This window comes from Marinobacter lipolyticus (genome assembly GCF_018424605.1).
Classification (GTDB): domain Bacteria; phylum Pseudomonadota; class Gammaproteobacteria; order Pseudomonadales; family Oleiphilaceae; genus Marinobacter; species Marinobacter lipolyticus_B.
The window spans coordinates 399,967-457,637 of the sequence record NZ_QTKT01000002.1; the positions used below are offsets into that span (position 1 = coordinate 399,967).

Sequence of the window (57,671 nt, forward strand, 5' to 3'; positions counted from 1 at the left end):
CCCGCGAAATGTCTGATGCCGCCTGGCTGGACTGGCCGCTGCTGATGGCTGCATTGACGTCGGCGGCAGAACGGTTGCAGGAAAAAGCCTATGTGGCAGTTCTGGAAATGGTGGGTGAGTGGCCGTTGTCGGGGTGGGCTGGTCAGCGAGCGGACTCTCCTGACGAAGACCCTTTGCCAGTGGTGCTCAGCGATCTGGGCTGGCTGGCGCTTGCTGAGGAAGTGGCGATCACCCTGGCGGCCTCCCCCTCAACGCTGATCTGGCTGCGGGGCGACCGGGGCACCGGCAAGACCTCCTGGCTGCAGGCGTTGTTGCCGTGCCTGGAGGCCGGTTACGTAGAGCTTGATCTGCGAAGGGAGTCGGAGCTGGTTTCCGATGATCACCCGGCGGTTCCCGCCAATGCCATACCTCGCCGGGATTGGCCGGCGCTGATTCTGGATAACGTGTCGCCGGCCGACCTCATGGCCCTGGCCGCGCGCTGGGACAGTCTGGCAGCGCAGCTGATTCAGTCGTGGCAGGGGCCGGTACTTTTGCTGGGGCCTCAGGGGGTGCAGTCGCCTGATTCGGTGAGGGGCCTTGAGCAATGGCTGGGCCGGTCCATGGATGTGCTTGATATGCCCGCCTGTGGTTACCTGCAACGGAAGTCCATTCTGACGGCGCATCAACCGGTAATCGAAAAGCAGTGGAATGTCCGGTTCTCGAGCGGGGTGATTGCCTATGCCGCAGGTTGTCGCAGCGAGTCGGTCGCCGCTCCGGGGCACATGTTGCAGTGGGTGGCTCGCTCAGCCGCCCGCCTGAATCTGTTTGCCAATCGTGGACCGACCGCGGCGCTGGCATTGAAGGGGCAGGCAGATACCATGCGCCGGCAAACCCTGGTGGCCTTGGCAAGACAGCAACCGACGGATGAGCTGGAAGGCAATCTGGCGAAGACAGAACTTGAAAGAGCGGCGGCGGAGGTTGACTGGCACGAACGCCGGGCGTCGGGAAGCCTTCGCACGCTCACCACGGAAGACCTGCGTCAGGAACTGGAACGTTGGGTTGCAGCGCGCCCCGGCCCGGGTCACTATGTTGGCCATTATGATGATGTAGGAGAAAAAACGGGTGCGGGACCTCGAAATATACATTCGTGACCTGGAGCCTCTGGCGGCGTCGGAGTGGTTAGCCAATCACCTTGATCGGCTGGAGCTGGATGATGGGGAAGTTGCGGCGGCGGCCGTCAAGGGCGTTGGCCGATACCTTGATGCAGCTGTGAGAGTAAGCCTCTATCCGGGGGCTTTTGGGAAGCGCTTTACCTGTCTGGTGCTGGAAGGTGACTCGCTGCCATGGAACTCGGATCTGGAGTGCGCGCGCAGTGCATGGCGGGCCATGGACGTGGAAGTGCGTTGCAGCCCCGGTGACTGGAAAGAAGGCGAGCCGGTGGAAGATGAAAAGTGGTGGCGGCTGGATAGCCGGGGTGAACAGTTGGTGGTCTGGAACTGATTGAACCACAAAAAAGGGCAGCCCTACGGCTGCCCTTTTTGCGGACTGCGGCCCTGGTTAGTCGCTCAGGATCGACACGTTGTCCGCTTGCAGGCCTTTGTCGGCCTCAACCACGTTGAAACGCACCAGTTGGCCCTGGCGAAGTACCCGGCGACCGCGGCCGCGAATGGCGCGGAAGTGGACAAATACTTCATCGCCGCTGTCGCGGACGATAAAACCAAAACCTTTCTTGACGTTGAACCATTTGACCGTACCTTCCTCGTCGCCTTCCGGGCTGGTGTCGTCGAAATCGTCCTCGTCGTCATAGTTCTGGTTGCCGGGGCGGGACTTCGCAGGACGCGCAGCGCGCTGGCCAGACTGGCGTGCGGCGAGGGCTACGGTCAGGAAGCCGGCAATGCCAAACAGCACGAAAGCAATGACGTAGGCTGCGATGCCACGGGTGGCGCCAAGGGCTTCGAGGGTCTGTCCGGCAGCAATCAGTTTAAGCGGTTCCGGAGTGAACGAGAGCAAAATGGCAAGAATCAACGGAGCAGGAATGGCGATCAGGAGAGCAACAAGGATCGCTTTGGCTGGATTACGCATTGACTGAAATATCTCCATACTTTTAACGCTAACGATAAAGAACCGGATATCGGGTAAAATCGCACATCCGGTCGGTGAAAACCGCCCCAGATTCCGACAATGACGGGCTGTGGCGGGCAAAAGCGGCATGATACCAGATAACGGGGAGCGCTGACCAAGCAACCGGTCAATCAGATACACGAATCAAAAGGTTTTCGGCACTGATGAGCAATAACGATCTGGAAACACGGCTGGACGAGCTGGAAACCCGGCTGGCGTTTCAGGACGACCTGATAAACACCCTCAGCGAGCAGGTTGCCAAACAGGAAATGGACATTCGTGAACTGTGGGAAGCAAAGCGGTTGCTGAATCAGCAGCTTAAGGAAGTTTCTCCCTCGAACATCAAGCGGGAGGAAGAAGAAACCCCGCCTCCTCATTATTGAGGGCGGGGCTGATCATCGCGGTCTGTTGCCCAGCCGGCCGTCAGGCCAGCAGCTCCTCGAGAATCTGCTCGTAGATCTCTGACAGGGTATCCAGGTCGGCGGCCTTCACGCATTCATCCACCTTATGGATGGTGGCGTTGATCGGGCCAAGTTCGACAACCTGGGCACCAGTGGGTGCGATGAAGCGCCCGTCTGAGGTGCCGCCGGACGTGGACAGTTCGCTTTCCCGGCCGGTGATTGTGCGGATGGCGCTCTGACTGGCAGAGACCAGTGCGCCACGGTCGGTCAGGAAGGGTCGCCCGCTCAGGTGCCACTGCAGATCGTACTTGAAACCGAAGCGGTCCAGAATCGCAACGACCCTCTCTTCCAGGCTTTCCGCCGTGTTTTCCGTGCAGTACCGGAAATTGAAGTGCACCAGACACTCCCCGGGGATGATGTTGCTGCCAGTGCCGGCTTCCACCTTGGTGATCTGGAACGTGGTTGGCGGGAAGAAATCGTTGCCGTTGTCCCAGAACTCGCGGGCCAGGGCGTCTAGCGCGGGTGCAACCGTGTGGACCGGGTTTTCCGCCAGGTGAGGATAGGCTACGTGCCCCTGAACGCCGCGCACGGTGAGATAACCGTGCAGCGAGCCACGACGCCCGTTCTTGATGACATCCCCCACCTCGTGGGTGCTGGAAGGCTCGCCAATCAGACACCAGTCGATCTTCTCATTGCGGGCCTCAAGGGTCTCGATGACCTTGACGGTACCGTCCTGAGCCGGCCCCTCCTCATCGCTGGTGATCAGCAGGGCGATGGAGCCGCGGTGTTCCGGGCATCTGGCAACAAAGCGCTCGCAGGCGGTGACAAACGCGGCCAGACTGCCTTTCATGTCAGCCGCACCGCGTCCGTACAGATAGCCGTCCTGAACGACCGGCTCGAACGGCGGGTGGGCCCAGTTCTTCTCCGGTCCGGTCGGCACCACATCGGTGTGACCGGCAAACGCCAGAACCGGCCCTTCTGAGCCTTTGCGGGCCCACAGGTTGTCGGTGGTGCCAAAGCGCAGGTTTTCACCGGCGAAGCCCAGGGGCGCCAGCCGCGACATCATCAGGTCCTGGCAGCCGGCGTCGTCCGGTGTGACGGACTGCCGGCGAATCAGGTCGATGGCGAGCTCGAGAGTCGGGGAATTAGTTGTTTGCATGCAGCTCTTCGTTCAGCTCGATCGCGGATTTGTTGGATTTACACTCAACGGCGCCGGTCTGGCTGTTGCGACGGAACAGCAGGTCGGTCTGGTTGGCCAGATCCCGTGCCTTGATGATTTCCACCAGTTCGTTGTTGTCGTCGAGCAGGGCAACCTTGGTGCCTGCGGTGATGTAGAGGCCGGCTTCGACCTTGCAACGGTCACCCAGCGGGATGCCAATGCCGGCGTTGGCGCCGATCAGGCAGTTCTCGCCTACGGAAATGATGATGTTGCCACCGCCGGAGAGGGTGCCCATGGTGGAGCAGCCGCCACCCAGGTCGGAGCCTTTGCCAACCATCACGCCAGCGGAAATGCGGCCTTCAATCATGCTGGTGCCTTCGGTGCCGGCGTTGAAGTTGATGAAGCCTTCATGCATGACCGTGGTGCCTTCGCCCACATACGCGCCCAGTCGTACCCGCGCCGTGTCGGCAATGCGCACGCCTTTGGGGACAACGTAATCAGTCATCTGCGGGAACTTGTCCACCGACTTCACTTCCAGGGTGCGGCCTTCCAGGCGTGCCTTTAGCTGGCGATCGGACAGTTCGTTCAGGTCGATGGCGCCTTCGTTGGTCCAGGCCAGGTTTGGCAGCAGGCCGAAAATGCCGTCCAGTTTCAGACCGTGGGGCTTGGCCAGACGGTGGGAGATCAGGTGCAGCTTCAGGTAGACCTCCGGTGTGCTGGAGGCGGTGTCATCGCTATCGAGAATGGTCACGCACACCGGGCGGGAACTGCCGGCTGCTTTTTCTGCCAGGGCGGCCTGATCGGTTTCACCGACCTGGCGCAGCGCATTGGCAAACTGGCTCAGCTGCTCCGCATTTGCCAGTATCGCCTGGTTGCCACCCTGGTAGTCGAGGCTGCTGCGAGCCACATCAATGAGGCCATTGTCGGGTGTCATTACCGGCTGCTGATAAAACACTTCCAGCCATTCGCCCTGATTATTCTGGCTGCCGATACCGATACCGAATGCAAAGCTCATCAGATGGTTGCTCCTGTGGTTTTGAAAAAATCGTGACGTTTATGTCGTTGAAAAACGGGTGGCCCACTCGCTGGCGTTGAAGCCAACGCTGACGCCGCCTTCGTATTCCACTACGGGTCGCTTAATGATCGAAGGGTTGTCCAGCATGATGTCATGGGCGGACTGGGCGCTAATGGTATCACGAACCTCTTCCGGAAGTTTGCGCCAGGTGGTGCCGCGCCGGTTGATCAGCGCGTCCCAGCCAATGGCCGTTTCCCAGTTGGACAACAGGGTGTCGTCCAGCCCGTCTTTGCGGAAATCGTGGAACTCGTGGTCAATGCCGTGTTCGTCGAGCCACTTTCTGGCTTTCTTCGCCGTGTCGCAATTCTTGATGCCGTATAGCTTCATGCCTTGTTTGCCTTTACAAATTCGACGATGCGTTTCGCAGCTTCCACACACTCTTCCAGCGGCGCGACCAGCGCCATGCGCACCCGGTTTTCACCCGGGTTGTGGCCATGCACCGTACGGGACAGGTAACGTCCCGGTAGCACGTGGACGTTCTGTTGCGCCGAGAGATCGCGGGCAAAGGTTTCGTCGTCCATCGGCGTTTGCGGCCAGAGGTAAAAGCCGGCGTCGGGAAAGTCCACGTCCATCACCTCCCGCAGGATGGGCACAACGGCTTCGAACTTGGCCCGATACGCGGCGCGATTCTCGCGCACGTGGTCTTCGTCCTGCCAGGCGGCAATGCTGGCCAGCTGATTGTGAATGGGCATGGCGCAACCGTGATAGGTGCGGTACTTCAGGTAGCCCTTGAGAATCGCTGCGTCTCCGGCCACAAAACCGGACCGCAGCCCTGGCAGGTTGCTGCGCTTGGACAGGCTGTGGAAGACCACGCAGCGGGCAAAATCGTGGCGACCGATAGCGGCGCAGGTCTGCAGCAGACCTTCCGGCGGGTTGGCTTCATCCGGGTAGAGTTCGGAATAGCATTCGTCCGAGGCAACAATGAAGTCATAGCGGTCGGCCAATTCGATGACGCGGGTCAGGGTTTCCCGCGGGATGACCGCGCCACTGGGGTTGCCCGGTGAGCATAGAAACATCACCTGGCAGTCACGCCAGACGGATTCGGGTACCTGGTCGAAATCGGGGATGAACCCGTTACTGCCGTCGCAGGGCAAATATACCGGCGTTGCGCCTGCCAGGAACGCGGCGCCTTCATACACCTGATAGAACGGGTTCGGGCTGACCACCGTGGCCGGGCGAGAGGCATCCACCACGGCCTGGACGAGGGAAAAAATGGCTTCGCGGGTGCCATTGACCGGCACAATGTGGTCGCTGGCCGTCAGGCTGTCGGGCTTCAGCCCGAAGCGACGGGTAGCCCAGGCACTGATGGCCTCGCGGAGCTCGTCAGTGCCCTTGGTAGTGGGGTAGTTTGCAAGCCTGTCGAGATTGTCCGAAATCACCTGCTTAACGAAGCCCGGCGACGGATGCTTGGGTTCGCCGATGCCCAGAGAGATGGGGCGCAGGTGGTCCGGAGCAGCAATGCCGGCCTTGAGTCTGGCCAGCTTTTCAAAGGGGTAGGGATGCAATCGGTCAAGATTGGGATTCATTGGGTATCGTCCAGCATGGTGCGAAGGTCTTCCTGCAGGGCCTGGCAGATTGCCGGGTCGCTGATCTGCTCACCCTGCTCGTCAGTGACGAAAAATACGTCCTCCACCCGTTCACCGAGGGTGGCGATCTTGGCGTTGGTCAGGCGCACCCGGTGTTCCAGCAGCACCTGGCCAACACGCGCCAACAGGCCGGGCCGGTCGGGGGTGATGACCTCGATCACCGTGCGCTGGTTGATGGTGTCGTTAGACAGCGTCACTTCGGTGGGAAACGCAAAGTGTTTGAGCTGCCGGGGGGTGCGTCGGTGGATGATGTCGGGGTAGTCATCCGGATCGTCCAGCTCCTCGATCAGGCGTTTGCGCGTGCGTTCTTTGCGCGCCGGATCAATGCCAAGGGGTTTGCCCTTTTCGTCCAGCACCACGTAGGAACTGACCGAATAGGGGCTTTCACCGGAGCTGATCCGGGCATCTACGATATTCAGGTTCAGTTGTTCCAGCACGGCGGTGGTGGCGGCGAACAGGGCGACGCGGTCACGCATGTAGATAATGATCTGCGAGTAGCCGTCGGTGGGGCCGCCACGGGTATCGCGAATCAGCACCAGCGGATCGGGGTTGTCGCCGTGGCGGATGATGGCCGCGGTTTGCCAGGCGATGTCCACCGTGGAATCCTGCAGGAAATAATCCTCGTCCAGGGTGTTCCAGATGCCGTCGATCTGTTCGTCGGTCATATTCTGGGCGTGCAGAATTTCCCGCGCTTCGGACTGTGTCGCCCGTACCCATTCCTGCCGGTCGACGGGCGTTTCGGTGCCACGACGCAGCGCCCGTTTGGTCTCGATGTACAGCTGGCGCAACAGGGATGCCCGCCAGGTGTTCCAGAGCTTGGGATTGGTGGCGCTGATATCGCACACCGTCAACACGTACAGATAATCCAGATGCGCCTGACTGGGCACCGCCTGGGCAAACGCGTGAATGATGTCCGGATCGGAAATGTCCTTGCGCTGGGCGGTCATCGACATCAGCAGGTGGTTTTCCACCAGCCAGGAGATTAGCTGGGTATCCCGGGCGCTGAGATGGTGGCGCTCGCAGAAGTTCTCCGCATCGATCGCACCAAGCTCGGAATGGTCCCCGCCGCGGCCTTTGGCGACATCGTGGTAAAGACCGGCAATGAACAATGTTTCCAGCTTCGGCAGCCGGTGAATCAGCCGTGAGGCGAGGGGATACTCGGTGCGGGCTTCCGGGCTGGTCATCCGCACCATGTTGCGGATGACGCGCATGGTGTGGGCGTCCACGGTGTAGATGTGGAACAGGTCATGCTGCATCTGCCCGATGATCTGACCGAACTCCGGAAGATAGCGACCGAGCACGTTATATTTCTTCATGGCGGACAGGGTCTGGTCCAGCGCATGGGGTGTTCTCAACAGCTCCATGAACAGGGACGTAACGGCCAGGTCAGACCGAAAGGCGTCATCAATCAGATGCCGGTGGGCTCGCAGGGAGCGAATGGTCGTTGCGCGAATGCCCTTGATCTCCGGGTGCTGGGCCATCAGCACAAAGATTTCCATGATCGAGTAGGGGGCGTAGGCGAAAACCTGATTATTCACCGCTTCAATATACCGGTTGCGGATCTGGAAGCGCTTGTTCAGAGGTTGTATGTCATCGGCATCGCCCGCTCCGAGTATGGCCTCGTCGTAGTACTGCAGAATCACGTCGGCCAACTCGGCGAGCGCCAGCACAGTGCGGTAGTAGGACTGCATCATCAGTTCCACGCCCAGGCGCTTGCCTTCGTCGCGGTAGCCGAGCATTTCCGCAAGGGCGCGCTGGTGGTCGAACAGCAACCGGTTTTCATTGCGGTCGGCGATCAGCTGCAGGCCATACCGCAAACGCCACAGGAACGACTCGCCCTGGAACAGGATCTGGTGTTCTTCTTCGGTCAGGATCGAGAAGCGGGTGAGGTCGGCAATGTTTTGCAGGCCGAAGTGGCGCTTGGTGATCCAGCCAATGGTCTGTATGTCTCGCAGCGCGCCCGGCGAGCCCTTGACGTTGGGTTCAAGGTTGTATTCGGTGTCACCGTATTTCTTGTGTCGCTGTTGCTGCTCTTCCCGCTTGGCAATGAAATAGTCGCGATCGGAACTGACGCCGTCGGAGTAGACCTGCTCGCTCAGGGTTTCCCGCAATTCGTCAGGGCCGGCAATGGTGCGGGTTTCCAGCAAGTTGGTCAGAATGGTGATGTCTTCTCTGGCGGCCGCTTTGTTCTCCTCGATGCTGCGGACGCTGTGGCCGATGTCGAGTTTCAGGTCCCACAGCAAGGTAATGAAGGCGCCCAAATCTTCCTGCCACTCTTTGCGAATGCCATTGCGGGTGAGGATCAGCAGGTCAATGTCGGAATGGGGGTGCAGTTCGCCGCGGCCATAGCCGCCCACAGCAACCAGTGACATGTCAGAGGAAGAGGCAAAGGGGTAGCGGTTCCAGATCAGGCGCAGAACCGTGTCGACGGTATCTGCCCTGGAATGGACCAGGGCGCGGACATCGGCCCCCTGGCGAAAGGCTTCCGCATCGGCATTGTACCTTTCCCGAAGCAGTTCGCGTGCGGCAATGACCGGGGAGGTATCGTTGCTGATGCGGGATTCCAGTTCGCTCTGGTTCACCTAGAAAGACTCGTCCGTACGCTTGGTCAGTACCTCGTAGCCATCGGCCGTCACCAGTATGGTGTGCTCCCACTGGGCGGAGAGCTTGTGGTCCTTGGTGACGACGGTCCAGCCATCCGGAAGCAGTTTGGTGTGGTACTTACCCTGGTTGATCATCGGCTCGATGGTGAAGGTCATGCCTTCCTGAAGTTCCATGCCCGTTCCCGCCTTGCCGTAGTGCATCACCTGCGGCTCTTCGTGGAACACCTTGCCGATGCCGTGCCCGCAGTAGTCGCGCACCACCGAATAGCGGTGCTTTTCCGCGTGCTGCTGAATCACCTGGCCAATATCCCCGAGGCGGGTGCCCGGTTTCACCAGTTCGATACCTTTATAGAGGCATTCCTGCGTGATCTGGATGAGTCGCTCGGTACCCGGCTTGGGCTTGCCCACAATAAACATTTTGCTGGTGTCGCCGTGGTACTCGTCTTTGATGACGGTCACATCAATGTTGAGGATGTCGCCGTCTTTGAGCACCTTTTTCTCGGATGGGATGCCGTGACAGATCACGTGGTTCACCGACGTACACACGGATTTCGGGAACCCCTTGTAGTTCAGCGGGGCCGGGATTGCCTTTTGCTCGTTGACTATATAGTCATGACAGATGCGGTCGAGCTCTTCGGTGGTCACGCCGGGCTTTACATGCTCCCCGATCATTTCGAGCACGTCTGCTGCCAGTCGCCCGGCAACGCGCATTTTTTCGATTTCTTCCGGTGTTTTGATCGATACCTGCATTGGGCTTCCCATTGATATGTATCAAACCGGCATTTTAAGGGGGACAGGGGCCGGGTACAAGGAAGGTTGAAAGCAAAAATAATGGCGTGGCGCGGCCGTTTTATGGTATAAACGCGCCCGCTGGAAACGAATCCGGCAAATTCACACACGTGTCGACACGTTGTCCCAGGGTGCCAACTCCTGTTTCAAGGAGCCTGGTTGGGGCAATCGGACGCGTGGAGGACTAACCCGAAGCTAAAAGGTAAATATCATGGCTCAGGTAAATATGCGTGACCTGCTCAAGGCAGGTGCTCACTTCGGTCACCAGACCCGTTACTGGAACCCGAAAATGTCGAAGTTCATCTTCGGCGCCCGCAACAAGATTCATATCATCAACCTGGAACAGACCGTTCCTGCCATGAACGACGCACTGAAGTTCGTTCAGCAGCTGGCAGAGAGCAAGAACAAGGTTCTGTTTGTAGGCACCAAGCGTGCAGCGGCTAAAATCATCAAAGAAGAAGCCGAGCGCGCTGGTCAGCCGTTCGTAAACCACCGCTGGTTGGGTGGCATGCTGACCAACTACAAGACTATCCGTCAGTCTATCCGTCGCTACCGTGATCTGGAAGCCCAGAGCCAGGACGGCACGTTTGACAAGCTGACCAAGAAAGAAGCCCTCGAGCGTACCCGTGAAATGGACAAGCTCGAGCGTTCCATCGGCGGTATCAAGGACATGGGCGGCCTGCCGGACGCACTGTTCGTGATCGACGTGGACCACGAGCGCATCGCCATCAAGGAAGCCAACAAGCTGGGTATCCCGGTCATTGGTGTTGTTGATACCAACAGCGATCCTGACGGTGTTGACTACGTGATTCCGGGCAACGACGACGCCATTCGCGCTATCCAGATTTACGTGAAAGCCGTTGCCGATACCTGCATCGACGCAAGCCAGTCTGCCGGTGCCGGCGCTGACGAGTTTGTAGAAGTCAGCGAAGACGCTGAAGGCGCTACTCCAGCTGCTGAGTAAGCTTTTCCTTCAGATGTGAGATGCAGAACAGGTCCGGTGCGCAAGCCGGGCCTGTTTTCCCACCGAATTTGGAATAAGAGGATTGAACATGGCTGCAATTACCGCTGCAATGGTCAAGGAGCTGCGTGAGCGTACCGGCCTTGGCATGATGGAGTGCAAAAAGGCACTGGTAGAAGCTGACGGCAGTGTTGACGCTGCAATTGAAGAGCTGCGTAAGTCTTCCGGTCTCAAGGCCGCCAAGAAAGCTGGCCGTACCGCCGCTGAAGGTGTGTCTCTGATCAAGATTTCCGATGACAACACCGTTGCCTTCCTTCTGGAAGTGAACTCCGAGACGGACTTTGTTGCCCGTGACGACAACTTCCTGAACTTCGCCAACGACGTGCTGGGCGTTGCCTTCGAAAAAGGCGAAACCGACGTTGCCAAACTGATGGAAGGTGATCTGGAAGCCAAGCGCGAAGCGCTGGTTCAGAAGATCGGCGAGAACATCACCGTGCGTCGCCTCGTTAAAGTAGAAGGTCCTGTTGTGGGTGGCTATGTCCACAGCACCAACAAGATTGCTTCTGTTGTGGCTCTGACCGCTGGTGACCCTGAAGTTGCCCGAGACATCGCCATGCACGCAGCCGCTGTTAACCCGCGGGTTGGCAAGCCGGAAGAGATGCCTGCTGAAGAGCTCGAAAAAGAGAAAGAAGTGATCAAGGCCCAGCCGGACATGGAAGGCAAGCCAGCCGAAATCGTCGAGAAGATGATGGGCGGCCGCATCAAGAAGTTCCTCAAGGAGAACAGCCTTGTTGAGCAGCCTTTCGTCAAGAACCCGGACCAGACGGTCGGTGAGCTGATCAAGTCCGCCGGCGGCGAACTGGTTGGTTTCGTTCGCCTGGAAGTGGGTGAAGGTATTGAGAAGGAAGAAGTAGACTTTGCCGCTGAGGTTGCCGCAGCAGCCGGTACCGGCAAGGCCTGATTTTTCTGATCGGTGCTGCAGGCCTGTTCTGCAGCGCCACCTGAGTCTGCCACGTTAGCTGGGGAAACCCGGCTCTCGTGGCGGGCTTGTATCTGAGATACCCCTTTTTGCCGAGGGGTATGTCATATACAAGCCTGCGAAGCTTGTCGCGCCCGATAGCAGCCAACAGACGAAAAGGGGATCCCATGCCGACTTCATCCAAAACCCAGCCCAGATACAAGCGCGTTCTGCTCAAGCTCAGTGGCGAGGCCCTGATGGGCGAACACGATTTCGGCATTGATCCCAAGGTACTTGACCGCATGGCACTGGAAATCGGTGCTTTGATCGGTATTGGCGTTCAGGTCGGCCTGGTCATCGGCGGCGGAAACCTGTTCCGCGGCGCTGCTTTGAACGCTGCAGGCATGGATCGGGTCACCGGCGACCATATGGGTATGCTGGCAACGGTGATGAACGGGCTGGCCATGCGCGACGCACTGGAACGCTCCAGTATTCGCACGCGCGTCATGTCGGCAATTCCCATGAGCGGAATCGTCGAGCACTATGACCGTCGTCGGGCCGTACGTGATCTGAAAGACGGCGACGTGGTGATCTTCTGTGCGGGCACGGGCAACCCGTTTTTCACCACGGATTCTGCCGCCTGCCTGCGCGGCATCGAGATCGAGGCGGATGCGGTACTCAAGGCAACCAAGGTTGATGGCGTTTATTCGGCGGACCCTCATCTCGATTCGTCCGCGGAAAAATACGATAACCTGACCTACGACGAGGTGCTCGACAAGAAGCTGGGCGTAATGGACCTCACCGCCATCTGCCTGGCCCGTGACCACGGCATGCCGCTGCGGGTATTTGATATGAACCGGGCGGGGGCGTTGACTCGCATCGTGACCGGTGAAAAAGAAGGTACACTGATCGAATAATGTAGTGTCTGCGGCCTGAACTGACGGGCCGGAGAACGGACTGATCTGCAACACGAATTGAGGATGCTTCTGTGATTAATGACATCAAATCCGATGCTGAGAAAAAAATGAAGAAGAGCCTGGAGGCTCTGCACTCAGCGTTCAATAAAATCCGTACCGGCCGTGCGCATCCGGCCATTCTCGACAGCGTGATGGTCAACTACTACGGCCAGGAAACGCCGCTGAAGCAGGTGGCCAGTGTGAACGTCGAGGATAACCGCACGCTGACCGTATCTCCCTGGGAAAAGAACCTCATGCCGACCATCGAGAAGGCGATCATGAGCTCCGATCTGGGCCTGAATCCGGCCACCAGTGGCGACATCATCCGCATTCCGATGCCGATGCTGACCGAGGAAACCCGTAAGGAAATGGTCAAGCAGGCGAAGGCCGACGCGGAACACGGCCGCGTATCTATCCGGAACGCCCGCCGCGATGCCAACAACATGCTGAAGGACCTGCTCAAGGAAAAGGAGATCAACGAAGACGAGGAGCGCAAGGGCGAAGACGAGGTTCAGAAGCTGACGGATCGCTACATCGCTGAAGTCGAGAAGATGCTCAAAGCAAAAGAAGAGGACCTGATGGCTGTCTGAGCAGCCAGGTCTGATTCGGGTGAAACTATCAGCCGGTGCTGCGCCATCGGCTGAACAGGGGACTTCATGACGGAAATTGTATCCGCAGAGATTCCGGTGTCGGCTGATAGCAGACCCCGGCATGTCGCCATTATCATGGATGGTAACAATCGCTGGGCGAAAGCCCGGCGTCTGACCGGGGTGGCCGGTCACAAGGCCGGTGTGAACGCGGTCAAGGCGGTGGTGGAAACCTGCGCACGCGAAGGGGTAGAGGTGCTCACCCTGTTTGCATTTTCCAGCGAGAACTGGCGCCGACCGCAGGACGAAGTGTCTGCGCTGATGCGCCTGTTCCTGTTTGCGCTGGAGCGGGAAGTCAAAAAGCTGCACCGGAACAATATCCGGCTGAAGATCATCGGCGATCGCACAGCGTTCAGCCCGGCGCTTCAGGAGCATATGGAAAAGGCCGAGGAACTGACCCGTCACAATACGCTGATGACGCTGGTAATCGCCGCCAACTACGGTGGTCACTGGGATATCACCCAGGCCACTCGCAAGGTCGCTGAAATGGCGAGAGCGGGTCAGATCGAGCCCTCGGATATCACCGACAGCCTGATCCAGCAGCATCTGTGCATTGGCGACCTGCCGATGCCGGACCTGATGATTCGCACCGCCGGAGAGCAGCGCATCAGTAACTTCATGCTCTGGCAACTGGCGTACACTGAGCTGTACTTCTCGCCGGTTTACTGGCCGGATTTCCTCGCCGATGAAATGCGGGAAGCCCTCAGAGCCTATGCTGGCCGGCAACGGCGGTTCGGGCAGACCGACGATCAGATCGCCGCCCGCCAGCCGGAACAATAACGACAAGACAGCGAACCTTATCGTGTTAAAAACCAGAATTATTACTGCGCTCATTCTCGCCCCTATCGCCATTGGTGGCATTTTCTTTCTGCCGCCGCTGGGCTTCGCACTGTTCACCGGGGCCATCATCACCATTGGTGCCTGGGAATGGGCCAATATGTCCGGGCTGAGCTCTCCTGGCCTTCGGATTGCCTACGCGGCGGCCGTTGCCGTTGTCATGTTCGCGCTGCTGAACGTACCAGCCGTGGTGGTGCTCTGGCTGGCAATGGGCTGGTGGCTAGTCTGTTTTCTGATGGTGCGTGGCTACCCTGCGGGCTCTGAGCGCTGGGGTTCAGTGCCCGTCAGGGCGTTAATGGGCTTGCTGGTACTGGTCCCGGCCTGGGTAGGTCTGAACCACTTGCGTACCGGTTCGCTGCAGTTCGGTGAGGTTGCCAACAATCTTCTGGTCATACTCTATGTTTTCTGTGTGGTGTGGGTTGCCGATATCGGCGCCTATTTCGCCGGCAGGGCGTTCGGAAAGGCCAAGCTGGCGCCGCGTGTCAGTCCAGGTAAATCCTGGGCGGGTGTCTGGGGGGGGCTTGCAGCCGTGGCCGTATTTGCGGTGGTGGTCAGTGAGCTGGCTTCGGCTTCGCTTCAGCAGACACTTCTGCTGGTGGTCGCCAGCCTGGTAACCGGATTTGTGTCCGTGCTCGGCGACCTGCTCGAGAGCATGCTGAAGCGCTTTCGCGGCATCAAGGACAGCAGCCAGCTGCTTCCGGGGCATGGTGGGATCATGGATCGCATTGACAGTCTGACGGCGGCAATACCGGTATTTGCGCTGATGATTACCCAGTTGGGCTGGTTGGCGACGGGGCAATGGTGAGCGAAGTCATGCGTCGCGTCACTGTACTGGGAGCCACGGGGTCCATCGGGCTGAGTACGCTGGATGTCATTCGCCGGCATCCCGGCCGTTTTGGTGTCTATGCGCTGACGGCCAATGCCAGCGTTGAAGAAATGGCCAGCCTGTGCCGTGAATTCCTGCCGGAGTACGCGGTGATGGTGGAAGCTGGGGCTGCCGTCGAGCTGGCGGATCGCCTCTCGGATCTGCCACAAATCTCCGTTCTACAGGGCGAGGCCGGGCTGTGTGAGGTGGCTGCGTCCGAGGCGGTCGACACCGTGATGGCGGCCATTGTCGGCGCGGCCGGGCTGCCGCCAACCCTCGCGGCGGTGCGGGCGGGAAAGCGGGTGCTGCTGGCCAACAAGGAAGCGCTGGTGATGTCAGGGCAGCTGTTTATGGACGCGGTGGCCGCATCCGATGCCGAGCTGCTGCCGATTGATAGCGAGCACAACGCCATATTTCAGTGCTTGCCCGCTGACCGCGTGCGCGACCCGCGAGGCGCAGGCGTTACCCGCATTCTTCTCACCGCGTCCGGTGGCCCGTTCCGCAATCATTCGGCCGACGCGCTTAAAACCGTTTCGCCGGCGCAGGCCTGTGCCCACCCCAACTGGTCCATGGGTCAGAAAATCTCAGTCGACTCGGCAACTCTGATGAACAAAGGGTTGGAGCTGATTGAAGCCTGCTGGTTGTTCAACACCGATCCGTCGCGGATCGAGATTCACGTTCACCCGGAGAGTATTATCCACTCGATGGTCGAATACGCCGACGGGTCAGTGCTGGCCCAGATGGGCAGCCCAGACATGAGAACGCCGATCGCCAACGGTCTGGCGTGGCCGGAGCGAATCGAAGCCGGCGTGGCTCCGCTTGATCTGTTTGCCATCGGCCGGTTTCATTTTGAGCGCCCCGACCTTGACCGGTTTCCGTGCCTTCGGCTGGCGGCAGAGGCTTTCCAGGCCGGGGGTACCGCACCGGCGGTGCTGAATGCCGCCAATGAGGAAGCGGTGGCGGCTTTTCTCGCCGGAACCCTTGGTTTCACCGATATCCCCGTTATTATAGAGCGCACGCTTGCGGCCACCGAGGTGGTGGCGGGCGACAGTTTCGAGATTATTTTTGCCAAGGATGCGGAAGCCCGTCGGTACGCGCGGGAACAGATACGGCTGCACACTGTCTGACGTATCCGGTGGCCTGCAGGCCTGACCCCATGACACAGAGAGCACTATGCACATAGTACAGACCATATTGGCGCTCGCTCTGACCCTGGGCATCCTGGTGACCCTTCACGAGTTTGGTCATTTCTGGGTTGCTCGCCGTTGCGGTGTGAAGGTGCTGCGTTTCTCTGTGGGCTTCGGCAAACCGCTGTTCTCCTGGTACGACCGTCAGGGTACCGAGTTTGCAGTGGCGGCCATTCCCCTTGGCGGCTACGTGAAGATGCTGGACGAGCGCGAAGGGCCGGTTCCTGACGAGTTGCGGGACCAGGCCTTCACCTCGAAGCCGCCTTCCCGTCGCATTGCGATCGCCGCCGCCGGACCGGTGGCGAACTTTCTTTTTGCCATTGTCGCGTATTGGTTGCTGAGTGTGGTTGGTTTTACCACCGTTGCGCCCATCGTCGGTGACGTCCGGCCCGACAGCATTGCCGCCCGCATGGGGCTTTCCGAAGGCATGGAAATTCATGAGGTGGACGGGCACCGTGTCGATTCCTGGCGCGACGTTAATATGCGTCTGTTGGAGCGGGCCGGGGAGCATGGCAATGTGGTACTCGGCATCAGCCGGGAAGGGCGCCGCGACAATCTGGCGGCGGCCCTGGAAGGCTGGCGTCTGAGCGACGACAACCCGGACCCGTTGGGGGAATTCGGTGTGGAGCCGTGGCGCCCGGATATCCCCGCGGTGCTGGGGGAAATTGCCAGTGGCGGCCGCGCAGAGGCTGCGGGGCTGAGGCCGGATGATCGTATTGTGGCGGTGAATGGCGAGCCCGTCGCGAACTGGTTTGAGCTGGTCGAGACAATACGCAGTGCGCCGGAACAGACGCTGGAACTGACCGTTGAGCGGGCAGGCGCGTCTATGGAACTCGAGGTTACCCCGGAATCCCGGACGGCGGAGGGGGGTGAAGCGATCGGGTTTGTAGGTGCAGGCGTCGCGCAGGTGTCCTGGCCTGATGAGGTGTTAAGGGAGGTCCGTTTTGGCCCTCTGGCGGCGGTGCCCAATGCACTCGATGAAACCTGGGCGGATACCCGGCTGACGCTGGTGGCTATCAAGAAGATGGTGACCGGCCTCCTGTCGCCGACCAACCTCAGTGGTCCGATCACGATCGCCCGGGTGGCCGAGGCAAGCGTGAGTTCCGGCTTCGAAGATTTTATCCGTTTCCTGGCTTATCTCAGTGTGAGCCTGGGGGTACTGAACCTGTTGCCGATACCGGTACTCGATGGTGGCCATATTGTTTACTACACCATCGAGGCTCTTCGCCGTAAGCCGCTTTCCGAGCAGGCTCAGGCGTTTGGGTTACGAATTGGTATGGCACTGATTCTCACATTAATGGTGTTTGCTCTTTACAACGACCTGATGCGGTTGTGAGAATTGCGGGCTCCTTACGCGCATTAACAGGCGAAATGACTGAATGAGACGTTCTCTTCTAGGTGTAGCCATAGGGCTGGCTATTGCCAGCACCGGCATGAGTTCAGCGCAGGCTGACGAATTCACGGTTTCCGATATTGAGGTAGAAGGATTGCAGCGGGTTTCCGCTGGTACCGTATTTTCGGCGTTCCCCGTCAACATTGGCGAGCCTGTTGATGAAGCCGAACTTGCCGGCGCCATCAAGGATCTGTTCCGTACCGGCCTGTTTACCGATATTGAAGCCAGTCGCGACGGCAGTGTGCTGATCGTTACGGTTCAGGAGCGGCCGTCGATTACCTCGATCGATATCGAAGGTAACAAGAATATCGAAACCGACATGTTGATGGAGGCGCTTTCCGGCGCCGGGCTTGAAGAGGGCCAGGTATTCCGGCGGGCAACGCTGGAGCGGCTGGAACTGGAGATCCTTCGATCCTACATCGCCCAGGGGCGCTACAATGCCCGGGTCAAGGCGGCGGCCGAGGAGTTGCCCCGCAACCGGGTCGCCATCAAGCTCGATATCAACGAAGGCGATGTGGCCGCGATTCAGCACATCAACCTCATTGGCAATGAGAACTTCAGTGATGAGGAGTTGCTGGATCTGTTCGAGCTGCGCACCAGCAGCTGGTGGAACTCGATCACCAACGCCGACAAGTATGCCCGGGAGCGTCTCAGCGGGGATCTTGAGTCATTGAGATCCTTCTATCTCGATCGGGGTTATCTGGATTTCAACGTCGAATCCAGCCAGGTGTCGATTTCTCCGGACAAGAAACAGGTGTTCATCGCGATTGCCCTGAACGAGGGGCCGCAGTATACGGTGTCAGAAGTTCGCCTGCGTGGTGAGCTGATTGTGCCCGAGGAAGAACTGCGGGAGCTGATCCCCATCGAAGAGGGCGATGTGTTTTCACGCTCCGTGACCACCGCCGTTTCCGAACGGCTCTCCCGCCGTCTCGGCCGCGAAGGCTATGCGTTTTCCAACGTCAATGCGGTGCCGGAGCCGGGTGAAGGCAACACGGCTGCCGTGACTTTCTTTGTGGAACCAGGCAAGCGGGCGTATGTTCGACGCGTCAATTTTGATGGCAACGTGTCTACCCGTGATGAGGTTCTGCGCCAGGAGATGACGCAGATGGAGGGCGGCGTGGCCTCCACCGACCGCATCGAGTTTTCCAAGACCAAGCTTGAACGGCTTGGCTTCTTCCAGACCGTTAATGTGGATACGGTACCGGTGCCCGGAACCGATGATCTGGTGGACGTCAATTACTCCGTGGTTGAGCAGCCCACCGGTAGCCTGTCTGCCTCGGTTGGCTTCTCTCAGGCGTCCGGTGTGATTCTTGGCGCCAACGTGTCAGAAAACAACTTCTTCGGCAGTGGCAAGCGGGTGTCGTTCGGGGTCAACGTCAGTGATTCCATCAAGAGCGCCAACTTCTCCTATTCCGACCCTTATTACACTGTTGACGGCGTAAGCCGCGGCTTCAGCGTGTTTGCCCGGGAGACCGACTTCGAAGAGCAGGATATTTCCTCCTACCTGCTGGATGAATACGGCGGCCGGGTCACCTTCGGTTATCCGACCGACAGCATTACCCGGCTGAACTTTGGCGTGGGTTACACGCTGTCAAAAGTTCAGGAAGGTGTGTTTACCTCCCAGGAGGTACGGGAGTTTATTGATGAAGAGGGCAATGACTTCAACAATTACTTCCTGTTCGGCTCCTGGCGTCGCAGCACGCTGAATCGGGGTGTTCTGCCCAGCGACGGTTACAGTCACTCCCTGTCCGCAGACATCGCCGTGCCGGGCAGTGATCTGACGTTCTACAAATTGAGCCACCGAACCGATTTCTACCAGCCGCTCAACGAAAATCAGACCTGGGTTCTGCGGGCGCGCACAGAAGTCGGCTATGGTGACGGATACAATGGCCGTGACGTGATGCCGTTCTACGAACATTTCTACGCCGGGGGCTATGGCTCTGTGCGTGGTTACGAGGCAAACTCGCTGGGTCCGAAAGCAACAAACAGCCCCAACGATCTGTCCGATCCGGACCCGTTTGGCGGTAATGTGCTGACCGAAGGCAGTCTGGAGCTGATCTTCCCGACACCGTTTGCCGGCGATACCCGCTCCATGCGGACCGCCTTCTTTGTCGATGCCGGACAGGTGTTTGATCCGGACAGGGATTTTGACCCGGCGGCAGATGAAATCCGGTTGTCCGCTGGTATTGGCTTTCAGTGGATCACCGCTGTCGGACCGCTGGCTTTCAGTCTTGCACAGCCTCTGAACGATAAGAGCGGCGACGAAACTCAGATCTTCCAGTTCTCGTTGGGCCAGACATTCTGATCAACGGACGATAAAGCATAAAGAGAAACAACAGGAGATATTTCATGTTCCGTAGTGCAATGATGGTTGCCTTGATGGCGCTGACTCTGTCTTTCCCGGCACTGGCCGACACCCGCGTTGGTGTGGTTGATCTGCGTCAGGCTCTGTTTTCATCCAATGAGGCCAAGACGTTCAGTGAGAGCCTGCAACGGGATTTCGCCGACGACGAGGCGCAGGTCCGTCAGGCACAGGAAGAGGCCCGTAAGCTGAAAGACCGTCTGGAAAAGGACGGCGCCATGATGAACGAATCCGAGCGCGCCGAACTGACCGGGCAGTTCCAGGAAAAGGTCAAGGAATTCAATTTTCTGAAGCAGCGCCTGGACTCGACGGTCGCAAGCCGCAAGCAGGCTTTCCTGGAGAACGCGCGGCCTGATGTCGATGCCGCGGTGAAGGAACTGCTGGAAGAGCACGATCTGGACCTGATTCTGCCCAGCGAAGCGGTGGTATACGTGAAGCCGGAAATGAACCTGACCGATGAACTGCTGGACAAGCTGAACCGCTGATAGGGCCTGGCGTGGTCCGGCACCGTTGAAGCTGCCGGTCCTGACTTCTGGAGTAAGTGATGACAGAAAGTTGTTACCGTCTGGGCGACATCGCAGCCGAGCTTGGAGCGGAGCTCAAAGGGGATCCGGAAACAAAGATCAGCGGTATCGCCACATTGCAGGCGGCGGTCCCCGGGCAGATTGCCTTTCTGGCAAATCCGTCCTACGCCCGTTATCTGAAGGATACCCGGGCCTCGGCGGTGATTCTCTCGCCCTCGGTCGCCGAGGATTCTCCGACCAATGTCCTGTTACTCGATAATCCCTACCTCGGGTATGCTCGCCTCAGTCACTGGTTTGACCCGGCACCACGGCCGCCATCCGGCATCCATCCAACGGCTGTCGTTGATCCCTCGGCACGTATCTCTGAATCTGCATCAATCGGCCCTCAGGTCGTGGTCGAGGCGCAGGCTGATATTGGTGACGAGGTCATTGTCGGGGCCGGCTCAGTTGTTGGCGCCCGTTGTCGAATTGGCCCACAGACCGTTTTGCGCCCCCGGGTAACCCTGGCTCACGACACCGTGGTTGGTCAGCGTTGCCACATTCTCAGTGGCGCGGTGATTGGTTCCGACGGCTTCGGTTTTGCCAACGAGCGGGGTGTCTGGCACCGAATTGCCCAGATCGGCAAGGTGGTGTTGGGAGACGACGTTGAAGTCGGGGCCAATACCACGATCGATCGTGGTGCCCTGGATGACACCGTGATCGGCAATGGCGTTAAGCTGGATAACCTGATTCAGATTGCCCATAACGTGCACATTGGTGACCACAGCGCCATGGCCGCGATGGTGGGCATCGCCGGCAGCACCCGCATCGGCAAGCACTGTGTGTTCGGCGGCGCTTCCGGAGTGGCCGGGCACCTGGAGATCACTGATCAGGTTCACCTCACCGGGATGACCCTGGTGACCGGTGATATACGGGAGCCGGGCGTGTATTCCTCGGGTACCAGCGCCGACAAGAATCGCCAGTGGCGCAAAAACGCAGTTCGCTTCCGTCAGCTTGATGCGATGGCGCGCAAGCTCAAAGAACTGGAAAAGAAATCCGAAGGCTGAGGCCGCTAAAGATGATGTACATTGAAGAAATACTGGAATACTTGCCCCATCGGTACCCGTTTTTGCTGGTGGATCGGGTCACGGAAGTCGAGAAGGGTACATCCATCAAGGGGTACAAGAATATTTCCTTCAACGAGCCGTTCTTTGAGGGCCATTTCCCCAACAAGCCCATCATGCCCGGTGTGCTGATCATCGAGGCCATGGCACAACTTTCCGGCATTCTGGGTTTTGTGACCGTTGAACGGAAACCCTCTGACGGCGTGGTACAATACCTGGCTGGGTCCAGTAAGGTGCGTTTCAAGCGCCCCGTGGTGCCGGGAGACCGACTCTGCATGGAGTCGACCTTCATCTCCGGCAAGCGCGGAATCTGGAAATTCGAGTGCCGGGCACTGGTCGATGGTGAAGTCGTCTGTGTGGCCGACATATTGACCGCTGAGAGAGAAGTTTGATGGCGACAAATGACTGGTCGGGTGTCCATCCTCAAGCGATTGTAGACCCATCAGCCAAACTGGCGGATAACGTCACCGTTGGTCCCTGGAGCTACATCGGTCCTGATGTGGAAATCGGTGAAGGCACCGAGATCCTCTCCCATGTCGTTGTAAAGGGGCCAACCCGTATCGGCCGCAACAACCGCATTTTCCAGTTCTCCAGTATCGGAGAAGAGTGCCAGGACAAGAAGTACGCGGGTGAGCCCACCACGCTGGTGATTGGCAACGATAACGTGATCCGCGAAAACTGCACGATTCATCGCGGCACAGTGCAGGACCGTGGCGAAACCCGTATCGGCAGCGGCAACCTGTTGATGGCCTATGTGCACGTAGCGCACGACTGCACCGTGGGCGACAACACCATTCTGGCCAACTGCGCGACGCTGGCCGGACACGTGACCGTTGGAGACTGGGCTATTCTGGGCGGCGGTACCATGGTGCACCAGTTCTGTCATATCGGCCCTCACAGCATGGCCGCCGGTGGCAGCATTGTACTCAAGGATATTCCGGCGTATGTGATGGCCAGTGGCCAGTCGGCAGCGCCCCACGGTATGAATGTGGAAGGCCTGCGCCGGCGCGGTTTCAGCAAGGAGGTGCTGCTGATGCTGCGCCGGGCGTACAAGGTTATCTATCGTCAGAGCCTCACCACGGAACAGGCGGTTGAAGAGCTGGAAAAAGCCTATCCGGATATTCCTGAGGTCCGTCCTCTGATCGATTCACTGCGTGGTGCACACCGCGGCATTATCCGTTAATCGGAACGGACCGGTGATGCACCATCCCAGCCCTGCGATCGTCAGTGATCGGCCGATTACGTTTGGTATCGTGGCCGGCGAAGCGTCCGGCGACATCCTTGGCGCCGGCCTGATCCAGGCTCTCCGCGCCCGTTACCCGAAAGCGCGTTTTGTGGGAATTGGCGGGGAAGATATGCAAGCCGTCGGCTTTCATTCTCTGATTCCCATGGAGCGACTGTCGGTGATGGGGCTGGTCGAAGTGCTGGGCCGTATCCGCGAACTGTTCAGTATCCGCGCGCGGCTGATGGAATATTTTCTGGCCACCCCCCCAGATGTCGTCATTGGCATCGACTCCCCTGATTTTACCCTTGGCGTTGAACGCCGTTGCCGCGAAGCCGGTATTCCCACGGTACATTACGTCAGCCCGTCGGTCTGGGCCTGGCGCCAGAAGCGGATTTTCAAGATTGCCAAATCCGTGGATCTGATGCTGACACTCTTTCCTTTTGAAGCGCGATTCTATGAGGACCATAACGTACCGGTCGCATTCGTAGGGCACCCCTTGGCGGACCGCATCCCGCTGGAGCCTGACACCCTCGCTGCGCGACGGGCGCTGGGGCTGATCGAGACTCAGCCGGTTCTGGCGATTCTGCCTGGAAGCCGCGGTGGAGAGGTAGAGCGGCTGGGCAGCCTGTTCCTGTCGGCTGCCCGGGAGATCCAATGTTCCCGCCCGGATCTGCAACTGGTGATTCCCTGCGTGAACCGGGATCGGGAAAAGCAGGTGCAGGGGCTGGTGGAAGCCCTCGATGTGGCGTTGCCAGTGACCGTGGTACGCGGGCGCTCGCGTGAGGTGATGGCCGCTGCGGACGTGGTCCTGCTGGCTTCCGGTACCGCCACGCTTGAAGCCATGCTGTTAAAAAAGCCGATGGTGGTGGGTTACCGGCTGAGCAACGTCAGTTACGCGCTGCTGTCCCGCCTAGTCAAGGTGCCCCATGTGGCCTTGCCCAATCTGCTCGCGCGGAAGCCGCTGGTACCGGAACTGCTGCAAGACGATGCCACTCCGCAATCCCTGGGTGCCGCGGTTCTGGAGCGTCTGGAAAACGACGCTGAGCGGGCGCACCTGAAAGAGGCTTTTACCGATTTGCATCATCAGCTCCGGCAGAATGCGGATGAGCGGGCTGCGGACGCGATTTCCCGGTTGCTTGAGGAGAGGGCGTCGTGAGTCGATCGCCGCTGCCACCGTTTGAATGCGCCTATGACGGCTGGCGGCTGGCCGGTGTGGACGAAGTTGGCCGCGGGCCGTTGATCGGTGCCGTGGTCACCGCTGCGGTCATTCTGGACCCCGCGCGCCCGATTGCCGGGCTGGCCGATTCCAAGAAGCTCAGCGAAAAGCGCCGTGAGGCGCTCTACGAGCAGATTATCGAGAACGCTGCCGCCTGGTGCATCGGTCGTGCGGAAGCCGATGAAATCGACCGCCTGAACATCTATCAGGCCACCATGGTTGCCATGGAGCGTGCGGTGGCCGGATTAGGCGTCCGGCCGGAGTATGTGCTGGTCGACGGCAACCGCTGCCCGAAGTGGCACTGGCCATCAGAACCGGTGGTAAAGGGCGATACGCGCGTACAGGCCATCAGTGCCGCGTCCATCATTGCCAAAGTGGTTCGCGACCGGGAGATGGCGGAGCTGGATGAGCAGTTCCCTGAGTTCGGGCTCGCGAAGCACAAGGGTTACCCGACCCCGGTGCACCTGGAGGCTCTGAACCGTTACGGCGCTACCGTACATCATCGCCGCTCCTTTCGACCAGTTCAGGAAGCTCTTGATTCCGTGGGGCTTTACCAGGGGCAGGTTGCGGACGAGACGCATTATCCGACCGATCTGTTCGAAAATATCGATTGACATAGAGCGGGCCAGTCCTTACTATACGCGCACGTTGATCGGGGGCATCCCCGGTAAACAACCAGTTTGATGCGGGGTGGAGCAGTCTGGTAGCTCGTCGGGCTCATAACCCGAAGGTCGTTGGTTCGAATCCAGCCCCCGCTACCAATATCGAAAAAGGCCGGCTTTATGCTGGCCTTTTTTGTGTCTGCCTTTCGGTGATTCTGCTCACCACTTCGTCGTTCCAACCAGCCTCCGGTCTTTCAATTCTTCCGCTTTTTCCCTCCTCGTCTGTTAAGTTTCTGCCAACAATTTGTCGCCCCTGTTACATCCCTTTGTACATTTGTAAGTCGCCAGCCCCTGGCCTTCCTCTGCGTTACACCGAAAACCCCATTAATTCAGTCATTTGACTGGCTTCATTGCTTTTTTCTGTCGAAAAATTGACCATTTTGTAATTAGGAAGATGACGGGTTTCACGTCGATACTTGCTCACGTTTTATACGATTTAACAATTCTGACGAATTAACAGCAGGTGAAGCTTATGAACCGCGTCATCAAAATGTCACAGATTTCTCTCGCAGCTCTGGTAATGGGTGTTGTTCTGACTGGTTGTGGGGGCGGCGGCTCTGGTGGCGGCAGCAGCTCCAGCGATTCCGTCAAAACCGGATCGCCGTCACCGGACGGCACCGTTGTATCGTCAGTGGTGGGTGATGAGGGCGACCGTACTGCAGATCTGAGCTGGAACGCTCCGATGACCCGCGTCAACAATGAGTCGCTGAAGATGGGTGAGCTGGCTGGTTACGTGATTACCTACGGTAAGGACCGTGACGATATGAGCGAGACCATCCGCATCGACAGCGCCGCGACCATGGAGTACACCGTCAGCAACCTGGATACCGGTACCTGGTACTTCACCATTCAGGCAGAAGACGTAGACGGTCTGATCAGCGATCATTCCGGTATCGTGAGCAAAGAGATCCGCGGCTGATCCAGCGCTTCTCAGGAACTCAGCAAGGGGTTGGCGACAGGCAGTTTGAGAGTAAACGCCGAGCCTTCCCCGAGCGCTGATGAAACAGAACCCCCCCCCGATGCTTTTCCACCACCGCGTTGACAAACGACAGGCCTAACCCGGTGCCCTGTTGTCCAGCAGCTTGATGCTGTGATTCCGCAATACCACTTTCTTTATAGTGATCCGTGGAGCGCGCCTGACGGCCCGCACGGAGCGTTCCGCCTTTCCGCTTTTTTCTTCCCCGGCTGTTAAGTTTCTGCCAACAATTTGTCGCCTCTGTTACATCCCTTTGTACATTTGTAAGTCGCCGGCCCCCGGCCTTCCTCTGCGTTACACCGAAAACCCCATTAATTCAGTCATTTGACTGGCTTCATTGCTTTTTTCTGTCGAAAAATTGACCATTTTGTAATTAGGAAGATGACGGGTTTCACGTCGATACTTGCTCACGTTTTATACGATTTAACAATTCTGACGAATTAACAGCAGGTGAAACTTATGAACCGCGTCATCAAAATGTCACAGATTTCTATCGCAGCTCTGGTAATGGGTGTTGTTCTGACTGGTTGTGGGGGCGGTGGCTCCGGAAGCGGCAGCAGCTCCAGCGATTCCGTCAAAACCGGATCGCCTTCACCGGACGGTGCAGTTGTATCGTCAGTGGTGGGTGATGAGGGCGACCGTACTGCAGATCTGAGCTGGAACGCTCCGATGACCCGCGTCAACAACGAGTCGCTGAAGATGGGTGAGCTGGCTGGTTACGTGATTACCTACGGTAAGGATCGTGACGATATGAGCGAGACCATCCGCATCGACAGTGCCGCGACCATGGAGTACACCGTCAGCAACCTGGATACCGGTACCTGGTACTTCACCATTCAGGCAGAAGACGTAGACGGTCTGATCAGCGATCATTCCGGTATCGTGAGCAAAGAGATCCGCGGCTGATCCAGCGCTTCTCAGGAACTCAGCAAGGGGTTGGCGACAGGCAGTTTGAGAGTAAACGCCGAGCCTTCCCCTAGCGCTGAGGAAACCGCAATTTCCCCCCGATGCTTTTCCACCACCACGTTGACAAACGACAGACCCAGCCCGGTGCCATGGTTGCCAGACAGCTCGCTGCTCTTTTGCCGCCTGTAGCGGTCGAACAGATGAGGAAGTTCCTCAGGCGCAATGCCACTGCCTTCATCGCTGACCGTCAGGCAAGCCTGATGGCCCGCACGGAACACCTGAATGTTGACCGTGGAGTGTCCTGGGCTGTACTGCACCGCATTGGTCAGCAGGTTGATAACCGCACGTTCCAGTAGTTCCGCGTTACCCCGCAGCCAGAGGTCCTCGGTGCCCTGCAGCACCAGGTGTATGCCTTTCTCTGCAGCCTGTTCGCTCACGCTGTCCCGGGCGTTCTCAACAATGGCCAGAAACTCACATTCGTAAAAACGGGTTTCGGTCAGCTGCTCCGCACGTGCCAATTGCACGAATTCCTCCGCCAGATGGTAGCTGCGCCTCGCCAGACGTCCGAGCTGCTCCAGCTGGGCTGGTTCAATGTGCCCCGGGTTGCGCTTCAGCTGCTCGATCAGGGCGAGCTGAGACACCAGGGGGGAGCGTACATCGTGCGAGATAAAGTCGATCGCCTCCCGGTGCTGACGCTGTTGCTCACGCAGCTCAGAGATGTCGGAAATGTTGGCAATGATTCCGTTCTGATCGCTTTCCGGCAGGGCGAACGGCGCAAAATGAATCAGAAAATCCTTGTCGCGGATATGAAGGTCCACGGTACGACTCTGCCTTAGGGTCAGCGTCTCGGAAACCGTTTCGTGCCAGGGCGGGGTTTCGCGGGGATCGTGACCTTCCAGCAGGCGCGCCAGCGGCATGCCGGCAAGGCTGGGCATTGGCTCACGGAACCATTCCTCAATGTGGCCGTTGGCGAATCGGATAACCCCCAGTTCGTCAGTCACGATGATTCCGTCAGGCATGCGCTCGAAGCTGCGGCGGATAAACTGCTGGAGGTTGTTCAGGCGCTCCGTGGCGAGTCTCACGCGCTCGATTCGTGCCGATATGTTCTCTCTCGGGCGCGCTGCACGCACCGGCTGATCACCATTGCCAAGGGTCAACCTGCGCAGATAGCGCTGGATGACTTCGCGGCTGAGGTCATTGGGCAGCAGCAGGCCGAGCACGAACTGCTTGTTGCCCCTTTGCAGGTGTATCCAGCTCTGGTTGTTGGTGTGAAACCACTGAGACGGTTCCAGCGGCGGCACATCGTTGGCGTCCAGTTCTCTGGCGCTGAGTAATTCGCCGTCTTCGGACAACCACCATCCCTCCGGTTGCAGGAGTGCCCGGAAGTGCTCCAGCAACTGCGCCGGATGGCGTCGTGAGGGCTCAGGAAGTGACATTTGAGGCCCTCGGGCCAGGTCATCCAGCTGGCGGTTAAGAAACCGGTTGGTCATCGCAAGGCGCAGGCCGCTGGAGACCGGAAACGCGAAGAACGGCATCAGCAGCGCGGGCGCAACCGGTAACCACAGCCGCGCCCCAAGAAGCAGCAGGCTATGGGTTGTCACCAGTGCGACGGCGATGGCAAGGCACAGCCCCAGGGTTCGCGTGGGTCGCATGCGCGGTAATGTCAGCGCCAGCAGCAGGATGGTCAGCAGGGCGACGGCCGTTGATATGGCCCGCGGCAGCGGCGTAATCAGTTGGTCACTGGTGAGGGCCGAGTAGCTGTTGGCGTGAAATTCGACGCCGGACATGGGCCGGCTCAGTCCCGAAAAAGGGGTGGGCAGGATGTCACCGAACCCTGGCGCGGTCGCCCCGACAAAGACGGTTTTTCCGGCAAACCGTTCCGGCGATGGCGGCGAGGAAATAACGTCGGTATAGGAGATGGTGGTCAGCGTACCGGCATCGCCGGCCAGCGGAACCGCCCGGTAGTGTTTGCGGATATTCACGTACGCCGGAATGGGGTCGTTGCCGCCGGCTTCGTACGCGGTGTCGGGGCGAGTGTGGGCCGCCAGCGCCAGGCTTGGCCAGAGTTGATCACCAAGTCCGTTAAGAAGGTAAAGACCGCGGGCAATGCCATCTTCATCCAGCTCCACGTGGGCATGGCCCAGTGCATAGGCAGCCGAAGCCAGCGCATTGGTAGGAAGCTGTTCGCTGATCAGATAGTGTCGTGAGGGCGGCGACAGATAGAGCGGCAAGACCACCTTGCCGTGCTGTGTCATGGCCTCCGCAAGTGCGCCGTCCTCCGGCGACGGCTCGGAAAACAGCACGTCGAACACAATCGTCTCTGCGCCGGCTGCATCCAGCTTGTCGATCAGTCGTGCATGGATATTGCGGGGCCAGGGCCAGCGACCGATTCGGTCCAGGCTGAGCTCATCGATCGCTACCAGCACCACATCGTCGGCCAGCGGCGCTGGCCTGGCGGTAATTTCAGCGTCGTAGAGCCAGTAATCGAGGCGCTGGGGCAGCGCGGTAGCCTGCAAAAGCAGCAGGATGGCGAGCAGAGGCAGGCCCAGAGTCAGGGGGGTCGTTCTTATAGGTAGCCAATCCCTAGTCATGGGTCCTGCTGTTGGATGTCCGTGTGCAATGGTTTATTCCAGGTACAACTCCCTCCCGGGACCCCAGCGGCTTGCCAGTGGACCTTCCGAAAGAGCTTTCAGGCGCACAAAATACCGTCTTCCGGGAATCAGGCGCAAGGCCGCCGTGGTATCTGCAAGTGTCGCCTCCTTGATGATGTTCTGGAAGCTGGGCTCTTCAGCGAGTTGGAGCCGGTAATCCGTGGCGGTATCCACGCTTTCCCAGAACACCCGAACCTGACTGTCCACATAGTTGACGCTGATAATGCGAACCGGGGGCAGCGTACCGTTGATGGTGAAGGCCTGGGGATCGCTGGTGGCAACCGAATTGCCACCGGCTTCGCTGACCACCCGCCAGTAATAGGTGCCCGGAGTCAGTGGCCGTGACGGCAGGGCCTGGTTGTCTGGCGCCCACTCGCTGGTGGCAATCAGGCGGCGGAAGGTGTCGTCCTCGGCGATTTCAAGGCGGGCCACTTCATTGTTGCCGTTCAGTTCCCAGCGGAATTCCGGCATGTCATCGTCAATGGTGGCGCCGGCTGCAGGCGCAATCAGGCGGGCAGCCTGAGCCCTGAGGTCGACCTCCACTTCAACGATGCCCGGCATGCCGGGCATGCCGCGACTGTCCAGTGCGGCGACGTGGATTTCATAGGAGCCGTTGTCGAGGAGGCTGAGGTTGTATTGATTACCCTGCACGCGCCGGTTCTCGACCCAGCGTCCGGTTTCGGCGTCAAAAATGTCGAGCCGGTGGGACGGCGCCGCGCTGGCCTGCCAGCTCAGCTCCGCCGGCAGGCGGTTCAACTGGGGTGGCAGCGGATTGAGGGTGGGCGCTGGAGGCAGCCGACGTATGCTCATGCTGCCATTGGCCGCGGTGGAGACGCTGGCGCTGTAGCCGGCTGGAATGTTGCGAGTCTTCCCCGGAGGGCCAAAGCTGACCTCACCTTCAGTGACCTGGAGGTTGGTGGTGCCAGGGCCTGACTGCATGGAAAACACCGTACCGCGGACGGCGGCGACCGCTGACGGAGTCTCAATCTCGAATCGTGCGCCCCCTTCAATTACCGGCTTGACCTGAGTGTGAACTTCACCGTGGTCGAGTCGCAGACGCGTGTCGACCATCCCGGATTTGCCGTACTGCGTCAGCCGGTTGAAGATCAGGCGTGAATTGGGGGATATGCGCAGTATTGAACCATCGGCCAGTTCAATGGTTGCACTGCCGGAACCTGACAGGATTTCATCGCCGACCCGCACCAGGGTTTCTGCATCAAGTGCCTGCTTACGGCCACTGTTTCCTGAAATATGCTGAACCGGCCCGGAAACCGACACCACGCGGGCAGGATCCGGCTGGCGTTTGAGCCAGGCGAGCGGGATTCTCAGCGCATCGCCCTCACCGATGGCGGCACCGTTACTGATGTTGTTGTAACGCAGTACCTGTTCGGGGCGAATGTTGCGGGTCAGCAGGGCGTTCGTCACTTCCGTAAAACTCTCGCCGGGACGCAGCGTGTAGAGCCACTCCGGAACCGCGTTGGCCTGAGGTGAATGGCTGGCTGCTTGCAGGGAGCCCCGGGTAATGGACAGTTCCGCCCATACCGGCGCCGCAAAGGACAGCGCCAGCAGCGCGGACACAAGGGTGAGTGATGTCAGTCTGGGTTTGGAGCCGTAGGTCATTTCAGGCGTGATCCATGGTCTCGACCGGCGCTTCGGTTTCGTTGGCTCTCATGGCCTCGAGCCGGTAGCCGCGCTGATAGATGGTTTTGATTCTGAAGCCGTTCTCGGGGTTCAGGCCCAATCTCCGGCGCAGCCGGCTCATGTGCGTGTCCACCGTACGGGTATTGATGTCGCGCGCCAGGCCCCATACCCGTTCCAGCAACATCTCACGGGTCAGCAATCGCCCCTGGTTCTGGAACAGGAACAGGGTGAGATCGAAATCCTTGTCCGTCAGGGTCAGCAACTCGCCATGCAACAGGATGCTGCGTTGTTGCGTGTTTATTTCGAAGGGGCCATAGCGGAGCACTTCTTTGTCACTGTCGGGGTTGGTGCGCCGGGCCAGGGCATTGATTCGCGCCACCAGTTCCGCTTCCCGGGCGGGCTTGGAGAGGTAATCATCGGCGCCGGCATCCAGTGCCCGAACAATGTCGGATTCGCTGTCACGCTGGGTCAGGAACACCACCGGAATGGGCCAGTTGAGCTGTGCCCGCACACTTTGCAGAACATCGATCCCCGTCATATCCGGGATTTGCCAGTCAAGGATCAGCAGGTCGTAGCTGCGGTGCAGCACGGCACTCAAAAACGACTGCCCCGTGGGGAAGCTGTCACAGTGGTGTCCGCGCTCTGAAAGAATGGACTGAACGTGCTGTGCCTGTTCATGCTCATCTTCAAGCAAAGCTATGCGCATCAAGCATCTCCCGGAAATGGCGTTCCACTGGTTAAAATATTGGTAATGTTTGGCATTATCACAGATCGTGGGCCTGCCTTCAGTGTCGTTATGTAGACTTGCGTAAACGAATCGCGGGTTTGCCGTCGTCGTCATCAATCGTTTGTCGGCACGCGGGGAAATTACTGCAGCCCCAGAACCAGCCTTTTTTGCCCTGACGCCGGACCAGGGGCGAAAAGCAGTGGGGGCAGGGTACTGGTTTCTGGCTGGTACCATCGGCAGGCGCGTGGTCCTCAAGGGGCCGGGTGCCGTTGCAGTCCGGGAAGCGGGTGCACGCCCAGAAGCGTCCGAACTTGCCGTCACGCTCGCGCATTGCTGTGCGGCACTTGGGGCAGTGCGGCGTGGCAGGCTGTTGCGCCCCGGCTGAATCGGACGCCCCCGGACGGGTGCGGATGAAGCCGCTGATCTGCTGCTTCAGGTCCGCCAGGAACTGTCGTGGGTCACCCTCGCCACGCTTTATCGTCTCCAGCGTGGCTTCCCAGATTGCCGTCATATCAGGCTTGCTGACGGTGTCCGGTAGCGCGCCGATCAAGGCCTTACCTTTGTCAGTCGCCTTGATGTGGCGGCTGTCCCGATACAGATAATCCCGCTTGAACAGGGTATCGATAATGGCCGCTCGGGTGGCTTCGGTGCCCAGCCCGTCGGTTTCCCTCAAGGTTTTGCGCAGCTCCGGATCGCTTACGAAGCGCGCAATGTTGGTCATCGCGGACAGCAGGGTGGCATCGGTAAAGTGCTGGGGCGGCTGGGTTTTGCGCTCGCGGATTCTGGTCTGGTCGCACAGCGCCGGCTCACCTTTTTCCAGCCGTGGCAGCGGCGCTTTGCGGGGTTCCTGCGCGCCTTCCCGCAGCCGGATTTCCAGGTTCTTCCAGCCTGGCGTCAGGATCGCCGTTTCCGTGGCCCGAAAGCGGTGTTCGCCGATGCTGACGGTCAGCCGGCCTTCACGATGCACGGCGTCGGCACTGAACTGCATCAGATAGAAGCGGGCGATCAGATTGTAGATCTTGCTTTCAGCCGCCGTCAGTTTGCCGTTGGCGGACGGCCGGCTGGTGGGGATGATGGCGTGGTGAGCATCCACCTGCTTGTCATTCCACGCCGCGGTGCGCCGTGCCAGATCCGCTTGATCGCAGGCCGGGGTCAGGTCGCCGTCTACCTGGCCAATGGCCCGAATCACGGCCTGGCGCTGATCGTAGTGGCCTTCCGGCAGGTAACGGCAGTCAGATCGGGGATAGGTGATCAGCTGGTGACGCTCGTACAGATTCTGGGCGGTATCCAGCACGTCTTTTGCGCCCATGCGGAACAGCCGCCCGGCTTCGATCTGCAGCGCCGACAGCGACAGCGGCAGCGGCGGCGCCTCGTTGCGGTCACGGAAGCGGGATTCGGTGATGGTGCCGGGCCGGCCCTCGACCGCACCGGCGATCTGCTCGGCCGTGGCCTTGTCGAGCAGGCGGTCTTCGTCGTCGAGATGTTCGCGGAAGGCTTCATCGGGCAACCAGCGTGCGGTGAACGGCGATGGATCGCTGTCCGGCTCAATACCGTGGCAGGTGGCTTCGATGCGGTAAAAGGGGCGCGGCTCGAAGTGCTCGATGGTGTGGTCGCGCTCAACTACCAGCCCCAGCACCGGCGTCTGCACCCGACCGACCGAGTAGACCCCCTGTTGCCCCTGCTGCTGATAGCTCAGGGTATAGAACCTGGTGAGATTGATGCCGTACAGCCAGTCGGCCCGCTGGCGGGCGAGTGCCGATTGAGACAGCCGACGGTACTCGCGGTTCTCCCTGGGGCTGCGAATGGCCCGCGCGACGGCAGCTGGCGTAAGGTCGTTGATCAGTATCCGCTGAACCGGGCAGGTGGCCCCGAAGTAGCGAATCACCTCATCCACCAGTAACTGACCCTCGCGGTCCGGATCACCGGCATGAACGATGGTATCGGCCTGGCGGATCAGAGACTCCAGCACGTTGAGCTGCTGGCGCACGCTGTCCTTGGGGGTGACTTCCCAGCGTTCCGGAAACAGGGGCAGGTCTTCCTGGCGCCATTTCTGCCACCGGGGATCGTAGGTGCCCGGTTCTGCTGGTTCCAGCAGGTGCCCGATGCACCAACTGACGGTGACCGCCTGATCGCCCTGGCCACAGCGAATCCACCCCGGTCCCTTCTGATGGGGCGCGGGCAATGCCGCGGCGATGGCGCGGCCCAGGCTCGGTTTTTCGGCTATGTACAGTTGCATGGCATCGGGACGTGTTCGGATCGGGAAGGGAAGATGGCCTTTTGGCCTTGTTGTGTCAAGGCTGGCGGGCTCTGTAGTAGACTGGCGACATATACGGTTTTTTGCAGTTCGCACGCGAAAGCGCGACAAGGAGCGGAAGGTCTCATGAAAGTCCAGAATTCGATCGAGCAGAAACTGTCTGCGGCGTTTGCCGTGGATCACCTGCGGGTGGACAACGAAAGCCACAAGCACAGCGTACCGCCCAACTCCGAGACCCATTTCAAGGTGACGCTGGTGTCGGCTGATTTTGACGGACAAATGAAAGTGAAACGCCATCAGGCCATCTATAAGGTGCTGGCGGAGGAACTGGCGGGCGAGGTTCATGCCCTGGCGCTGCATCTATACTCACCGAAGGAATGGGCGGATTCGGGGCAATCGGCACCGGAATCCCCCAACTGTATGGGCGGGTCGAAAAACGATCCGGCGATGGCCTCAGGAGAGCGTCAATGAGCCAGTTTTTCCAGATACACCCGGAAACGCCACAAAAGCGGCTGATCAACCAGGCGGTGGATATCCTTCGTAACGGCGGGGTCATCGTGTACCCGACGGACTCGGCCTACGCCATTGGCTGTCATCTTGGGGATAAGCAGGCGGCGGACCGTATCAAGCGTGTGCGCAAGCTGGACGACAAGCACAATTTCACCCTGATGTGCCGGGACCTGTCCGATATCGGCGTCTATGCCAAAGTGGACAACACCCAGTACCGATTACTGAAAACCTTCACCCCGGGGCCTTACACCTTCATTCTGGATGCTACCAGTGAAGTGCCACGGCGGTTACTCCATCCCAAGCGCCGCACCATTGGCTTGCGGGTGCCGGACAATCCCATCGTGCAGGCGTTACTGGGCGAGCTGGGCGAGCCAATCATGAGCAGCACGCTGATCCTGCCCGGTGAAACCGATCCGATGACCGACCCCTACGAGATTCGCGACACCCTTGAGCATGAGCTGGATCTGATCATTGATGGCGGATTCTGTGGCTTTGAGGCCACCACGGTTGTCAACATGACCGGTGATGCGCCGGAGGTGACGCGGGTAGGCAAGGGCGACCCGGCACCGTTTCAGTAAGTCCGGTGCGGCGGGCAGGCCGCTCCGGAATCTAGGCGCGGGTGTTGAAGCTGAAGGCGTAGTTCTTTCGCGCGCCCGCCGCTTCCAGTTGCTCGGAACTGACAGTCCGGCGCATGGTGTCGTAGCGGTGCACCAGGTCCTGCAGACCATTGAACTGCTGGTTGTCGCTGACCAGGGTATCCAGTAACGGGTTGTTGACGCCGTAGGCGCGGTTCAGCTTCAGCGCGTTATCCACGAAGTGCAGGGTGGGTTCGTTGACACTCAGGCGGCTGAACGCCTCCTGAAACCCCTTGTTGTTGTTCAGATCCTGTTCGATCTGTGCGCGCTTGGCCTCCGGCAACTTGCCCTCCACCTGCACACTGCCGTTATCGCCCTTGGTCACGTTGATGGCGGTGGCCGGGTGCATCCCGTACTCGGCAAGTTTGTGCCGCAGGGTTTCCCGCACGAAGGCAAGATCCTGCCCCACGCTTTGCTTGTAATCGGTGACCGCCAGCTTCCGTGATTTCAGCGCGGCCAGATCCGGATTCTGTGGCGTGGTGCGGGTGAAACGGTCGTCGGTAGGCGACGACGGCTGTTCCGCAGCCCGCGTTTCCGCGGCCTTGCCGGCGGTTTGCTCTGCGGTGGCAGCCGGGCGTTTCTCCAGCGCACTCTGGAACTGGGTACTGGCCTTGATCAGAGATGTAAGCAGCGACACGGTAACTAACCTCCCATCGTCACTGAAAATCGGTGACAAAAATCGAACGCGTGCAGGTTCATTGTTGAGGACCATTGCACAAACCGGGCCAGACTTTCGTTCCACAACGTTTGAACGTAGAGTTACCGCCTGACCCGACCACCAGAATGACAGGATTCCCATGCCACGCTTTCTCCACACCGCCGATTGGCAGATAGGCCGCTATTACAGCCGTTTCGAAAACGACGATGGGGTAGCGCTGGCCGAGGCACGTTTCACGGCGATAGAGCGACTGGCACGGTTGGCGGTGGATGAGCGGTGCGATGCGGTGCTGGTGGCCGGAGATGTCTTTGATGCCCAGACCGTTTCCGACCGGGCCATTCGCCGGGTGTTCAACGCCATGGCCGGATTCAGTGGGCCGTGGGTGTTGTTACCCGGTAACCACGATGCCGCCCTGGCGGAGAGCGTGTGGACCCGCGCCCGGCGGCTGAATGCGGTTCCGGATAACGCCCATCTGGCTCTCGAGCCGGGTGTTGTAGAGTTGCGCCAGCAGAGTCTTGCCGTCCTCGCCGCCCCCTTGACCCAACGCCACACCCACTCCGATCTGACCGAGGGGTTTGATGAACTGGAGACCGCAGAGGGTCTGGTTCGCGTGGGGCTGGCCCACGGCAGCGTGCAGGGCTTGCTGGCAGAAGGCATTGATTCGGCAAATCCCATTGCTGCCGACCGCGCCGTGCAGGCGCGTCTGGATTATCTGGCGCTGGGGGACTGGCACGGTGTCAAGCAGATCAACAGCCGGACCTGGTACAGCGGCACGCCTGAAGCGGAACGGTTCCGCAACAACGACGCCGGTGTGGCCCTGGTGGTGGAGATTGCCAGCCCGGGGGCAGAGCCGGTGGTGACACGACACGCAACGGGGCAATATGCCTGGGTGCAGTGGAAAGAGCAGATCAGCGTTGCCACCGACCTGGATGAGTTGCTGGCCCGGCTTAGCGAATTGTCAGCACCTGCCGTGGTTGATCTGAAACTGTCCGGGGTGGTGGACCTGGCCGGGGAGCGCCGGTTATTGCAGGCGCTTTCCGTGGCCGAAGCAAAGCACCGCAGCGTTCAGTGTGACCGTAGTGGGCTGTCACTCCAGCCCACGGACGACGATATCGCCGCACTCAACGCTGACGGTTATCTGGGGGAGGTAATTGCAGACCTCCGGGAGTTGCAGGTCAGTGAAGACCAATCACGGGCGCAGACATCCCGCGAGGCGCTGGCGATACTCACCACGGTGTTGATGGAGCGAACCGGCACAACTGAGGAGGCGTCGTCATGAAAATCCAGCGCCTTCGCATTGAACAACTGCGCCAGTTCCGCCAACCCCTGACGCTCGATGATCTCGACCCCGGGCTGAACCTGATTCACGGGCCCAACGAATCGGGCAAAAGCACGCTGGTAAGGGCGATCCGTGCGGCGTTCTTTGAACGCCACCGCTCCAGCAGCGTGGATGACCTGCGCCCCTGGGGCGATTCCTCTGCCGCCCCCACGGTGGAACTGGAGTTTGTCACCGGGGAGCGGTCGTGGCATCTGAAAAAACGTTTTCTGCAGCAGAAACGCTGTGACCTGGAGGTGGGCGGCGAGGCTTTTTCCGGAGAAGAAGCGGAAGACAAGCTCGCAGATCTGCTCGGGTTCCAGTTCGCGTCACGGGGCGCCAGCCAGGACAAGCACTGGGGCATTCCTGGGCTGCTCTGGGTGGAGCAGGGAAGCGGTCAGAACATCCACGATGCCGTCGCCTATGCCGGTGACCACCTGCAATCGGCCCTGAACAGTTTGTTGGGTGAGGTGGCCAGCTCCGGCGGCGACGACGTCATTTTACAGATTCAAAGCCAGCGCGCAGAACTGTTGACCGCCACCGGAAAACCACGGGGTGACTACGCCCGACTGGGTGAGGAACAGCACAGTCTGGCAAGCGAGCTGGAGTCTCTGGAGGAGCGGATCAGTCAGTACCAGGCATTGGTTGACCGGCTGGGGGAACTACGCCAGCGACATCAGCAGAACGAACGGGAGCGGCCGTGGGAGGCCGCCCGCCAGAAGTTTCAGGAAGCGGAGCGCCGCTCTCGCGAGATTGAGCAATGGCAGCAGGAGCAACAGCGTGAGCAACAGGCTCTGCGGGATTGCCAGGAAAATCTCAAGCTACTGCGCCAGCAACAGCAACAGGCGGAAGCAGCGACTAACAAGCTGGAAACCCGGGCACAACATCTGAAAGCCTGTCAGGGTGCGCTGGAGTCCCTCAGGGCCCGGGAGAACCAGACCGCCGAGGCGCAAGCCGCCGCCCAAAAGGCCTATGAAAACGCCCGCAGCCAGGTGCGGGTGGCTAAAGAGCAGGAACAAAGAGCGCGCCTTGAAAATGATCTCCGACAGGTTCAGCAGCAACTCGAGGGGGTTGAGCAAAACCTGACCCAGGCCCGGCATTATCTCACCGAGCTTCAGGCAACCCGCCAGCAGCTGCAGGTTAATCCTATTGACCTCAAGGCCCTTGAAAATTTGCGCGCGCTCCATCGCCAGCTCGAAGAAGAGCGCATTCGGTCACATGCCATTGCCACCCGACTTCATTACCGGCTCGAGGAGGGCGAGACCCTGTCGGTGGGCGGAGAGACAGTCGAGGGGGAGGGCGACCGGCTGCTTCTGGCAGAAACCGCGGTGCTGCTGCCTGGCCTTGGCCAGTTGACCATCACCCCGGGCGGTGATGACCTGGCCAGCGTGCAGCGCCGACTCGAGCGCCTTCAGGAAAATTATGAAAGCCAGCTGCGCAGCCTGAACGTGGCGTCGCCCGAACAAGCGGAGCAGATGGCAGCGGAGCAGGCGCAGCGCACTCAAAACCTCCAGCGACTGGAGGGGTTGCTGGCGTCCCTGGCGCCACGGGGCGTGGAGACGCTGGCGGCCCAGCAGCAGGAACTCGACAATCGTCGGCAACAGCTACAGGCCGAACAACAGGCATTGCCGGAAACCAGCGCCGACGCCGGCACGGTTGCCAGTGCCGAAGCGACCCAGGAGATCGCGGAACAGCGACTGCGCGAGGCTGACCTGCAGTTGCAGGAACACAGCAAGCAACAGTACGCCGCGGTACAGAACCTGGCCAACGCCGAAAAGGAGTGGCAACAGCTGAAGGATGAGCTGGAAAACTCCGGGCGTCAGGCGGAACTCCGTGCGTTGCAGCAGAGCGTGATGGAAACCGGAGAGCGTGAAGCCCGGCTGAATCAGTCGGTCAGCGAGCGCCAGAGCCGGATTGATGACGCCCGCCCGCAACTGATTCAGCAGGACATAGAGCGCTACAGAGCAAGCGCTGAGCAACTGGAAAAGGGCCACCAGAAGGAGGCGCTCGAGCTGACCGGCTTGCAGAGCAAACTGGAAAGCCAGGGTGCGGAAGGCCTGGAGGAGCAGCGTGACGAACTGGCCGCGCGCCTTGAACATGTGCGCCGGCGATACCGGGAACTGCACCAGCGGGCCGAGGCGCTCGACCTGCTGCTGGGACTGCTGCAGGACAAGCGCCAGGCACTGACCCGGCGGCTGCAGGCGCCGCTGCAGAAACACCTGAATCACTACCTGGGAGTGCTGTTCCCCAAAGCCACCCTGGACGTGGACGACAACCTTATTCCCGGCCAACTCACCCGCGCGGTCCCACAGGGCCAGGAGCGGGGCAGCCTGCAGGAGCTGAGCTTCGGCGCCCGCGAGCAGATGGGGCTGATCAGCCGCCTTGCCTACGCGGACCTGCTTCAGGAAGCGGGCCGGCCGACGCTGATCATTCTGGATGACACTCTTGTTCACAGTGACAAACAGCGCCTGGACCAGATGAAACGGGTGCTCTTCGACGCCGCCCGTCGCCACCAGATATTGCTGTTTACCTGCCACCCCGAGAACTGGCGAGACCTTGGCGTTGCGCCAAGGGATCTCCAGACGATAAAAACCGGCAATGAATAAACTTAAAATTTCATAAAAAATTGCCGGATTTTTGTTGCATGAACTACTATTTTGAATGTGTAAGCCATGGATAACAGGTGAGTGGTAAATGCCATTCAACTGCTTTACGTAGACATGGAAGACGCGAAAGGAAGTCAGGCGCACCGGCACCGGTGGTCTGTTCGCGCCGGCCGATGAAAAGGGAGCATTTGCTGTGGTCAAAACAACAATGGTCAGGTTAGTGGCAGTGGGAACCGTATCGGCGTTGGCGGCGTGTGGGGGCGGTGGCAGCAGTGGTAGCAGCGATAATGGCAGTGGCGGTGGCACACCGTCAGTGCCACCAGAGGGGGTCGGGCTGGTGCTGGATCCGGGGCCATTCAGCGAGCGACGGGCGACGGTGGAGACCCAAGCGGACTTCGAAGCAGTCCAGGGCGTGTTTTCCGACGCCGACCAGACCTACCTGGCGATAGACGAAATACGCCAAGAAATCAGGGGCTGGAACGACGTTGTCAGTCAGGATGGCAACACCGTAACCCTCAGCTGTGACAATGCCGGCACCCTTGCCCTGACGCTCAACCAGGAAGCTCCTACGGATGTCACCTGGCAATTCCGCAATTGTCAGTTGGAGGTTCCTTCCCTTAACACCATCGTACTGGATGGCACCTATACCTACGTCAATATCGAATCCGAGAGCGATGGCACTGAAAGGGTTGATGGATTCCAGGAAATCGACCTGACCGGAACCATTGTGGGTTCCGGTGAATCCATTGCCATGCAAGGCGCGGATTTCTGGGAGATTGTAGTGCCGCCTGAAGGTCCGAGAACCGAGACCTACACCACGGAGGCGCTGGAATTCCTCAGGGGTACGGACTACCAGGCGATAGAGACTGCTGAAACGGCACTCAGCACGGTTGGCGGGATTACATCGGTCACCCTGAACGCTCGCCTTATCGGTTCCGCAATTGACGGCTTCGTCGACATTACCACCGAGGAAACCATACAGCGCGTCTCTGGTGGTGGCTGCCCCTCGGTCGGCATAGTGCGGGTTGTGGGGGCTCCGGAGAATTCCGGGGTGGAGATCCGCTATGGTGACAGCATGGTTGCGCCACTTGATCAGGCGACGGTCGCAACTACCACGGTGATTGGCACAACCGATACAGTTGAATACGACGAGACTGAGTGTAGTGAGCTGATTTACTGACGGGGGCTGGCTGGGGGAGACCGTGGTACCCTCAGTAGTACCCGCAAAAACTTGCACTACCTGCTTGATTTGATGCGACGGGGCTTAGCCAGCCCCTCTCCAAGTTGAATCAAGTTGCTGCTACTCGGCAGGCCAGTACACCTTCACCAGCGGCAGTAGCCGCTGTCCTTCAATATCAAACCGCTCGTAGTTCGCTACCACCAGGTCGGCCAGCAGGTCGATGTCGATGAGCGTTACCGGAATGGTCGCCCGTTCGGCTTCGTAGCGGGCTTCCCGGGTAAAACCGCCGGTGCTTATGAACAAGCCTTGGTCCCCCTCACGAAGGGCGCCAATGAAGCTACGGATGGGGTTGGAGCCCATGCTGCCACTTCGGTGCTTCACTTCGGCCTTGATGCGGGGTTGAGTAAGCCCCAGGCCATCGGGAGAAGCCAGTACGTCTACACCACGGTCAGGCCCCCGGGCAGAAACCCGGGTCTGGTAGCCCATGGCGCGGAGCAGGGCCGCGGTGAGTTCTTCCATTTCCTCTGGGGCCAGGCCTTGTATCTTGTCTTTGATAAGTTCATGGCCGCGGGCGACGACCTCTTCTCTCAGTATCTCGAACTCGGCTTCTGCTGTTTGCGTCTCATCCGCGGTGGTCGGTTGTACCACCGGTTTTCCCGCCAGCCGGTCCTGAACTTCGCTGATGACAGAATCCGACAGCGAGAATACCGTCAGAACGGATCCCAGGCTGTTTCTGGTGGCCTGGCTGAATTGGTCTCGGGATACACGGCCCAGCCACTTCACTTTGCGTATGTGCTGGAACTCGCCTACCTGTTCGGGCTCCGGGCGGAATTCATACTGACCCAGGTCTTCGCCAACCAGGTACTCCCGATGCTCCTGGCTGTAGGTGATGAGGGTGTCTCCTTGCGTGATGTCGTCCCGGAACTTGCGAATCATGGCAATGGCGTTGGCCGTGCGCCCTGGCTTCGCGTTGCCGAAGTGCTGTATGTATGCCTCCTTTAGCGCTCCAGGGCTCGGGTAGTTACATAGGTCGCCCAAGCTGTTCCAGCCAATGGCTACGCAGTCGTTGTCTTTGAAGTCGTCAAAGTACCGGCCGCCGTTGCCGGCGCGAATCATCCAGCCGTTTTTCATGGGTTCTCCATTCTTCCGGAATTACTGCTTGCATGCCGAGCTGTTATGGTTTTAACCTTCCGGCTAACACGACCCCTGCCTCTTGGCCCCGACAGGAGCTTACGCGGGGGTTCTTATATCTGCCTGCCCGACAGAACCGCTGTGACCTTGTATACGAAGTAGCCGAATGGCCATTGAAATTAGCCTGAGGTGGCACTATAGTTCAGCACAGCTCATCTACCAGCCCTCGGGCGTAAGTGTGGAAGGAGTTACGGCCCCGTCCTCTTTGAGGGCGCGGCCAGCCTTATTTCCTACCTGTGTTTCGTTTCCAGCGTTTTGTGTACTTGTCCCGTTGGTGTTGGCGTTCGATGTAGAAGGCCGTCCAGGGGAGTGTGTAGGTGGCGCGCTCAGCTAAAACGACGAGATAGCCTTCCGCCTCAAACCACAGATGAATCCGGTTTTCATTGCCTCGTTTCTCTGACCACACTTTCAGGGCGGGGTCATTCTCGTTTTCGATAACGGGACGCGGCCAACGGATTCGTTCACACCGTCTGAAATCCGGTGTTCTTTCAGATTCCACGCTGCCTTCGCTGGTCATGTGCCAGAAGGTTGCCTCCTTCCCGTCTACAACCGGGTGCCGTTTTAATGCCAAACGCTGTCCCCGGAAGAGTGGCTTGGAGTCCACAAAATCCCGACAGAAGATTTGATAAATCGCACCAAGGTACTGTTCCCAGTCACCGCTATAGTCGGAAAATAGCTCCAGTCCGGGTAGCCACTCGGGTGCTCCATCCATGGTCAAATCCTGCTGTTCCAAATCAAAAGATTGAACTTGAGCTCTCGCATCATGGTGTTGAGTGTCAGGCGATAACCACTGCGCTGCCTGATTCTTGCGATTAGAGCCTCTTTGGCACTGTTTCCGGATAATTCGCGGTGTAGGTAGGAAAGGGCCCCTATCAGCAAGTCCGCTATCTGCAGGTGTTCGACTTCATGGGAGTGGACTCGTTTTACGTCTGCAATCATTCTGCGCGAGAAGTCGTAAGCGTTGGTGCATAGAGTGTCCTGAAGTTTTTCGACCTTCTCATGGCCCAGGGTATCTTTGATGTCAATGTAGACGTAGTAGCGCGAATCCGGGTCAAAGATGGTTTTCAGCATGGTGAAATACATCTTGTAGTACCACTCGTCGTGGTCCTGCTGGTGCCTTTCATGGTCGAGCACACTTTTGTCCGGGACGACCAAGCCGCGGAAATGGAGGTCGTCATCGTCGAAAAAGTAATCAACGATGTCCTGATAGAAGGCCAGCTTTGATGGGCTCACCTTGGTCCATTTGATTTCAAAATCCCGTTCGAGGCCGTTCTTCTGTTTGATTTCGCGAATCCGCTCGGCGATTTCCAGCCGCTTTTCTTTCGGGCACCAGACCGCACCCAGTACCATCGCCTTCTGGCCGTCATTTTCCAGATGGCAGGATTCATCGCAGTACACGTTGTATTCGGTAGTCATGCTGAAAGTCCTTTTTCAACAACAGCCTCAGCCAGCTGACAGCGCGTTTCGCTGGCTTGGTTCAACCGCTCTTTGAGCTGGTCGCTGAGAGCCATCAGTTCCTGCACTCTCTTTCTGATCCGCACTTGTTCTTTAAATGGCGGAATGGGAAATTGGCAGTTGGCGAATTCTTCGAATTTGAGGCTCTCGACGGTCGTGCCGGTCTTGGTCAGGTTGTGAAGTATGAATTGCTCAAATCCCAGCATCATCAATTGAATATAAGGGGAAAGTTCCGGTAGGTGCGGTGTTAGTACCTTTAGGTCTTGGTTTACCGTACAGGGAATAGTGGAAACTGCGGTAGGAAACATGCGGCGGAGTATTCCACTTCTTACAACGAAGAGGACGGCGTTTTCAGGGAAAAGTTCAAGGCCCTCGTCTACAGCGAGTTGGGTAACTTTGTCTTCTGAACCTTCAACCTTTTGTGTTTTCATGTCCTTGGGCGTAACCCATGGAATATGGCCACCCCAGAATTGTGACTTTGATTTGCTTGGTGTCTTGCCACCTGAAAATCTTCCGAGTTGGGAAAGAGGCGCCAGCGCCCACCCTGAGGGTAAGCTTTGCTGCGCTGATTGGTTCGTCCCAAATTTCGTAGGGCGTTTCCGCCTAAATTTGCCAGATGTTCTTAGCCGGTCCTCTTCCATCGCAACTTTTTTTAGAAGTTCTGTTGCCGACTCATCTTCCGCATCCTGCTCCACTAAGCGCCCCATTACTGCCAGCTGAAGTATTGTCTGCTTGAGCTTGTCGATGCTCTGTTCGGTCGTGAACAGGGTGTCGAAGTGGGCGGCAAGGCGGGCCCAGTTTTCGGCCAGTTCGGTGGCGTTTTCGGATTGGGTGAGGGTGCCGAGCAGGGTGTCCACTAGCGTTTCGTGGGCTTCGAGCTGGTCGCTGGTTTGCTGTTCCAGCCGGTCGCAAAGAGCCATCAGTTCATCGACTTTTTGGACGATGCGGTTTTGTTCTTCCTCGGGAGGAATAGCGATCGGCATTGCCGCTAGCTTGCCAAGGTAAATTCCTTTCTGAGCAGTTCCTTTGCCGTGAGTATCGTAGTAACTGAGGCAATGAGGAGCAATTAGTTGGTATGCCAAAAACTCGGAATTAATAGGAGTTTCAATTACAGCAACGCTACGTTGCAGTGCAAAGTAAGGTGCGTCCTTTGGAACGACTGCAGCACGACCTAACGATGCCACAATTGTGAGGAGCACGTCGCCAGCTCGAGCTCCGGTTCTTGCATCTTCTTTTTCGAAAGCTTCACTCGTCAAGTAACGAGATGGGCGCTCAAAATCGATCACTCCAAAATTTACGTTTTGGCTGCTCAGCATTGGTATCCCGCTGCCGGCATCCTTTGGTGGATTATGAGATCCATCTGTTAACTTAAACGCGATTTCACCCAACTGACACCAACTCCAATTGGCTGGCAAAGCCGGGAGGTTGTTTGTACTGAGAGCGGCAACGGGTTTCCTCCGTTTTTTTAACAACTTTTTTTCTTCAAGACTTGCCCTTTCTTCTTTCAAGCGAGCTAGAAATGACTCGGCAGACTCTGACTCCAGGTTTTGCTCTATGAGCTTGCCTCTAGCTGCCAGCTCCAGAATCAGCTCTCGAAGCTTCTTAACCCCAGTAAGCTCAAACTTACCGTTGCTGCCACGGCCACTGCTGGATTTCTTCGTGACGGCCCCGGTCCACAAATCCAGATGCTTGGTAATCAACTCCCGCGCACTCACGCAGCACCTCCGTCGGTTTTCCCACTGATGTTGTGAGAAAGCGCATCGGCCAGGATGTCCCGCAGCTGGTGGCGGATTTCCTGAATTTCGGCCTGCTGCTGTTCGTACCTGGCCAGCAGTTCGTCCGGATCGTGATTAATCTCCTCGCCTTGCCAGGGGTTCTTGATGTCCAGGTTGTAGTTGCGGGCTTTGATGTCGTCGATGGAAACCTTCCAGGCCTGCTCGGTTTCCTCGCGGCTGGCGAAGCCGTCTGCCTCTGAGCCCCACCAGTCGATTTCGGTCTGGAACTCCGAGAACTTCATGGGTTTGGTTTTGCTGTAGCTCTTGTAGCCTTCCGGGTAGGGGTGTTCGTAGTACCATACGGCCTCTGTGGGCTTGCCCTTGGTGAAGAACAGCAGGTTGGTCTTGATGCCGGTGTAGGGGTTAAACACGCCGTTGGGCAGGCGCACGATGGTGTGCAGGTTGCACTCTTCCAGCAGCTTTTCCTTGAGCCGGGTTTTCATGCCCTCGCCGAACAGGAAGCCGTCTGGCAGCACCACGGCGGCGCGGCCACCGTCCCGCAGCAGGTGGATGAACAGGGTCATGAACAGGTCGGCGGTTTCTCGGGTGCGGAAGGCGCTGGGAAAGTTGGTTTCGATGCCGTCCTCTTCCATGCCGCCGAAGGGCGGGTTGGCTACGATAACGTCCACCCGTTCTTTCGGGCCCCAGCTGATGAGCGGGCGGGCCAGGGTGTTGTCGTGCTTTATCTGGTCCGGCACTTCGACACCGTGCAGAATCAGGTTGGTGGTGGCCAGCAGGTGCGGCAGGGGCTTTTTCTCAACGCCGTGGATGCTCTTCTGCAGGGTTTGTTCGTCCTGCGGGGTGCTGACGTAGTGCTTGCGCTTGTGTTCGATGGTGCAGGTGAGAAAGCCGCCGGTGCCGCAGGCCGGGTCCATTACTTTCTCGTCCAGCTTCGGGTCTACCCGGTTGACCATGAATTCGGTCACCGCCCTCGGGGTGTAAAACTCACCGGCGTTGCCGGCGCTTTGCAAGTCTTTGAGGATTTGCTCGTACATATCGCCCAGCTCGTGGCGCTCGGCGGATTTGTTGAAGTTGATGCCGTCCTGCAGCTTGTTGATAACCTGGCGCATGAGCTGGCCGGACTTCATGTAGTTGTAGGCATCCTCGAACACGTTGCGGATGACCACGCCCCGGTAGTCGTCACCGGCCGGCTCCAGGTTCTGCAGGCCCGGGAACAGGGTGTTGTCGATGAAGTCTTTGAGCTCGTCGCCGGTCATACCTTCGGGGTCGGCGGCCCAGTTGCGCCAGCGCAGCTGCTCCGGAATCGGCGATTTGTAGTCGTCGTAGAACAGCTCCCACTCCTGCTCGCGGTCGTCGAAGATTTTCAGGAACAGCATCCAGACCAGCTGGCCGATACGCTGGGCGTCGCCGTCTACGCCAACGTCTTTGCGCATGATGTCCTGAATGGATTTGATGGTGGTGCTGATAGACATAGGTGTTCAGTTCCTAGGTGTTCGGAATGGTGTTAAACGGTTCGTTCGGGTCAGGACGTTTGCCGGTACAGCTCGTCTTCCAGGTCTTTCACCGCGTCGGTGTAGCCGGGTTTGCCGCCAAAGGCCTGTAACAGCTCCATGGGCGCACCGAGCTGGCTGAAGGGGGCGATGGTGAGCACCTTCACGTCCTCGATGGGCTCGATGCCGTCATCGGTGTACTTGTCCAGCAGGGCGTCCAGAACCTCTTTGCTGGCGCCTTCGTATTTGCTGAAGTAATCCTGTTTGCGCACCTGCTCGGCCCGCTCCTTGCGGCTCAGGGGTGGCTGGTCGTAGACGATGTGGCAGATGACATCGAACGGGTCGGGTTCAGCCCCCAGTTTCTTGCTGACATCCTTGATGAGGTCGTCCCACATCACACCTTGTTCGGCCAGTTCTTCGATGATGGCCTGTTTGCGCTCGGCTTCGTTCCAGCCTTTGAGGAAGTCGGTGAGGGTGGCGTACTGCTCTTTCACTTTCTTGCGGGTGAAGTCTTTCAGGCTTTCGGTGATGAGCTTGCCGTCTGGCCCCAGGTACTGGACGCGTTCGGCGATGACGGTTACTTCAACATTGTCCACTACGTAACGGGTTCGGCCGCCACCTGTTCCGCCGCCTTCGCCCGGGCCACCGGTATCTACGCCTTTTGGGTCGTCGGTGTCCCAGCCAGCGTCCGGGTCTGGTTCATAGCCTTCCGGTTCCTCACCGCATCCGTGCTCAGGCTCGGGGGTTTCCGGCGCCTCTTCGTCATCCGGATTCACGGGATCTCCGGCTCCGGGGACATAGACCTTCACCGGGTCGCCGTCGAACGCTGGGTCTGCGAACAGCTCGGTAGCCTTCTTGAAGTCCAGAATGGTGAACCAGTGCTTGTTGTAGTCGTCGTTGATGCGGGTGCCACGGCCGATGATTTGCTTGAACTCGGTCATGGACTGGATGCGCTGGTCCAGCACGATGAGCTTACAGGTCTGGGCGTCTACACCGGTTGTCATCAGTTTGCTGGTGGTGGCAATGACCGGGTAACGCTCTTCCGGGTTGATGAAGTTGTCCAGCTCGGCCTTGCCTTCCTGCTCATCGCCGGTGATGCGCATGATGTACTTTCGGTTCTCTTTCACTCGCTCCGGGTTCAGGTTCACGAGGGCCTGGCGCATGCGTTCGGCGTGGTCGATGTCTTCGCAGAACACGATGGTTTTCTGGTACGGGTCAGTCTGTTCCAGAAACTCCGTGACTTTCTGTGCCACGACTTGAGTCCGTTTTTCGAGCACCAGGGTGCGGTCGAAGTCTTTCTGGTTGTATATGCGGTCGTCGATGAGCTCGCCGTGCTTGTCGGTCTGGCCCTTGCTGGGGCGCCAGCCTTGCAGGTCGCGGTCGAGGTCGATACGAACAACTTTGTACGGAGCCAGGAAGCCGTCTTCGATGCCTTGCTTCAGTGAGTAGGTGTAAACCGGCTCGCCGAAGTAGTCGATGTTAGAGACTTCCTTTGTTTCCTTGGGCGTTGCGGTAAGGCCGACGTGGGTCGCAGCAGAGAAGTATTCCAGAATCTGGCGCCATGCCGAATCTACAGAAGCGCTGCCCCGGTGACACTCGTCGATAACGACCAGGTCGAAAAAATCCGGTGAGAATTGCTTGTAGATGTTCTGCTCGTCCTCGCTGCCGGTGACGGCCTGATACAGCGAGAGGTAAATCTCGTAGGATTTGTCTACCGTCCGGTTGGTGACCTTGGTCATGGCCTGGCCGAAAGGTTTGAAGTCGTTGTTTTTGGTCTGGTCGACCAGAATGTTGCGGTCGGCCAGGAACAGGATGCGTTTCTTCTGCTTGGACTTCCACAGCCGCCAGATTATCTGGAAGGCGGTGAAGGTCTTGCCCGTGCCGGTGGCCATTACCAGCAGAATGCGGTTCTGCCCGCGGGCCACGGCCTCTACGGTGCGGTTGATGGCGACTGTCTGGTAATAGCGGGGTGTTCGGCCGCTGCCGTCATCGTAGTAGGGCTGTTCGACGGTTTGCCGGGCAGTGGTCTGGTGAATACCTTTGTGTTTGCAGTAGAGCTCCCAAAGGGTTTCCGGGGAGGGGAATTCGTCCAGGCTCAGGGTAGTCTCGGTTTGGCCGAAGAGCCCGGTTCGGTCGTGGAACAGGAAGCCGTCGCCGTTGCTGCTGAACACGAAGGGAGCGTCCAACGCATCGCTATAGGCTAGAGCTTGCTGCATGCCATCGCCCAGGCTGTGGCTGTTGTCCTTGGCTTCGATAATGGCAATGGGCATGTTCTTCTTATAGCTGAGAACATAATCGGCCCGGCGACGTTTGCCACGGGTGTGCAGCCTGCCACGCACGATGATGCGGCCTGCGGTGAATGAGACTTCTTCTCGCACCTGGCTGTGCATGTCCCAGCCTGCATTCTGCAGGGCAGGGTTGATGTACTTGGTGCAGATGTCCCGCTCTGTGAGCTTTTTCTTATCCATGCGCTCGCCGCCGTTACTTCGGTTTTGCAACTAACTGAGTTGAGGTGTTTTTATGGGTTCAGGGTAGCTGAAATTGCCAAGTTTCAGAAGGTTCGGTGGGATTTCGAGCGGCAAAGCACCGGAATAAACTTATCGTTTACTATTGTTTTCGTAGCCACGCTGATGGAGTGGTGCCGTGAATAGCGTCTGATGATCCAGTGTTCGTGTTCGCGTGCTCCGATATCGTGGTAAGCCTCCAGAAAAAAGGATGATTAGTTCGTCTGTATTTCCACCTGCCTGCGTCGAATTTGCTTACAGTTTTAAGCGAAAAGTTTTAGCGAAAACTATCTTCTTGTTGTAATACATAGGCTTAAAAAACTGGAAGGTAATTTGCTTGAACCAGGAAAAACGGAAAAATAGGTGGCAAATATGAGACTATTATTACTGATTGTATTATCGAGCATCGCTCACGCGGCGCACGCCATTCCGGTTTCCTATGTCTTCGGCGGCCACGTCACCCAAGTCTCGGATGCAACCGATAACCCTGAATTTCAGGGTGTAGATGAGGATGGGGCGCAGCTAAAAGATTGGCTAGAGGTGGGTGACAGGTATCGTGGCCGTATGACTTTTGATACCGATACCATAGCCTATGACGAAAACTGCAACGTTGGCACAATTTGTGGTGGCGTTACTTATTTCAAAATTAATCTTGGTGAAAGAGTTTTTTCTCATTATTTCGACGCCAGTAGCATTTCCTTTATGCAATTAAGTTCAGTCACGGATACAAAATTCACGAGTTGGTTTCACGCCTTGGGGACGTTTGACTCGTTCAACTTCGACCATGGCGATATCCGTGGCCTAGACTCTGCGTACTGGGAAGGATTTTCGGGAACAGCGAATTATTTTGTCCGAGTACCCGAGCCTACACCAATTACTTTGATCCTTTTGGCTTTCATTCCTCTTGTTTTCAGACAGTTATTAAAGCGTAAGCCTAAAGCTTCTACTATTCCCGTTGCTTCAGCAAGGTAGCCCCCTGTGTGTATAGAAGCCATAGTCGCCTGTTCATGGGGCTAGGTCTAGAATCCGGCCCTCGCCGGCGGGGACCATGGCTTTAGGAGCGCCCATGATTGGCATTCACAGATTTCATGTAACCGGTGTGGCAGTGCTTGAGTTCGGTCAGGAGCAAGGCTTTCGATTTTTCTGAGAGATCCCGGATCCCTTCCAGGTGGTCAACCAGTTTAAGCGCTGCGACTATAGGCTGCCTGAAGATTAAAAACGGTAGTCGCTATGTTTATTAGGCAGGTGTGCAGTATGTATTACCGGTGTTTCCGAATTCTGCAATGCGGGGCTAATGGGGATTTTTCGGGGCGGAGTAGACGCTGAATTGGTACCCCCGGCAGGACTCGAGCAAGACAGTAAAGTATTGATTAAATAGAATAAAAATAATCGGATTAAGAAATATACCCCTAAAAATACCCCCAAATTCGTGATATTTCTCGCAGCAGAGGCGTGACGTCAGAAGCGTCCCTTGCCTGCATTTATTAGAGCTGCGTAAATTGTAGAGAGCTTAACGGCCACCAGCACTTTCTGAGCTCTGTGGAATTCAATGAAAATGCCGATCAGCTTACCTTGGCACCAACTGTCGGCACGAATGCTAGCAAAATCTAACCCCTTAATTGAAAAAAGACCACCTCCACTGACTCCTATCGGCGACCAGGAGTTGACTTTGTTACCTTCCTCGTCTTTAGAATACTTACCACAGAAATCTAGGAGTAAATGGCTCGTAGCGCTTGCACCAACGGCGGAGAAAAGGTCGGCCTCGTGCTTGAGGAACGACGAATAGATAAAGGGGACCTCTTTTACAGTTTTTGCGTTCCGATCAAACTTTTTGTTTTTCGAGTTGGGATAGCCCAACGCTAGACAGAATTTTTGTGGCTCTCTTTGGGAATGAGTAAGACATTCTTTCTCATCGATGTAATCCAAATGCCCAAGCGATGCTTCGAAATCCTCGCTCACTTTGTGTACTGCAAAATCCAGTTTGTCGTTACCTCTATGGCCACTTGGAGGCTCAGTAACAAGGAAATCACCCACTATTTCAACCAAATTTTTCTCGCCACTTACATAAAGCGTTGTCTGTTCATTGTTGTCAATTACGTGCGCAGCAGTAACTACGTATTTTGTTCCCCCGAACTCCACTAAAACACAACTACCGATATGTTCCGGTTCGCCATGCTTTGTACTTCCGAATATAGGCCTCACGGAGCGAAGAAATTTTCGTGCAAGCTGATCAGAGCACGTATTCATTCGTTCTCTAGCAATATCTCTTAAAGTGACGACCTGAACCATTCATCTACCTTTTGCTCTTACTGAATTAGCTTACCCTATTAACGATAGTTTGCTAATTAATTCATTACGCATTGAAGTGCGCTCACAGCCCAGCTTGGAGATCTTGCAGCATATCTCGCTCAAAGCGGGACAAAAAGGTTAGTTGGCTCGGTTCGAGCTTACGCACTTGATCAAGAGCCTCGTCCAAGTCATCACTTAAGCTGAGAGCCTTCGTTAGCTTTTCACCTATCTGAATAGGTAGCCCGTACTCTTCCATTGCCACTACTGAGGGATTTCTGAATAGGCACTCAAGTTGGTGGGCGAAATAGCTGTAATCGCCGCTATGTGAAAATCGAGCGGTGAACACATGATCTTGGATAGTTGAGAGTGCCATTAAAAGCCTGGGGAGTTCGAATCCAGCCCAGTTTCTATCAAAAGAAAATATCCGTTCCACTGCCTCATTCGCACTCTTGGCAGCATATTGGCCTGGTATGAGTTCGTTTTCTACTCGTTCACGAATGCTTTTTCCCTTCATTAGGTCCCAAGCTTTAAACGTTAGCTGTGGGCCGGAAAATACACCGCTTTTGCCTCGACCTGATGTTAAAAACTGCCAAATTAGTCTACACGCAGTATCAAGTTCTTTATATGCTGGACGACCACTCCATATGAGATCCTTGGTTTTCTCGGGACTGAGTGACCATAAATGCTCAGCTAGCGTTATTTGATCGGCTGGGTCTATAGAGCTATTAATCTTTAAGAGGTCGATTGGTAGGACGCTTTGATCAAGATATCCAGCAATCCGGTTTTTCGACTTAGTGTTTAGGTCGACTTCGTCCATTTGTATTAAAAGACTCTCCGGGACGTTGTCACCTTGAGTAAAAACAGGGAAATCAACTAGGGGCAGCTCCTCCTGAGGGGGTTGGTTAAACAAATATACATTACCTATAAAGTGCTGAAACATTCGTCCTGATCGCCCACGAATGTTGTTAAAAGTAAAAAAGTTATACGGTTGGTTACCGATATTACGGTCGACCACGATAACATTTTTTGCTGAAGTGTTTACGCCCTCAATTAGTGTAGACGTGCAGACCAAGAATTTTATGTGACCTTCATTAAATTCTCTAACAATATATTGCCCTAAGGACCTAGGCAATCTTCCATGGTGCAAGCCAATACCGAACTTGAGAGCTCGCTGAAAAATCCATTCGGGGTGGAAGTGATTAGATAGCCACTCATATTCGTCATCGAAACTTTTTTCCGACGCACTGATACCGGAGTCAACTAAGCTCTCGACAATTTCATTAGCTCGCTTTGGCGATTGACAATAGATAAGCGTCTGGCCGGAGATATCTTCGGCTAGCTTCTTAAGCCGTTCAGTATCATCTCCCTCGCCGTCGACTGTGTGTAACTCTGTTACTACGGTCGAAAAGTCGGTGTGAATAAAGGTGCAATTGAAGCGTGTTTCTACGCCCGTTGGTATCTGTCTGATAGAGGGGCCAAGCAAGTAAAATTGGCCACCTCCTTTGAATAATCGATAGAAGGCTTGATTTAAGGCCACTGTCCTTGTGTCGTCTTCTTCAAGGTTATCTATCTTGTAGAATTCATCTATGACAAAAAAGTCTATTTGCGGGAGATCGGGGTAAGCTATTAACCTTTCAGCGGTGAAAACAAAAATATTCGACTCTGACGATCTTTGTGTAACTTGAGTAACTATTTTTTGTTCGTAATTTGCTTCAGCTAAGCGGCGGCGAGTTTCATCGATTAGTGCTATTGTCGGAACGACTACAGCAATATTTTTGTGTCGTCCGGTTGATATAATTGCATCTAAAATGCGGCTTTTTCCAAAACTGGTTGGCGCGCTTAGAATTACATTCTCGCCGACATCTAATCGTCGAAAGACCTCCGCTTGCACTCGGTTGAAGACAATTTCGGATTGGTCTGTTGGTCTGTGAAGTTCATATGCGATTAGATCACGTATATTGAGATTTTCTCGAGTCAAATATGGAAATAGGCCTACTTGCCGCGTGAAAGCGTCTAAGATATGCCGAAATTCACCAAAGGCATCTTTTTTGTCAAGTGCTCGAAGAACCAACTCTCGAGCTACAGTTTCTTCTGCGTCATTATTGATGTATGCGCTTATTTCATGAAGGAGTTCGAACCCACTCGATTGAATGTGATTCCGGTTCGAGAGTGCTTCTACGATTTCGTCGTAATTCATAAGTTTTTCCAAGCTTCCAGCTTTTGATGCAGGCAAGTAACGAGTGACTGCTTGTCACCAAGTGGCATGAGGAAGAGCTCAATGCTTACGTTTGGCAGTGTTTGCTTTGCAAATTTTTCGTAGTGATGGCGAACTTCCGCCTCAAATTGCGCACAATACTCGGAGGAACACGCTTCATATTCTCCAACGCATTTACTGTCGTAGGTGAGGAGTACTGGGATAACCGCTTTTGAGAAAACTTCATCGAGCGAAGTATTTGGAGAGAGCAACGATTTTAACTCTTGAGAATGAGGCCACTCGTCATCGATCTTGCCAGTAATCAATAAAAATTCGTCTTTTAAATAATTGCTCTGTGTGTGGTCGTGTAATTCCTGAACGACATCATTGATCGCTTGGTTTATGTCTTTATAGAATTTTACCTCGCCTAGCCAGAGCTCTAACCCTTCCTCTCCAGGAACCACATGCACTGCATCAAATCCTTTGACGGTGTCATTTCGGGCTGTCTTGTAATAAATTTTGCTTATTGCGGGGAGAGACCCGAAAACTTGACGTACTGCGGCATGGAGAAATAGTTCGCCGAACTCCCCACGTTTTTGAAATTTTTCAGTTGCGTATACGTTTGCAGCTGCATGGCGCATCAGCCGAACGATATTGGATGAATCCATTCCTTCTAGCTCTTTGTGTGTCAGAGCAAACTCTGGCAACCACTCCATTGCATGGTCAGCAAGCTGCTCTGTCCGCCACTCTCCAAGTTCGTAACCTACGCAAAGCCCAAGTAGTCCTGGAGAAACTGCAGCGTCGTGTACCCTGACTTTGAGAAATGGTTCAGGTGTTTTCATGCTTTACTCGGTGATGGGGAAGAAACGAAAAGTAGATTTAACATGTTGATCCTAGGTTAGAATTTCTTCTCCGTCCATTCCTGGAACCCAATCCGTTCGGAGTCGGACAGTAAATGAACAGAACTCACCCTCGTTAGATCTTTCATTCCACTCGGTCTCAAACCTATATCACCTCTGTGAACCAAGGCACCAACGGTGCCTTCTCTCCCAATTCACAGAGGTAATTCCCATGTCCGAACAATGCCCCAGATGCCTGTCCACCCGGATCGGCAAGAACAACTACGGCAAGAAGGCGGCTGGTGTGGTCGGCGCTGCCGCTGGCGTTTATGGCGGCTACGCCTCCGCAATTGCAGGTGCTCGCACCGGTGCTGTCGTCGGAGCGATGGCTGGCCCGGTGAGTGGTATCGGTGGTGCGGTGATCGGCGGTTTGCTGGGCGGTGTCACCGGTGTCTCCGCTGGCATCATCCTGGGCGATGTGCTGGATGAAGTCGTGCTCGATAACTACCGCTGCCTGGAGTGCGGTCACTCGTTCAGCATCGAACCTGACCCGGAAGACGAAGACTCCAGTAATCCTCCCTCCCAATTCCCAAAGGAGTAACCTCATGGCCCATCTGATCGAGCAAATGGCCTACGTTGGCCAAACCCCTTGGCATGGCCTGGGGAATGAACTGACCTCCAATCAACCGCTGGAAGTCTGGGCGAGGCAAGCGGGACTGGATTGGCAGATCGAAGAGAGCGCCGTCCGGTTTGTCACCAACTCCGGTGGCACCCTGGGTGAGATCCTGTCCTACCCGGATTCGAAGGTGCTGTATCGCTCGGATACCAAAGCGCCGCTATCGGTCGTCGGTAATCGCTTTAAGGTAGTTCAGCCGGAAGAAATACTGGAGTTCTACCGGGATCTCACCGAGGTTTCCGGTTTCGAACTGGAAACGGCTGGCGTACTGAAAGGCGGCCGAAAAATGTGGGCGTTGGCCCGCACCGGTCAATCCGGCGTGCTGAAGGGCAACGACCAAACCAATGCCTATGTCCTGCTGGCAACGGCTTGTGACGGCACGATGGCTACGACGGCTCAATTCACCAGCATTCGGGTGGTGTGTAACAACACCCTAGCTGTTGCTTTGAAGGATTCCACGGCAAACGCAGTGAAGGTGAAGCACAACACGGCGTTCGATGCGGACCTGGTGAAGAAACAGCTTGGCATCTCCGTCTCCGCCTGGGATGACTTCATGTATCGCCTGAAAATCCTGAGCGAGCGGAGGGTGAGAACGACCGAAGCCAGAAATTACTTCCTGAAGGTGTTCACGGACGATTCCGGTACCGGCGTTGGCAAAACCAACGAACGCTCCATGGCCAAAGCCCTTTCTCTGTACGAGGGTGAGGGCATGGGTGCCTCGCTGGCTTCGTCTGAGGGAACGGCTTACGGATTGTTGAACGCGGTAACCGAGTTCATTGACCATCAACGCCGTGCGAAAAGCGTTGATCACCGGCTTGATTCAGCCTGGTTCGGTAACGGTGCCGCCATTAAGAACCGCGCCCTCGAACAGGCCGTGTCACTTGTGGCCTGAAGCACTTCTCACAACCCTAAAACCGCCATAAAGCCCACCGGAGCCTCGTGCTCTGGTGGGCTTTTTTATGTCTGGAGGAAAACACCATGGGCATGAGCGCAAACGTCATTTCGAAGCAACGGCCAGCGCTGCGACTGGTTTCAACCAAGGGTCTCAGCCGCGACGAATGGCTGAAAGTCCGCAAACAAGGCATTGGAAGTAGTGATGCCGCTGCGGCAGTGGGCCTGAACCCTTACCAGTCGCAGTTGGAGCTGTGGATGGTCAAAACCGGTCGCGATGCCGGCCTGCCTAAACCCAATTCGGACGATCCGGCATCCCCTGTCTACTGGGGCCATATCCTGGAACCGATTGTGGCTGAGCAGTACCGCCAGCAAACGGGACGTAAGGTTCGCCGTGTAAACGCCGTCTTGCAACACCCTGATCCGGACAAGCAATGGATGTTGGCCAACCTGGATTACTCCGTGGTGGCTGAGGATGAGGTTCAGATCCTCGAATGCAAAACAGCGGGCGAGTTTGGTTCGCGACTCTGGAAAGAGGGTGTGCCGGACTACATCCAGTGCCAGGTACAGCACCAATTGGCCGTAACCGGCAAGCAAGCTGCGGATGTGTGCGTGTTGTTGTGTGGCCAGGAGCTGAAAATCTACCGAATCGAACGAAATGAGGAGCTCATTGAGGCCCTTTATGTCCTGGAACGCCAGTTCTGGGATTTCGTGGAGACGGACACACCGCCACCGGTAGACGGCAGCGATTCCGCTGAGCGGGCGTTACGCCATCTCTACCCCGTGGACAAGGGCGAAACCCTGGACTTCAGCCAAAGCAAGGATCTATCGGCGGCCTTCAATGAGCTGCTTGCTATCCGCTCGGAGCTGGAAGCGCTGAAGCAGACGGAATCCCACCTGAAGCAAAGAATTCAGCGCCAAATGGGTCACGCATCCAAAGCCACATTCCCCGGTGGCAGTGTGAGTTGGAAACGGAGTAAGGATTCCGTTGGGCTGAACGTGAAGCAGCTACTGAAAGACCAGCCGGAGTTGCTGGAGCAATACCCCCTCACCAAGCCGGGTAGCCGGCGATTCCTCATCCACGCCTAATGTCCCATGGCCACGCGGGTAGCGCGTACCCCTTGGCCTTTTTCAGGAGAAGCATCATGATTAAAGGGTTAGCCATCACACCCCCAGTGCTGGGGCGAATTAGCATCGGCCGGGTAATCGAGAAAAACGGCATCCGGCTACCGCAGAAAGACGATCAATTCACCATCACCTCCCAGATCCAGGAAAAAGGCGGCTGGGTACTGCACCCCCTGGACGAAGAGCTGAGAAAGGACGCTCCCACTAGCAAGCTGCGAACCATTCCGGTACGCATGCTGTTCAACGAGGCAGATCTCAACCTGCGCGCTGAATACACCATGTTTGACCGTAAGAGCGGACGTCCCATGTGTGTGGGTGACGGTCATACCTGCAAGCGCCTGACGCAATCCGGTGTACAGTCATTGCCTTGCCCAGGGCCAACGCTGTGCGAGTTCGGCAAAGGTGGTCTGTGCAAGCCCTATGGGCGACTGAATGTGAAGATCGGTGACGACGATGATCTCGGCACCTTTATCTTCCGCACAACGGGTTACAACAGCATCCGGACGCTGGCGGCCAGACTGAGCTACTACCAGGCAGTTTCTGGGGGTTTATTGGCATACATGCCGCTGGAACTGAAGTTGCGGGGTAAAAGCACTACACAGAGTCGGCGAGC

51 protein-coding genes and 1 tRNA gene (2 of these 52 only partly in view) are annotated in these 57,671 nt (G+C 57.5%); 31 read left to right on the forward strand and 21 right to left on the reverse strand.

Features of this window, described 5'->3' with window-relative positions; all coding sequences use genetic code 11:
- Both DYI22_RS04220 and DYI22_RS04225 read left to right on the forward strand, forming a co-directional pair.
- Positions 1-1,130, forward strand: the 3' portion of a protein-coding gene (locus DYI22_RS04220) for a hypothetical protein (protein ID WP_213476780.1). Its footprint begins 274 nt before the window's first position; 1,130 of the gene's 1,404 nt are visible here — the last part of the coding sequence; its start codon lies beyond the left edge, outside the window; the stop codon is at positions 1,128-1,130.
- Complete coding sequence (locus DYI22_RS04225; RefSeq protein ID WP_213476781.1) at positions 1,102-1,479, forward strand: hypothetical protein; 378 nt, start codon at positions 1,102-1,104, stop codon at positions 1,477-1,479. The genes DYI22_RS04220 and DYI22_RS04225 overlap by 29 nt, the downstream gene beginning before the upstream one ends.
- Before the next feature lie 57 nt (positions 1,480-1,536).
- On the opposite strand, the gene DYI22_RS17620 is transcribed toward DYI22_RS04225, so the two are convergent.
- Positions 1,537-2,061 carry a cold-shock protein gene (locus DYI22_RS17620; RefSeq protein WP_213476782.1) on the reverse strand — a complete coding sequence of 175 codons (525 nt, stop codon included), beginning with the start codon at positions 2,059-2,061 and terminating at the stop codon, positions 1,537-1,539.
- 203 nt (positions 2,062-2,264) lie between these two features.
- Here DYI22_RS17620 and DYI22_RS04235 point away from each other — a divergent pair, with 203 nt between their 5' ends.
- The gene (locus DYI22_RS04235) at positions 2,265-2,483 is read left to right on the forward strand and encodes a SlyX family protein (RefSeq protein ID WP_213476783.1); all 219 of its coding nucleotides are present in this window, start codon (positions 2,265-2,267) and stop codon (positions 2,481-2,483) included.
- A gap of 40 nt (positions 2,484-2,523) precedes the next feature.
- On the opposite strand, the gene dapE is transcribed toward DYI22_RS04235, so the two are convergent.
- From dapE to map, 6 genes are read right to left on the reverse strand one after another with little or no spacing between them, the layout of a single operon-like run.
- Complete coding sequence (dapE, locus tag DYI22_RS04240; RefSeq protein ID WP_213476784.1) at positions 2,524-3,660, reverse strand: succinyl-diaminopimelate desuccinylase; 1,137 nt, start codon at positions 3,658-3,660, stop codon at positions 2,524-2,526.
- On the reverse strand, positions 3,647-4,675 hold the full coding sequence (gene dapD / locus DYI22_RS04245; RefSeq protein ID WP_213476785.1) for a 2,3,4,5-tetrahydropyridine-2,6-dicarboxylate N-succinyltransferase: 1,029 nt from the start codon (positions 4,673-4,675) through the stop codon (positions 3,647-3,649). The genes dapE and dapD overlap by 14 nt, the downstream gene beginning before the upstream one ends.
- 39 nt (positions 4,676-4,714) lie before the next feature.
- A complete protein-coding gene (locus tag DYI22_RS04250; protein ID WP_213476786.1) occupies positions 4,715-5,062 on the reverse strand; it encodes an ArsC family reductase in 348 nt (115 codons plus the stop codon).
- Positions 5,059-6,261 (reverse strand): succinyldiaminopimelate transaminase, encoded by a 1,203-nt coding sequence (gene dapC / locus DYI22_RS04255; RefSeq protein ID WP_213476787.1) that lies wholly within the window; start codon positions 6,259-6,261, stop codon positions 5,059-5,061. The genes DYI22_RS04250 and dapC overlap by 4 nt, the downstream gene beginning before the upstream one ends.
- Positions 6,258-8,903: a [protein-PII] uridylyltransferase gene (locus DYI22_RS04260; RefSeq protein WP_213476788.1), complete on the reverse strand. Its 2,646-nt coding sequence runs from the start codon at positions 8,901-8,903 to the stop codon at positions 6,258-6,260. The genes dapC and DYI22_RS04260 overlap by 4 nt, the downstream gene beginning before the upstream one ends.
- Complete coding sequence (map, locus tag DYI22_RS04265) at positions 8,904-9,674, reverse strand: type I methionyl aminopeptidase (protein ID WP_213476789.1); 771 nt, start codon at positions 9,672-9,674, stop codon at positions 8,904-8,906.
- A 250-nt stretch (positions 9,675-9,924) separates the two neighbouring features.
- On the opposite strand from map, the gene rpsB reads away from it, so the two are divergent.
- The 18 genes from rpsB to DYI22_RS17435 all read left to right on the forward strand — a co-directional run bounded on the left by rpsB (position 9,925) and on the right by DYI22_RS17435 (position 26,491).
- Complete coding sequence (gene rpsB, locus DYI22_RS04270) at positions 9,925-10,677, forward strand: 30S ribosomal protein S2 (RefSeq protein WP_213476790.1); 753 nt, start codon at positions 9,925-9,927, stop codon at positions 10,675-10,677.
- A gap of 88 nt (positions 10,678-10,765) precedes the next feature.
- The gene (gene tsf / locus DYI22_RS04275; RefSeq protein ID WP_213476791.1) at positions 10,766-11,635 is read left to right on the forward strand and encodes a translation elongation factor Ts; all 870 of its coding nucleotides are present in this window, start codon (positions 10,766-10,768) and stop codon (positions 11,633-11,635) included.
- A gap of 185 nt (positions 11,636-11,820) precedes the next feature.
- Complete coding sequence (gene pyrH / locus DYI22_RS04280; protein ID WP_213476792.1) at positions 11,821-12,549, forward strand: UMP kinase; 729 nt, start codon at positions 11,821-11,823, stop codon at positions 12,547-12,549.
- Positions 12,550-12,620: 71 nt separating this feature from the next.
- A complete protein-coding gene (frr, locus tag DYI22_RS04285) occupies positions 12,621-13,178 on the forward strand; it encodes a ribosome recycling factor (protein ID WP_213476793.1) in 558 nt (185 codons plus the stop codon).
- A 66-nt stretch (positions 13,179-13,244) separates the two neighbouring features.
- Positions 13,245-14,015, forward strand: coding sequence for a polyprenyl diphosphate synthase (gene uppS, locus DYI22_RS04290; protein WP_213476794.1), 771 nt, complete (start codon positions 13,245-13,247; stop codon positions 14,013-14,015).
- Positions 14,016-14,037: 22 nt separating this feature from the next.
- Complete coding sequence (locus DYI22_RS04295) at positions 14,038-14,877, forward strand: phosphatidate cytidylyltransferase (protein ID WP_213476795.1); 840 nt, start codon at positions 14,038-14,040, stop codon at positions 14,875-14,877.
- 8 nt (positions 14,878-14,885) lie between these two features.
- Positions 14,886-16,064: a 1-deoxy-D-xylulose-5-phosphate reductoisomerase gene (ispC, locus tag DYI22_RS04300; RefSeq protein ID WP_213476796.1), complete on the forward strand. Its 1,179-nt coding sequence runs from the start codon at positions 14,886-14,888 to the stop codon at positions 16,062-16,064.
- Between the two features lie 46 nt (positions 16,065-16,110).
- Positions 16,111-17,460, forward strand: coding sequence for an RIP metalloprotease RseP (gene rseP / locus DYI22_RS04305; protein ID WP_213476797.1), 1,350 nt, complete (start codon positions 16,111-16,113; stop codon positions 17,458-17,460).
- A gap of 43 nt (positions 17,461-17,503) precedes the next feature.
- Positions 17,504-19,822, forward strand: coding sequence for an outer membrane protein assembly factor BamA (gene bamA / locus DYI22_RS04310; RefSeq protein ID WP_213476798.1), 2,319 nt, complete (start codon positions 17,504-17,506; stop codon positions 19,820-19,822).
- A 44-nt stretch (positions 19,823-19,866) separates the two neighbouring features.
- Positions 19,867-20,364 (forward strand): OmpH family outer membrane protein, encoded by a 498-nt coding sequence (locus DYI22_RS04315; protein WP_213476799.1) that lies wholly within the window; start codon positions 19,867-19,869, stop codon positions 20,362-20,364.
- A 59-nt stretch (positions 20,365-20,423) separates the two neighbouring features.
- Positions 20,424-21,449, forward strand: a complete 1,026-nt coding sequence (lpxD, locus tag DYI22_RS04320; RefSeq protein ID WP_213476800.1) for a UDP-3-O-(3-hydroxymyristoyl)glucosamine N-acyltransferase — start codon at positions 20,424-20,426, stop codon at positions 21,447-21,449.
- Positions 21,450-21,460: 11 nt separating this feature from the next.
- Positions 21,461-21,898, forward strand: a complete 438-nt coding sequence (fabZ, locus tag DYI22_RS04325) for a 3-hydroxyacyl-ACP dehydratase FabZ (RefSeq protein WP_213476801.1) — start codon at positions 21,461-21,463, stop codon at positions 21,896-21,898.
- Entirely contained in the window at positions 21,898-22,689 is a 792-nt protein-coding gene (lpxA, locus tag DYI22_RS04330) for an acyl-ACP--UDP-N-acetylglucosamine O-acyltransferase (RefSeq protein ID WP_213476802.1), read from the forward strand. Before fabZ ends, lpxA begins: the two co-directional genes overlap by 1 nt.
- 16 nt (positions 22,690-22,705) lie before the next feature.
- The gene (gene lpxB / locus DYI22_RS04335; protein WP_213476803.1) at positions 22,706-23,887 is read left to right on the forward strand and encodes a lipid-A-disaccharide synthase; all 1,182 of its coding nucleotides are present in this window, start codon (positions 22,706-22,708) and stop codon (positions 23,885-23,887) included.
- Positions 23,884-24,561 (forward strand): ribonuclease HII, encoded by a 678-nt coding sequence (gene rnhB / locus DYI22_RS04340; RefSeq protein ID WP_213476804.1) that lies wholly within the window; start codon positions 23,884-23,886, stop codon positions 24,559-24,561. Before lpxB ends, rnhB begins: the two co-directional genes overlap by 4 nt.
- Positions 24,562-24,631: 70 nt before the next feature.
- A tRNA-Met gene (locus DYI22_RS04345) sits at positions 24,632-24,708 on the forward strand.
- Between the two features lie 373 nt (positions 24,709-25,081).
- A complete protein-coding gene (locus DYI22_RS17430; RefSeq protein WP_228300777.1) occupies positions 25,082-25,528 on the forward strand; it encodes a fibronectin type III domain-containing protein in 447 nt (148 codons plus the stop codon).
- Between the two features lie 516 nt (positions 25,529-26,044).
- Positions 26,045-26,491 (forward strand): fibronectin type III domain-containing protein, encoded by a 447-nt coding sequence (locus tag DYI22_RS17435; RefSeq protein WP_228300778.1) that lies wholly within the window; start codon positions 26,045-26,047, stop codon positions 26,489-26,491.
- A gap of 11 nt (positions 26,492-26,502) precedes the next feature.
- Here the strand turns inward: DYI22_RS17435 and DYI22_RS04360 are convergent, their stop codons facing one another.
- The 4 genes from DYI22_RS04360 to DYI22_RS04375 all read right to left on the reverse strand — a co-directional run bounded on the left by DYI22_RS04360 (position 26,503) and on the right by DYI22_RS04375 (position 33,746).
- Positions 26,503-29,082, reverse strand: coding sequence for a CHASE2 domain-containing protein (locus DYI22_RS04360; protein WP_213476805.1), 2,580 nt, complete (start codon positions 29,080-29,082; stop codon positions 26,503-26,505).
- Between the two features lie 33 nt (positions 29,083-29,115).
- A complete protein-coding gene (locus DYI22_RS04365) occupies positions 29,116-30,762 on the reverse strand; it encodes a FecR family protein (RefSeq protein WP_213476806.1) in 1,647 nt (548 codons plus the stop codon).
- 1 nt (position 30,763) lies between these two features.
- Positions 30,764-31,489: a response regulator transcription factor gene (locus DYI22_RS04370; RefSeq protein WP_213476807.1), complete on the reverse strand. Its 726-nt coding sequence runs from the start codon at positions 31,487-31,489 to the stop codon at positions 30,764-30,766.
- An 88-nt stretch (positions 31,490-31,577) separates the two neighbouring features.
- Entirely contained in the window at positions 31,578-33,746 is a 2,169-nt protein-coding gene (locus DYI22_RS04375) for a DNA topoisomerase 3 (protein ID WP_213476808.1), read from the reverse strand.
- A 144-nt stretch (positions 33,747-33,890) separates the two neighbouring features.
- On the opposite strand from DYI22_RS04375, the gene DYI22_RS04380 reads away from it, so the two are divergent.
- Both DYI22_RS04380 and DYI22_RS04385 read left to right on the forward strand, forming a co-directional pair.
- Entirely contained in the window at positions 33,891-34,235 is a 345-nt protein-coding gene (locus DYI22_RS04380) for a BolA family protein (protein WP_213476809.1), read from the forward strand.
- Positions 34,232-34,852 carry an L-threonylcarbamoyladenylate synthase gene (locus DYI22_RS04385; protein WP_213476810.1) on the forward strand — a complete coding sequence of 207 codons (621 nt, stop codon included), beginning with the start codon at positions 34,232-34,234 and terminating at the stop codon, positions 34,850-34,852. Before DYI22_RS04380 ends, DYI22_RS04385 begins: the two co-directional genes overlap by 4 nt.
- Before the next feature lie 31 nt (positions 34,853-34,883).
- On the opposite strand, the gene DYI22_RS04390 is transcribed toward DYI22_RS04385, so the two are convergent.
- On the reverse strand, positions 34,884-35,546 hold the full coding sequence (locus tag DYI22_RS04390) for a hypothetical protein (protein ID WP_213476811.1): 663 nt from the start codon (positions 35,544-35,546) through the stop codon (positions 34,884-34,886).
- A gap of 160 nt (positions 35,547-35,706) precedes the next feature.
- On the opposite strand from DYI22_RS04390, the gene DYI22_RS04395 reads away from it, so the two are divergent.
- The 3 genes from DYI22_RS04395 to DYI22_RS04405 all read left to right on the forward strand — a co-directional run bounded on the left by DYI22_RS04395 (position 35,707) and on the right by DYI22_RS04405 (position 40,668).
- Positions 35,707-36,846 carry a metallophosphoesterase family protein gene (locus DYI22_RS04395; protein WP_213476812.1) on the forward strand — a complete coding sequence of 380 codons (1,140 nt, stop codon included), beginning with the start codon at positions 35,707-35,709 and terminating at the stop codon, positions 36,844-36,846.
- On the forward strand, positions 36,843-39,488 hold the full coding sequence (locus DYI22_RS04400; protein ID WP_213476813.1) for an AAA family ATPase: 2,646 nt from the start codon (positions 36,843-36,845) through the stop codon (positions 39,486-39,488). The genes DYI22_RS04395 and DYI22_RS04400 overlap by 4 nt, the downstream gene beginning before the upstream one ends.
- A gap of 226 nt (positions 39,489-39,714) precedes the next feature.
- A complete protein-coding gene (locus DYI22_RS04405) occupies positions 39,715-40,668 on the forward strand; it encodes a hypothetical protein (RefSeq protein ID WP_213476814.1) in 954 nt (317 codons plus the stop codon).
- Positions 40,669-40,788: 120 nt separating this feature from the next.
- On the opposite strand, the gene DYI22_RS04410 is transcribed toward DYI22_RS04405, so the two are convergent.
- The 6 genes from DYI22_RS04410 to hsdR form a co-directional block, all read right to left on the reverse strand.
- Complete coding sequence (locus tag DYI22_RS04410) at positions 40,789-41,799, reverse strand: restriction endonuclease (RefSeq protein WP_213476815.1); 1,011 nt, start codon at positions 41,797-41,799, stop codon at positions 40,789-40,791.
- Between the two features lie 283 nt (positions 41,800-42,082).
- Complete coding sequence (locus DYI22_RS04415) at positions 42,083-42,571, reverse strand: hypothetical protein (RefSeq protein WP_213476816.1); 489 nt, start codon at positions 42,569-42,571, stop codon at positions 42,083-42,085.
- Between the two features lie 2 nt (positions 42,572-42,573).
- Positions 42,574-43,275 carry a DUF3800 domain-containing protein gene (locus DYI22_RS04420; protein WP_213476817.1) on the reverse strand — a complete coding sequence of 234 codons (702 nt, stop codon included), beginning with the start codon at positions 43,273-43,275 and terminating at the stop codon, positions 42,574-42,576.
- The gene (locus DYI22_RS04425) at positions 43,272-45,029 is read right to left on the reverse strand and encodes a restriction endonuclease subunit S (protein ID WP_213476818.1); all 1,758 of its coding nucleotides are present in this window, start codon (positions 45,027-45,029) and stop codon (positions 43,272-43,274) included. The genes DYI22_RS04420 and DYI22_RS04425 overlap by 4 nt, the downstream gene beginning before the upstream one ends.
- The gene (locus DYI22_RS04430; RefSeq protein ID WP_213476819.1) at positions 45,026-46,522 is read right to left on the reverse strand and encodes a type I restriction-modification system subunit M; all 1,497 of its coding nucleotides are present in this window, start codon (positions 46,520-46,522) and stop codon (positions 45,026-45,028) included. The genes DYI22_RS04425 and DYI22_RS04430 overlap by 4 nt, the downstream gene beginning before the upstream one ends.
- Positions 46,523-46,572: 50 nt before the next feature.
- Positions 46,573-49,008, reverse strand: coding sequence for an EcoAI/FtnUII family type I restriction enzme subunit R (hsdR, locus tag DYI22_RS04435; protein ID WP_213476820.1), 2,436 nt, complete (start codon positions 49,006-49,008; stop codon positions 46,573-46,575).
- A 399-nt stretch (positions 49,009-49,407) separates the two neighbouring features.
- Between hsdR and DYI22_RS04440 the strand changes: the two genes are divergently transcribed.
- A complete protein-coding gene (locus tag DYI22_RS04440; protein ID WP_213476821.1) occupies positions 49,408-50,016 on the forward strand; it encodes a hypothetical protein in 609 nt (202 codons plus the stop codon).
- Between the two features lie 486 nt (positions 50,017-50,502).
- Here DYI22_RS04440 and DYI22_RS04445 read toward each other — a convergent pair whose 3' ends face one another.
- The 3 genes from DYI22_RS04445 to DYI22_RS04455 form a co-directional block, all read right to left on the reverse strand.
- The gene (locus DYI22_RS04445) at positions 50,503-51,333 is read right to left on the reverse strand and encodes a trypsin-like serine protease (protein WP_213476822.1); all 831 of its coding nucleotides are present in this window, start codon (positions 51,331-51,333) and stop codon (positions 50,503-50,505) included.
- Positions 51,334-51,415: 82 nt separating this feature from the next.
- Complete coding sequence (locus DYI22_RS04450) at positions 51,416-53,530, reverse strand: helicase-related protein (protein ID WP_213476823.1); 2,115 nt, start codon at positions 53,528-53,530, stop codon at positions 51,416-51,418.
- Entirely contained in the window at positions 53,527-54,369 is an 843-nt protein-coding gene (locus tag DYI22_RS04455) for a DUF1837 domain-containing protein (RefSeq protein WP_213476824.1), read from the reverse strand. The genes DYI22_RS04450 and DYI22_RS04455 overlap by 4 nt, the downstream gene beginning before the upstream one ends.
- A gap of 229 nt (positions 54,370-54,598) precedes the next feature.
- Here DYI22_RS04455 and DYI22_RS04460 point away from each other — a divergent pair, with 229 nt between their 5' ends.
- The 4 genes from DYI22_RS04460 to DYI22_RS04475 all read left to right on the forward strand — a co-directional run.
- Positions 54,599-54,967, forward strand: coding sequence for a hypothetical protein (locus DYI22_RS04460; protein ID WP_213476825.1), 369 nt, complete (start codon positions 54,599-54,601; stop codon positions 54,965-54,967).
- Between the two features lie 4 nt (positions 54,968-54,971).
- Positions 54,972-55,934 carry a DUF932 domain-containing protein gene (locus tag DYI22_RS04465; protein WP_213476826.1) on the forward strand — a complete coding sequence of 321 codons (963 nt, stop codon included), beginning with the start codon at positions 54,972-54,974 and terminating at the stop codon, positions 55,932-55,934.
- An 86-nt stretch (positions 55,935-56,020) separates the two neighbouring features.
- Entirely contained in the window at positions 56,021-57,022 is a 1,002-nt protein-coding gene (locus DYI22_RS04470) for a YqaJ viral recombinase family protein (RefSeq protein ID WP_213476827.1), read from the forward strand.
- 56 nt (positions 57,023-57,078) lie between these two features.
- On the forward strand, positions 57,079-57,671 hold the 5' portion of the coding sequence (locus tag DYI22_RS04475) for a hydrolase or metal-binding protein (protein WP_213476828.1). 295 nt of this gene lie beyond the right edge of the window; the window shows 593 of its 888 coding nt (coding positions 1-593); its start codon is at positions 57,079-57,081; its stop codon lies off the right edge, out of view.

What these genes read in the sequence shown, in the direction of transcription:
- lpxB (WP_213476803.1), top strand. Translation starts at nt 22,706, where the DNA reads ATGCACCATCCCAGCCCTGCGATCGTCAGTGATCGGCCGATTACGTTT.
- DYI22_RS04375 (WP_213476808.1), bottom strand. Translation starts at nt 33,746, where the DNA reads ATGCAACTGTACATAGCCGAAAAACCGAGCCTGGGCCGCGCCATCGCC.
- hsdR (WP_213476820.1), bottom strand. Translation starts at nt 49,008, where the DNA reads ATGGATAAGAAAAAGCTCACAGAGCGGGACATCTGCACCAAGTACATC.
- DYI22_RS04400 (WP_213476813.1), top strand. Translation starts at nt 36,843, where the DNA reads ATGAAAATCCAGCGCCTTCGCATTGAACAACTGCGCCAGTTCCGCCAA.
- tsf (WP_213476791.1), top strand. Translation starts at nt 10,766, where the DNA reads ATGGCTGCAATTACCGCTGCAATGGTCAAGGAGCTGCGTGAGCGTACC.
- DYI22_RS04445 (WP_213476822.1), bottom strand. Translation starts at nt 51,333, where the DNA reads ATGGTTCAGGTCGTCACTTTAAGAGATATTGCTAGAGAACGAATGAAT.
- pyrH (WP_213476792.1), top strand. Translation starts at nt 11,821, where the DNA reads ATGCCGACTTCATCCAAAACCCAGCCCAGATACAAGCGCGTTCTGCTC.
- bamA (WP_213476798.1), top strand. Translation starts at nt 17,504, where the DNA reads ATGAGACGTTCTCTTCTAGGTGTAGCCATAGGGCTGGCTATTGCCAGC.
- lpxD (WP_213476800.1), top strand. Translation starts at nt 20,424, where the DNA reads ATGACAGAAAGTTGTTACCGTCTGGGCGACATCGCAGCCGAGCTTGGA.
- uppS (WP_213476794.1), top strand. Translation starts at nt 13,245, where the DNA reads ATGACGGAAATTGTATCCGCAGAGATTCCGGTGTCGGCTGATAGCAGA.
- lpxA (WP_213476802.1), top strand. Translation starts at nt 21,898, where the DNA reads ATGGCGACAAATGACTGGTCGGGTGTCCATCCTCAAGCGATTGTAGAC.
- DYI22_RS04460 (WP_213476825.1), top strand. Translation starts at nt 54,599, where the DNA reads ATGTCCGAACAATGCCCCAGATGCCTGTCCACCCGGATCGGCAAGAAC.
- DYI22_RS04370 (WP_213476807.1), bottom strand. Translation starts at nt 31,489, where the DNA reads ATGCGCATAGCTTTGCTTGAAGATGAGCATGAACAGGCACAGCACGTT.
- rseP (WP_213476797.1), top strand. Translation starts at nt 16,111, where the DNA reads ATGCACATAGTACAGACCATATTGGCGCTCGCTCTGACCCTGGGCATC.
- rpsB (WP_213476790.1), top strand. Translation starts at nt 9,925, where the DNA reads ATGGCTCAGGTAAATATGCGTGACCTGCTCAAGGCAGGTGCTCACTTC.
- dapE (WP_213476784.1), bottom strand. Translation starts at nt 3,660, where the DNA reads ATGCAAACAACTAATTCCCCGACTCTCGAGCTCGCCATCGACCTGATT.
- DYI22_RS17430 (WP_228300777.1), top strand. Translation starts at nt 25,082, where the DNA reads ATGAACCGCGTCATCAAAATGTCACAGATTTCTCTCGCAGCTCTGGTA.
- DYI22_RS04465 (WP_213476826.1), top strand. Translation starts at nt 54,972, where the DNA reads ATGGCCCATCTGATCGAGCAAATGGCCTACGTTGGCCAAACCCCTTGG.
- DYI22_RS04450 (WP_213476823.1), bottom strand. Translation starts at nt 53,530, where the DNA reads ATGAATTACGACGAAATCGTAGAAGCACTCTCGAACCGGAATCACATT.
- DYI22_RS04415 (WP_213476816.1), bottom strand. Translation starts at nt 42,571, where the DNA reads ATGGATGGAGCACCCGAGTGGCTACCCGGACTGGAGCTATTTTCCGAC.
- DYI22_RS04250 (WP_213476786.1), bottom strand. Translation starts at nt 5,062, where the DNA reads ATGAAGCTATACGGCATCAAGAATTGCGACACGGCGAAGAAAGCCAGA.
- DYI22_RS17620 (WP_213476782.1), bottom strand. Translation starts at nt 2,061, where the DNA reads ATGCGTAATCCAGCCAAAGCGATCCTTGTTGCTCTCCTGATCGCCATT.
- DYI22_RS04420 (WP_213476817.1), bottom strand. Translation starts at nt 43,275, where the DNA reads ATGACTACCGAATACAACGTGTACTGCGATGAATCCTGCCATCTGGAA.
- ispC (WP_213476796.1), top strand. Translation starts at nt 14,886, where the DNA reads ATGCGTCGCGTCACTGTACTGGGAGCCACGGGGTCCATCGGGCTGAGT.
- DYI22_RS04380 (WP_213476809.1), top strand. Translation starts at nt 33,891, where the DNA reads ATGAAAGTCCAGAATTCGATCGAGCAGAAACTGTCTGCGGCGTTTGCC.
- DYI22_RS04315 (WP_213476799.1), top strand. Translation starts at nt 19,867, where the DNA reads ATGTTCCGTAGTGCAATGATGGTTGCCTTGATGGCGCTGACTCTGTCT.
- DYI22_RS04365 (WP_213476806.1), bottom strand. Translation starts at nt 30,762, where the DNA reads ATGACCTACGGCTCCAAACCCAGACTGACATCACTCACCCTTGTGTCC.
- DYI22_RS04235 (WP_213476783.1), top strand. Translation starts at nt 2,265, where the DNA reads ATGAGCAATAACGATCTGGAAACACGGCTGGACGAGCTGGAAACCCGG.
- DYI22_RS04430 (WP_213476819.1), bottom strand. Translation starts at nt 46,522, where the DNA reads ATGTCTATCAGCACCACCATCAAATCCATTCAGGACATCATGCGCAAA.
- DYI22_RS04470 (WP_213476827.1), top strand. Translation starts at nt 56,021, where the DNA reads ATGGGCATGAGCGCAAACGTCATTTCGAAGCAACGGCCAGCGCTGCGA.
- map (WP_213476789.1), bottom strand. Translation starts at nt 9,674, where the DNA reads ATGCAGGTATCGATCAAAACACCGGAAGAAATCGAAAAAATGCGCGTT.
- DYI22_RS17435 (WP_228300778.1), top strand. Translation starts at nt 26,045, where the DNA reads ATGAACCGCGTCATCAAAATGTCACAGATTTCTATCGCAGCTCTGGTA.
- fabZ (WP_213476801.1), top strand. Translation starts at nt 21,461, where the DNA reads ATGATGTACATTGAAGAAATACTGGAATACTTGCCCCATCGGTACCCG.
- DYI22_RS04410 (WP_213476815.1), bottom strand. Translation starts at nt 41,799, where the DNA reads ATGAAAAACGGCTGGATGATTCGCGCCGGCAACGGCGGCCGGTACTTT.
- DYI22_RS04360 (WP_213476805.1), bottom strand. Translation starts at nt 29,082, where the DNA reads ATGACTAGGGATTGGCTACCTATAAGAACGACCCCCCTGACTCTGGGC.
- DYI22_RS04395 (WP_213476812.1), top strand. Translation starts at nt 35,707, where the DNA reads ATGCCACGCTTTCTCCACACCGCCGATTGGCAGATAGGCCGCTATTAC.
- dapC (WP_213476787.1), bottom strand. Translation starts at nt 6,261, where the DNA reads ATGAATCCCAATCTTGACCGATTGCATCCCTACCCCTTTGAAAAGCTG.
- DYI22_RS04385 (WP_213476810.1), top strand. Translation starts at nt 34,232, where the DNA reads ATGAGCCAGTTTTTCCAGATACACCCGGAAACGCCACAAAAGCGGCTG.
- dapD (WP_213476785.1), bottom strand. Translation starts at nt 4,675, where the DNA reads ATGAGCTTTGCATTCGGTATCGGTATCGGCAGCCAGAATAATCAGGGC.
- DYI22_RS04455 (WP_213476824.1), bottom strand. Translation starts at nt 54,369, where the DNA reads ATGAAAACACCTGAACCATTTCTCAAAGTCAGGGTACACGACGCTGCA.